Source organism: Brevibacterium sp. SIMBA_078, assembly GCF_046534565.1.
Classification (GTDB): Bacteria; Actinomycetota; Actinomycetes; order Actinomycetales; family Brevibacteriaceae; genus Brevibacterium.
In genome coordinates, this window is sequence record NZ_JAWRYQ010000001.1 from 1,322,054 (window position 1) to 1,378,957 (window position 56,904).

55 protein-coding genes (1 of these 55 running past the window's edge) are annotated in these 56,904 nt (G+C 62.5%); 36 read left to right on the forward strand and 19 right to left on the reverse strand.

Going from position 1 to position 56,904, the window contains the following annotated elements; genetic code table 11:
* The 15 genes from SB749_RS05890 to SB749_RS05960 all read left to right on the forward strand — a co-directional run.
* Positions 1–1,345, forward strand: the 3' portion of a protein-coding gene (locus SB749_RS05890; protein WP_410709497.1) for an APC family permease. The gene continues 116 nt to the left of window position 1, outside the view; the window shows 1,345 of its 1,461 coding nt (coding positions 117–1,461); its start codon lies beyond the left edge, outside the window; its stop codon occupies positions 1,343–1,345.
* Positions 1,342–2,259: a universal stress protein gene (locus SB749_RS05895; protein ID WP_410709498.1), complete on the forward strand. Its 918-nt coding sequence runs from the start codon at positions 1,342–1,344 to the stop codon at positions 2,257–2,259. The genes SB749_RS05890 and SB749_RS05895 overlap by 4 nt, the downstream gene beginning before the upstream one ends.
* Before the next feature lie 308 nt (positions 2,260–2,567).
* Positions 2,568–3,419: a fumarylacetoacetate hydrolase family protein gene (locus SB749_RS05900; RefSeq protein ID WP_410709499.1), complete on the forward strand. Its 852-nt coding sequence runs from the start codon at positions 2,568–2,570 to the stop codon at positions 3,417–3,419.
* 82 nt (positions 3,420–3,501) lie between these two features.
* Positions 3,502–4,074, forward strand: coding sequence for a hypothetical protein (locus SB749_RS05905; protein WP_410709500.1), 573 nt, complete (start codon positions 3,502–3,504; stop codon positions 4,072–4,074).
* A gap of 259 nt (positions 4,075–4,333) precedes the next feature.
* Positions 4,334–4,681, forward strand: coding sequence for a hypothetical protein (locus tag SB749_RS05910; RefSeq protein WP_410709501.1), 348 nt, complete (start codon positions 4,334–4,336; stop codon positions 4,679–4,681).
* A gap of 1 nt (position 4,682) precedes the next feature.
* Positions 4,683–6,131, forward strand: coding sequence for a sodium:solute symporter family protein (locus SB749_RS05915; RefSeq protein WP_410709502.1), 1,449 nt, complete (start codon positions 4,683–4,685; stop codon positions 6,129–6,131).
* A 136-nt stretch (positions 6,132–6,267) separates the two neighbouring features.
* The gene (locus tag SB749_RS05920) at positions 6,268–7,575 is read left to right on the forward strand and encodes a CaiB/BaiF CoA transferase family protein (protein WP_410709503.1); all 1,308 of its coding nucleotides are present in this window, start codon (positions 6,268–6,270) and stop codon (positions 7,573–7,575) included.
* A 1-nt stretch (position 7,576) separates the two neighbouring features.
* Positions 7,577–8,044, forward strand: a complete 468-nt coding sequence (locus tag SB749_RS05925; RefSeq protein ID WP_410709504.1) for an acetyltransferase — start codon at positions 7,577–7,579, stop codon at positions 8,042–8,044.
* Between the two features lie 38 nt (positions 8,045–8,082).
* Entirely contained in the window at positions 8,083–8,643 is a 561-nt protein-coding gene (locus SB749_RS05930; RefSeq protein WP_410709505.1) for a dihydrofolate reductase family protein, read from the forward strand.
* 156 nt (positions 8,644–8,799) lie between these two features.
* Positions 8,800–9,747, forward strand: coding sequence for a hydroxymethylglutaryl-CoA lyase (locus SB749_RS05935; RefSeq protein WP_410709506.1), 948 nt, complete (start codon positions 8,800–8,802; stop codon positions 9,745–9,747).
* Position 9,748: 1 nt separating this feature from the next.
* The gene (locus SB749_RS05940) at positions 9,749–10,975 is read left to right on the forward strand and encodes a CaiB/BaiF CoA transferase family protein (protein ID WP_410709507.1); all 1,227 of its coding nucleotides are present in this window, start codon (positions 9,749–9,751) and stop codon (positions 10,973–10,975) included.
* Positions 10,976–11,058: 83 nt separating this feature from the next.
* Positions 11,059–12,123, forward strand: coding sequence for a Bug family tripartite tricarboxylate transporter substrate binding protein (locus tag SB749_RS05945; RefSeq protein ID WP_410709508.1), 1,065 nt, complete (start codon positions 11,059–11,061; stop codon positions 12,121–12,123).
* On the forward strand, positions 12,120–12,707 hold the full coding sequence (locus SB749_RS05950; RefSeq protein ID WP_410709509.1) for a tripartite tricarboxylate transporter TctB family protein: 588 nt from the start codon (positions 12,120–12,122) through the stop codon (positions 12,705–12,707). Before SB749_RS05945 ends, SB749_RS05950 begins: the two co-directional genes overlap by 4 nt.
* A gap of 13 nt (positions 12,708–12,720) precedes the next feature.
* Entirely contained in the window at positions 12,721–14,235 is a 1,515-nt protein-coding gene (locus tag SB749_RS05955; RefSeq protein WP_410709510.1) for a tripartite tricarboxylate transporter permease, read from the forward strand.
* Positions 14,236–14,244: 9 nt separating this feature from the next.
* Positions 14,245–14,943 (forward strand): helix-turn-helix domain-containing protein, encoded by a 699-nt coding sequence (locus SB749_RS05960; RefSeq protein ID WP_410709511.1) that lies wholly within the window; start codon positions 14,245–14,247, stop codon positions 14,941–14,943.
* Positions 14,944–15,272: 329 nt separating this feature from the next.
* Here SB749_RS05960 and SB749_RS05965 read toward each other — a convergent pair whose 3' ends face one another.
* Positions 15,273–15,773, reverse strand: coding sequence for an SRPBCC family protein (locus SB749_RS05965; protein WP_410709512.1), 501 nt, complete (start codon positions 15,771–15,773; stop codon positions 15,273–15,275).
* Between the two features lie 464 nt (positions 15,774–16,237).
* Here SB749_RS05965 and SB749_RS05970 point away from each other — a divergent pair, with 464 nt between their 5' ends.
* Together SB749_RS05970 and SB749_RS05975 are read left to right on the forward strand one after the other, a co-directional pair.
* The gene (locus SB749_RS05970; protein WP_410709513.1) at positions 16,238–18,319 is read left to right on the forward strand and encodes a hydantoinase/oxoprolinase family protein; all 2,082 of its coding nucleotides are present in this window, start codon (positions 16,238–16,240) and stop codon (positions 18,317–18,319) included.
* Positions 18,316–20,154 (forward strand): hydantoinase B/oxoprolinase family protein, encoded by a 1,839-nt coding sequence (locus SB749_RS05975; protein WP_410709514.1) that lies wholly within the window; start codon positions 18,316–18,318, stop codon positions 20,152–20,154. Before SB749_RS05970 ends, SB749_RS05975 begins: the two co-directional genes overlap by 4 nt.
* 64 nt (positions 20,155–20,218) lie before the next feature.
* On the opposite strand, the gene SB749_RS05980 is transcribed toward SB749_RS05975, so the two are convergent.
* From SB749_RS05980 to SB749_RS06015, 8 genes are all read right to left on the reverse strand, one after another.
* A complete protein-coding gene (locus SB749_RS05980; protein ID WP_410709515.1) occupies positions 20,219–20,908 on the reverse strand; it encodes a FadR/GntR family transcriptional regulator in 690 nt (229 codons plus the stop codon).
* 194 nt (positions 20,909–21,102) lie between these two features.
* Positions 21,103–21,915: an HpcH/HpaI aldolase/citrate lyase family protein gene (locus SB749_RS05985; protein ID WP_410709516.1), complete on the reverse strand. Its 813-nt coding sequence runs from the start codon at positions 21,913–21,915 to the stop codon at positions 21,103–21,105.
* Between the two features lie 37 nt (positions 21,916–21,952).
* The gene (locus SB749_RS05990) at positions 21,953–23,326 is read right to left on the reverse strand and encodes an MmgE/PrpD family protein (RefSeq protein WP_410709517.1); all 1,374 of its coding nucleotides are present in this window, start codon (positions 23,324–23,326) and stop codon (positions 21,953–21,955) included.
* 14 nt (positions 23,327–23,340) lie between these two features.
* Positions 23,341–24,495: an acyl-CoA dehydrogenase family protein gene (locus tag SB749_RS05995; protein WP_410709518.1), complete on the reverse strand. Its 1,155-nt coding sequence runs from the start codon at positions 24,493–24,495 to the stop codon at positions 23,341–23,343.
* 4 nt (positions 24,496–24,499) lie between these two features.
* Positions 24,500–25,660 carry a CaiB/BaiF CoA transferase family protein gene (locus SB749_RS06000; RefSeq protein ID WP_410709519.1) on the reverse strand — a complete coding sequence of 387 codons (1,161 nt, stop codon included), beginning with the start codon at positions 25,658–25,660 and terminating at the stop codon, positions 24,500–24,502.
* Between the two features lie 77 nt (positions 25,661–25,737).
* Positions 25,738–26,265 carry a MaoC family dehydratase gene (locus SB749_RS06005; protein WP_410709520.1) on the reverse strand — a complete coding sequence of 176 codons (528 nt, stop codon included), beginning with the start codon at positions 26,263–26,265 and terminating at the stop codon, positions 25,738–25,740.
* Positions 26,266–26,333: 68 nt separating this feature from the next.
* A complete protein-coding gene (locus tag SB749_RS06010; RefSeq protein WP_410709521.1) occupies positions 26,334–27,683 on the reverse strand; it encodes an MFS transporter in 1,350 nt (449 codons plus the stop codon).
* Between the two features lie 55 nt (positions 27,684–27,738).
* On the reverse strand, positions 27,739–29,232 hold the full coding sequence (locus SB749_RS06015; RefSeq protein WP_410709522.1) for an amidase: 1,494 nt from the start codon (positions 29,230–29,232) through the stop codon (positions 27,739–27,741).
* Positions 29,233–29,572: 340 nt separating this feature from the next.
* On the opposite strand from SB749_RS06015, the gene SB749_RS06020 reads away from it, so the two are divergent.
* Complete coding sequence (locus SB749_RS06020; RefSeq protein WP_410709523.1) at positions 29,573–30,073, forward strand: NADPH-dependent FMN reductase; 501 nt, start codon at positions 29,573–29,575, stop codon at positions 30,071–30,073.
* A gap of 89 nt (positions 30,074–30,162) precedes the next feature.
* Here the strand turns inward: SB749_RS06020 and SB749_RS06025 are convergent, their stop codons facing one another.
* From SB749_RS06025 to SB749_RS06045, 5 genes are all read right to left on the reverse strand, one after another.
* A complete protein-coding gene (locus SB749_RS06025; protein WP_410709524.1) occupies positions 30,163–30,534 on the reverse strand; it encodes a DUF86 domain-containing protein in 372 nt (123 codons plus the stop codon).
* Positions 30,534–31,007, reverse strand: a complete 474-nt coding sequence (locus SB749_RS06030) for a nucleotidyltransferase domain-containing protein (RefSeq protein ID WP_410709525.1) — start codon at positions 31,005–31,007, stop codon at positions 30,534–30,536. Before SB749_RS06030 ends, SB749_RS06025 begins: the two co-directional genes overlap by 1 nt.
* A 229-nt stretch (positions 31,008–31,236) precedes the next feature.
* Positions 31,237–31,566 (reverse strand): putative quinol monooxygenase, encoded by a 330-nt coding sequence (locus SB749_RS06035; RefSeq protein ID WP_410709526.1) that lies wholly within the window; start codon positions 31,564–31,566, stop codon positions 31,237–31,239.
* A gap of 82 nt (positions 31,567–31,648) precedes the next feature.
* Positions 31,649–32,434 (reverse strand): SDR family oxidoreductase, encoded by a 786-nt coding sequence (locus tag SB749_RS06040; protein ID WP_410709527.1) that lies wholly within the window; start codon positions 32,432–32,434, stop codon positions 31,649–31,651.
* A 101-nt stretch (positions 32,435–32,535) separates the two neighbouring features.
* Positions 32,536–33,363 carry an IclR family transcriptional regulator gene (locus SB749_RS06045; RefSeq protein ID WP_410709528.1) on the reverse strand — a complete coding sequence of 276 codons (828 nt, stop codon included), beginning with the start codon at positions 33,361–33,363 and terminating at the stop codon, positions 32,536–32,538.
* A gap of 112 nt (positions 33,364–33,475) precedes the next feature.
* Between SB749_RS06045 and SB749_RS06050 the strand changes: the two genes are divergently transcribed.
* The 8 genes from SB749_RS06050 to SB749_RS06085 all read left to right on the forward strand — a co-directional run bounded on the left by SB749_RS06050 (position 33,476) and on the right by SB749_RS06085 (position 42,088).
* Positions 33,476–34,051 carry a hypothetical protein gene (locus SB749_RS06050; RefSeq protein ID WP_410709529.1) on the forward strand — a complete coding sequence of 192 codons (576 nt, stop codon included), beginning with the start codon at positions 33,476–33,478 and terminating at the stop codon, positions 34,049–34,051.
* On the forward strand, positions 34,051–35,673 hold the full coding sequence (locus tag SB749_RS06055; RefSeq protein ID WP_410709530.1) for a GMC family oxidoreductase: 1,623 nt from the start codon (positions 34,051–34,053) through the stop codon (positions 35,671–35,673). Before SB749_RS06050 ends, SB749_RS06055 begins: the two co-directional genes overlap by 1 nt.
* A 127-nt stretch (positions 35,674–35,800) precedes the next feature.
* On the forward strand, positions 35,801–36,361 hold the full coding sequence (locus SB749_RS06060; protein WP_410709531.1) for a dihydrofolate reductase family protein: 561 nt from the start codon (positions 35,801–35,803) through the stop codon (positions 36,359–36,361).
* Between the two features lie 177 nt (positions 36,362–36,538).
* Positions 36,539–37,297: an HpcH/HpaI aldolase family protein gene (locus SB749_RS06065; RefSeq protein WP_410709532.1), complete on the forward strand. Its 759-nt coding sequence runs from the start codon at positions 36,539–36,541 to the stop codon at positions 37,295–37,297.
* Between the two features lie 340 nt (positions 37,298–37,637).
* The gene (locus SB749_RS06070) at positions 37,638–38,486 is read left to right on the forward strand and encodes an ABC transporter permease (protein WP_181271054.1); all 849 of its coding nucleotides are present in this window, start codon (positions 37,638–37,640) and stop codon (positions 38,484–38,486) included.
* An 11-nt stretch (positions 38,487–38,497) separates the two neighbouring features.
* Entirely contained in the window at positions 38,498–39,526 is a 1,029-nt protein-coding gene (locus SB749_RS06075) for an ABC transporter substrate-binding protein (RefSeq protein WP_410709533.1), read from the forward strand.
* Between the two features lie 13 nt (positions 39,527–39,539).
* Positions 39,540–40,319: an ABC transporter ATP-binding protein gene (locus SB749_RS06080; RefSeq protein WP_139467842.1), complete on the forward strand. Its 780-nt coding sequence runs from the start codon at positions 39,540–39,542 to the stop codon at positions 40,317–40,319.
* Positions 40,320–40,438: 119 nt separating this feature from the next.
* A complete protein-coding gene (locus SB749_RS06085; protein ID WP_410709534.1) occupies positions 40,439–42,088 on the forward strand; it encodes a M24 family metallopeptidase in 1,650 nt (549 codons plus the stop codon).
* 222 nt (positions 42,089–42,310) lie between these two features.
* Here the strand turns inward: SB749_RS06085 and SB749_RS06090 are convergent, their stop codons facing one another.
* The 3 genes from SB749_RS06090 to SB749_RS06100 all read right to left on the reverse strand — a co-directional run bounded on the left by SB749_RS06090 (position 42,311) and on the right by SB749_RS06100 (position 46,512).
* On the reverse strand, positions 42,311–44,470 hold the full coding sequence (locus SB749_RS06090; RefSeq protein WP_410709535.1) for an aldehyde dehydrogenase family protein: 2,160 nt from the start codon (positions 44,468–44,470) through the stop codon (positions 42,311–42,313).
* A gap of 109 nt (positions 44,471–44,579) precedes the next feature.
* The gene (kdgD, locus tag SB749_RS06095) at positions 44,580–45,527 is read right to left on the reverse strand and encodes a 5-dehydro-4-deoxyglucarate dehydratase (RefSeq protein ID WP_410709536.1); all 948 of its coding nucleotides are present in this window, start codon (positions 45,525–45,527) and stop codon (positions 44,580–44,582) included.
* A gap of 100 nt (positions 45,528–45,627) precedes the next feature.
* Positions 45,628–46,512, reverse strand: coding sequence for a LysR family transcriptional regulator (locus SB749_RS06100; protein ID WP_410709537.1), 885 nt, complete (start codon positions 46,510–46,512; stop codon positions 45,628–45,630).
* 115 nt (positions 46,513–46,627) lie between these two features.
* Here SB749_RS06100 and SB749_RS06105 point away from each other — a divergent pair, with 115 nt between their 5' ends.
* The 6 genes from SB749_RS06105 (at position 46,628) to SB749_RS06130 (ending at position 50,982) form a co-directional block, all read left to right on the forward strand.
* On the forward strand, positions 46,628–46,765 hold the full coding sequence (locus tag SB749_RS06105; RefSeq protein WP_410709538.1) for a hypothetical protein: 138 nt from the start codon (positions 46,628–46,630) through the stop codon (positions 46,763–46,765).
* A 145-nt stretch (positions 46,766–46,910) separates the two neighbouring features.
* Complete coding sequence (locus SB749_RS06110) at positions 46,911–47,714, forward strand: FAD-dependent oxidoreductase (RefSeq protein ID WP_410709539.1); 804 nt, start codon at positions 46,911–46,913, stop codon at positions 47,712–47,714.
* Positions 47,711–48,358 (forward strand): FAD-dependent oxidoreductase, encoded by a 648-nt coding sequence (locus SB749_RS06115; RefSeq protein ID WP_410709540.1) that lies wholly within the window; start codon positions 47,711–47,713, stop codon positions 48,356–48,358. The genes SB749_RS06110 and SB749_RS06115 overlap by 4 nt, the downstream gene beginning before the upstream one ends.
* Positions 48,359–48,435: 77 nt before the next feature.
* The gene (locus SB749_RS06120; protein WP_410709541.1) at positions 48,436–49,539 is read left to right on the forward strand and encodes a DNA alkylation repair protein; all 1,104 of its coding nucleotides are present in this window, start codon (positions 48,436–48,438) and stop codon (positions 49,537–49,539) included.
* A 66-nt stretch (positions 49,540–49,605) separates the two neighbouring features.
* The gene (locus SB749_RS06125; protein ID WP_410709542.1) at positions 49,606–50,547 is read left to right on the forward strand and encodes an NAD(P)-dependent oxidoreductase; all 942 of its coding nucleotides are present in this window, start codon (positions 49,606–49,608) and stop codon (positions 50,545–50,547) included.
* Between the two features lie 39 nt (positions 50,548–50,586).
* Positions 50,587–50,982: an MmcQ/YjbR family DNA-binding protein gene (locus SB749_RS06130; protein WP_410709543.1), complete on the forward strand. Its 396-nt coding sequence runs from the start codon at positions 50,587–50,589 to the stop codon at positions 50,980–50,982.
* A 24-nt stretch (positions 50,983–51,006) separates the two neighbouring features.
* Here SB749_RS06130 and SB749_RS06135 read toward each other — a convergent pair whose 3' ends face one another.
* A complete protein-coding gene (locus SB749_RS06135) occupies positions 51,007–51,654 on the reverse strand; it encodes a hypothetical protein (RefSeq protein ID WP_410709544.1) in 648 nt (215 codons plus the stop codon).
* 149 nt (positions 51,655–51,803) lie between these two features.
* On the opposite strand from SB749_RS06135, the gene SB749_RS06140 reads away from it, so the two are divergent.
* Together SB749_RS06140 and SB749_RS06145 are read left to right on the forward strand one after the other, a co-directional pair.
* Complete coding sequence (locus SB749_RS06140; protein ID WP_410709545.1) at positions 51,804–52,670, forward strand: aldo/keto reductase; 867 nt, start codon at positions 51,804–51,806, stop codon at positions 52,668–52,670.
* A gap of 38 nt (positions 52,671–52,708) precedes the next feature.
* Entirely contained in the window at positions 52,709–53,242 is a 534-nt protein-coding gene (locus tag SB749_RS06145) for a GNAT family N-acetyltransferase (RefSeq protein WP_410709546.1), read from the forward strand.
* A gap of 33 nt (positions 53,243–53,275) precedes the next feature.
* On the opposite strand, the gene SB749_RS06150 is transcribed toward SB749_RS06145, so the two are convergent.
* Positions 53,276–54,286 (reverse strand): LacI family DNA-binding transcriptional regulator, encoded by a 1,011-nt coding sequence (locus SB749_RS06150; RefSeq protein ID WP_259358207.1) that lies wholly within the window; start codon positions 54,284–54,286, stop codon positions 53,276–53,278.
* 159 nt (positions 54,287–54,445) lie between these two features.
* On the opposite strand from SB749_RS06150, the gene SB749_RS06155 reads away from it, so the two are divergent.
* Together SB749_RS06155 and SB749_RS06160 are read left to right on the forward strand one after the other, a co-directional pair.
* Positions 54,446–55,381, forward strand: coding sequence for a dihydrodipicolinate synthase family protein (locus SB749_RS06155; protein WP_410709932.1), 936 nt, complete (start codon positions 54,446–54,448; stop codon positions 55,379–55,381).
* 210 nt (positions 55,382–55,591) lie between these two features.
* Positions 55,592–56,869: an Nramp family divalent metal transporter gene (locus SB749_RS06160; protein WP_410709547.1), complete on the forward strand. Its 1,278-nt coding sequence runs from the start codon at positions 55,592–55,594 to the stop codon at positions 56,867–56,869.
* Positions 56,870–56,904 lie beyond the last annotated feature (35 nt).

Here is a 56,904-nt window from a genome sequence, read left to right on the forward strand (position 1 = left end):
CGGCTCGACCATCGGCACCGGCATCTTCTTCATCCTCTCCGAGTCCGTTCCGGTGGCGGGTCCCGCCGTGATCTGGTCATTCGTCATCGCCGGTGCCGTCGCCGGCCTCGCGGTCATCTGCTATGCCGAGCTCGCCGGCTCCGTGCCCGTCTCCGGTTCCTCCTACTCCTATGCCTACGCGACCCTCGGTGAGTTGCCGGCGATGGGCGTGGCCGCCTGTCTCCTCCTCGAATACGGAGTCGCGGGAGCCGCCGTCGCCGTCGGCTGGTCGCAATACGTCAACCAGCTGCTGTTCAATCTCTTCGGATTCGAGATCCCGCATGCCCTGGCCTATGCGCCGGAAGAAGGCGGAATCGTCAACCTCCCGGCGATCCTGCTGCTGGCGATGTGCTGCTTCCTGCTGGTGCGCGGCACCGGCGAATCCATCGTCGTCAACGCGATCATGGTCTGCCTCAAGGTCGGCGTCCTCATCTTCTTCGTCTGCGTCGGCGTCACCGGTTGGAACACCGACAACTTCTCTGACTTCGCCCCCTTCGGCATCTCCGGAGTCGTCGCCGGTTCCGGTCTGATCTTCTTCAGCTACGTCGGCATGGACGCCGTCGCCACGGCCGGTGATGAGACGAAGAACCCGAAGAAGACGATGCCCTGCGCCCTCATCGCCGCCCTCATCATCGTCACCTCCGTCTACGTCCTCGTCGCCGTCGCCGCCCTGTCCGCCCAGCCGTGGGAGGAGTTCGACGGACAGACCGCCGGACTGTCGGCCATTCTCGAGAACATCGTCGGCTCACAGTGGCCCGGCACGGTCGTGGCCGCCGGCGCGGTGATCTCGATCTTCTCCGTCACCCTGGTCTCCATCTACGGCCAATCGCGCATCCTCTTCACGATGGCCGGCGACGGAATGATGCCCAAGCTCTTCCGCGAGGTCAATCCCCGCACACTCACCCCGGTCAAAGGCACGATCGTCGTCTCCGCCGTCATCGCGGTCCTCGCCGGCTTCATCCCGTTGAATTTCCTCGCCGAGATGACCTCGATCGGCACCCTCGTCGCCTTCGTCGTCGTCTCCCTGGCCGTGATCATCCTGCGCGTGCGCGAACCCAATCTCGAGCGCGGTTTCAAGGTCCCGTTCTATCCCGTCCTGCCGGTGCTCTCGATCATCGGCTGCTTCTGGATCATCTCGAGCCTGCAGGTCATCACGATCGTCGTCTTCATCATCTGGACCGCCTTCATCCTGGGCCTGTACTTCATCTTCGGCCGCAAGTCCTCCGTCCTCGGCAAGCAGCTCGCCGAGGCGGGACCCACCGATCCCGAATCCGCCGGAACGGACTCCACAGGAGGAGCCAAATGAGCATCGTCGTCGGTCTTGCCCCAGGTCAGGACAACCGCGCAGCCGTCGAGCTGGGTGTCGTCCTCGCCCGCACCTATCGGCGCCGGCTCGTCGCAACCGCCGTGGACTCCGCTGCGTTCCCGATGGCGCCCGTGCACTTCGAGAGCCAGTACGAGAACAGGTTCCGCACCGTCGCCGAGGCGGCCCTCGACGAGGCGCGTGCGCTCATTCCCAGCGATATCGAGTCCGAATGCGTCCTCCATTCCGCGCGGTCGTCGCGGCGGGGTCTGCTCGAGATGTGTGAGAAGACCGATGCCTATCGCCTCGTCGTCGGACCATCGTCGGAAGGAAGGCCGGGCAAGATCGCGCTCGGTTCGGTGTCGAACGGTCTGCTGCACAGCGCCAGGCTGCCGGTGGCCCTGGCCCCGGCCGGATTCGAAGCGCCTGCGGGGGCGCGGCTGGAGCGGATCACTGCCGCGTACTCGGGGTCGTCCACCTCGGCGGATCTCATTCTTGGTGCTGCGATGGTTTCGGCGGAGTCGGACGTGCCGTTCCGCATCGCCTCGTTCGCTCCGCGTTCGCGTGTGGTCGCCTCGGCGAACGTGCCCTTCGACATGGAGTCGCGCGTCATCGACGAATGGACGAAGACCGTCCAGCGCGACACGGACACGATCCTGTGCTCGATCGAGCAGCTGCACATCAAGCCAGGTGAGACTGACGTCGTCGTGGGAACCGGCGCCGATTGGGCCGCGGCGCTCGGCGCTGTCGAGTGGAAGCATCCGGAAGTGATGATGCTCGGATCCTCCGGGCTGGGTGCTCTCAAGCGCGTGTCGCTGGGCAGCCATGCGATGCGGATCCTGCAGAACTCTCCGGTGCCGATCGTCGTCGTTCCCCGCCGCGCGAAAGCCGATTACATCCGCCAGCAGACAGTGTGAGTGCTGTGTGAGCCCCGCCGGCTGAACATGCGCCGAGGGGCTTTCGGGCATCACTCACTGTTAGGGCCACAACCCCCTGCAAGTGGCTCGTCCTACAGGCTGCGAGGTATCCCCTCACCCGTGGTGGCATAACCCCCTGCAGGAATGGGGTGGTGTGGCACTGCGAGTGAGGGATGGTCCTGATACGTCGTGTCTCTGCGGGGCTGCGATTGTCCAATACTTGAGCGGTTCCAAATTGGCCTCGGCAGTTTCGCTAGCGTGGCGGCAGGTCACAACGACGTGGCCTGGAGCTAGTAGAGAGGAACCGCATGGAACTGCTGCGACTGGGACCGATCGGACACGAGATTCCGGCAGTCCGCCACGATGGAGTCTGCTTCGACCTCCGTCCACTGTTCGATGACATCGATCCGAACTTCTTTGCCGCCGACGGCATCGAGCACGTGCGAGATGCGCTCGCCGCCGGCAAGCTCAGCACGCTCGACGGTGCCGATGAGATGCGCATCGGCGCGCCGCTGACCAGGCCTTCTGCCATCGTGTGCGTGGGCATGAACTATGCAGCGCATGCTCGTGAGGCCGGAGCCGAACCTCCCGAGCGCCCTGTCATCTTCTTTAAGATGCCCTCGACCATCGCCGGGCCCAATGACCCGATCGAACTGCCGCCGTATGCGGCGAAAGCCGATTGGGAGGTCGAACTCGGAGTGGTCATCGGGTCACGGACCTTCAGGGCCGCCTCGGCGGAGGAAGGACTCAACCACGTCGCCGGGTACGTGCTCGGCAACGATCTGTCCGAACGCCGACTGCAGATCGAGGAGTCCGGGGGACAGTGGTCGAAGGGGAAGAATCTGCCCGGGTTCACCCCGCTCGGGCCGTGGATCCGCCCCGCCGCCGAGGTGGACCCCGGCAACCTGCGACTGCGCAGCTGGGTCAATGGCGAAGCTCGCCAGGATTCGTCGACGAGTGACCTCATCTTCTCCGTCGGCGAGATCATCGTCCAGCTCAGCCAGGCGATGGCCTTCGAACCGGGCAACGTCATCCTCACCGGCACCCCACAGGGCGTCGCGCTGTCCGGACAGTACCCGTACCTGGCAGACGGGGACACGGTCGAACTCGAGCTCGAAGGGCTCGGCCGGCACCGTCAGGTCGTGACCGTCACCGAGTGAATGCACGAAGCGGCGCACCTATGAATGGTGCGCCGCTTGTGCTTGGGGACCCGCGTCTCAGAGGTGACGCCGGATCAGGTGGGTGCTGAGATCAGCGGTTCTCGTCGAATCCGCCCTGCTCGCCACCGAAGCCACCCTGGCCCTGATCCCGGCCGCCGAAGCCGCCCTGTTCCTGGCCGCCGGGCTGTCCGCCCTGGGCGTGCTGGCCGCGGTCTTCGCCGCCGCCGAAGCCACCCTGCTCCTGACCGCCGGGCTGACCGCCCTGTTCGCGGTCGTGGTCTCCGCCGAATCCGCCGTCGTTCTGACCGCCCTGAGCCTGCTGGCCGCGATCATCGCCGCCGAAGCCGCCCTGTCCCTGGCCACTGGGCTGGCCGCCCTGCTCGCGGTCGTTGCCGTCGAATCCACCGGACTGTTCCTGGCCGCCGCCGAGGCCGCCCTGCTCCTGCTGTTCCTGGCCGCCCTGGGCCTGCTGTTCCTGGCCGCCGAAGCCACCCTGCTCCTGCTGACCCGACTGGCCCTGCTGGCCGCCCTGGTCGCCGAAGCCACCCTGCTGGCCCTCGGGACCGCCCTGCTGCTCATTGCCGAAGTCGTTCTGACCGCTGTCGTTGTTGCCTGCGAAATCGTTCGATTCCATGTCCAACTCCTCATTCGGTGACGAATCATCGCTGTCTGCGACTCGATTGCCAGTCTTCGGTACCCAGAGCCTGGCTGACAATAGAGTTCAAGGAATGTTGCACGAAGTTCACTCAAGCCGCAGCTGATGTTCAGCCAAGGCAGCTTTTCAATGCGACTTTGCTGTCAGCGGCATTTCGTCACCGTCCAGCACCAATTGTGGAGAGAAGATGGACGTGGTCGTGATCATGGTGGTCGGACCGCCGGCCGAGCAGACCGGCCGAACGAGTGCGGGAGGCACAATGAGTACACCCGATTCCGATACACGACGGGTGACGAAAGGTCGCGTCACGGTCTGGGCGGTTCTCTGTCTCATTCCGGTGATCGCCGCCTTCGTCCTCCAATGGCTGCCGATTCTCAACGGCCCACATCTGTTTTTCGGGCTGCCGACCATCTTGTGGTGGACCTGTGTGCCCGGCAGCCTCCTCGTCACCGGCATCCTCCTGATCATCGAGAAGACCCGCCCCGATCTCGAACGGCAGGGCCACCTCGACGACCTTGCCCTCGAAGAAGCCGAGAGTCTCGCATCGGCCAAAGTCGGAGACCGACCGGAAGTGCAGGCACACCCCGACAACGGTCGGGAGGGCTGAGATGAGCACTATCGAGATCGTCACCCTCGGCGGAATCGTCCTCGTCGCGATCCTCGGTTTCATCGGACGCAAGAAGCCCAATGCCGACCTCTCCGAGTGGACCGTCGGCGGCCGACGCTTCGGCGTGGCCACGACCTGGCTGCTTCAGGCCGGCGAAACCTTCACCACCTTCACCTTCCTCGGTACCGCCGGGCTCGTGGTCTCGGGAGGCGCCGCCGCCTTCTACTCGATGCCCTACGTACCCCTCGGCTACCTGGTCCTCTACTTCATCGGCCCGAAGATCTGGCGCATGGCCAAAGCACGCGGGCACCTGACACAGGCCGACTTCCTCGAACACAGCTACTCCTCGCGCACCCTCGGAGTCATCGCAGGCATCTGCGGAGTCATCTTTCTGCTGCCCTACCTGCAGCTGCAGATCACCGGACTCGGCCTCATCGTTCAACTCGTCACCGGTAACCGAACGACGGGCGTGTGGTCAATGGTCATCGCTTTCATCCTCGTCGTCGCCTTCGTCCTGTGGTCGGGTCTGCGAGGCGTGGCCACGACCGCGTACTTCAAAGACGCGCTCATGCTCGTCATGCTCTTCGTCGTGTGCATCTCGATCCCCATCCATTTCACCGGCGGATTCACGAACGTCTTCGACACCGTCGCTGCGACCATGCCCGACCTCCTGAGCGTCCAGGGCACAGAGGAATACGGCATCCCCTGGTACATCTCGAACATGGCGATCAGCGCCATCGGCGTGGCCTTCGTGACTCTTCCGCACATGTGGCCGCCGATCCTCGCAGCCCGCAGCTCCGCGGTGCTGCGTCAGAACTACCTGTGGCTGCCGATCTACAACACCTTCATCGTCCTGCCGCTCATCGTCGGCTACGTGGCCGTCGTCATCCTCGGTCGGAACACCGATGCCGACTCGGCTCTGCTCCACCTGTCCGGACAGATGTTCCCCGATTGGGTGATCGGAGTCCTCGCCGTCGCCGGAATCACCACTGCGATGGTGCCCTCGGCCGCGCTGCTCATCGGCATCTCGACCCTGGCTTCACGCAATGTCTTCCGGATCAGATCCGAACGGCATCAGTTCACTGCGACTCAGATCATCGTCGTCGTCGCCACTGCCCTGTCGCTGCTGCTGGCCATCGTCATGCCCGACCTGCTGGCGAACCTCCTGCTGCTGAGGTTCTCCGGCCTCGACCAGCTCGCTCCGGCGATCGCCGCGGCTCTCTTCTTCAGCGGTCGTCTCAGTGTTCGCTCGATCATCGCCGGTCTCGCGGCGGGGCTGATCGTCGTCATCGCCTACACGTTCTGGCTGCCGTTGCCGTGGGCGATCAGCGAAGGCATCATCGGCCTCGGCGTCAACATCCTCGTCGTTGCGGTCTGTGAAGCCGTGCGTGCCGGGGTCGGTCGGTCGCAGGCTGAGATTCCGACCGAATCCATCGGTCAACGCGCGTAGGTCACGTTGCGGAACAGCTGAGCACCGCCTCGGCGAGGTGGACCGTCCGACCGCCCGGACGGCGGATATCCGCGCCGATCTCGCCGACACCTGGCACCATGGGAGAACCGAACCACGCACAACTAGGAGCATCGTCATGAGCACGCACCGACTTCCCCTTTCCGGTGTGCGAGTCCTCGAACTCGGCAACTACATCGCCGCACCCACCGCCGGGCGGATGCTCGCGGACTTCGGCGCCGAGGTGATCAAAGTCGAACGCCCCGGCTCCGGCGACGAACTGCGCAACTGGCGGCTCAAAGCCGGCGACACCTCGATGCTCTACCGCACGATCAACCGCAACAAGAAGTCCGTCGTGCTCGACCTGCGCAGCGACGAGGGACGCGAGGCCGTGCTCGAACTCGTCCGCCGCAGCGACATCCTGCTCGAGAACTTCCGCCCCGGCACCCTCGAGAAGTGGGGACTCGGCCCCGACGTGCTCGAGGACGCCAACCCCGACCTCGTCTTCGTGCGCATCTCCGCATTCGGCCAGACCGGACCGATGTCGTCGCGCCCCGGATTCGCCGCCGTCGCCGAAGGCTATTCGGGCTTCCGCGAACTCGTCGGCGATCCCGACCGCCCACCCGTGCGCGTGGGCATCTCGATCGGCGATTCGATCGCCGGCATGCAGGCGGCCTTCGGCGCCGTGATGATGCTCTTCGACCGACAGCGGCAGAAGATCGCCGGAGCCGCCGAGGCGGTCGTCGGATCCGCGCACGGCTTCGAAGGCAAGGGTCCGCTGTCGGAGCGGACCGTCGACGTCGCGCTCAATGAGGCGATGTTCTCCGTGATGGAATCCCTCGTTCCCGACTACTCCGCTTTCGGCGAGGTCCGCACCCGCACCGGCGGTCGGATGGAGGGCATCGCGCCGTCGAACGGCTACCTCTGCGCCGGCGGGAAATCCGTGGTCATCGCCGGCAACGGGGACGGCATCTTCCCGCGGCTGATGACGGCGATCGACCGTCCCGATCTCGCCGAGGATGCCGACCTGCAGACGAATGCCGGCCGTTGGCAACGGCGCGACGAACTCGATGAGGCGATCGGCGAGTGGTGCGCCGAGCGTTCAGTTGAGGACGTCGTCGGGGCCCTGGAAGAAGTGGGTGTTCCGGCCGGGCCCATCTACACGGCCGAAGACCTCGTCGCCGATGAGCAGCTCGCCGCACGCGGAATGATCCAGAACCTCGACGTGTCCACCGGCGAGGAGGTCCTGGAGGACGTCGCGTTCCCGGGAATCACTCCGGTCATCGGCGGTGAATCGATCGCGATCGACCACCTCGGGCCCGACTTGGGCGAACACACCGACGAGGTGCTGTCGTGGCTGGGCCTCGCCTCGGCCGCACGCGGTGAGGCGGATGTCGGTGCCGACTCGGAGGGGAACGTTGATGGTGCCGCCAAAGACACGGACTGATATGACAGCCCTCAGGCTTCGGCCCGCATCCGGGTGCTCTGACGTCCCTGCCCTTGTGGCGATCTGGCGCAGCGCTGTCGACGCCACGCATGATTTTCTGTCCGACGACGACCGGGACGAGATCGAGAAGCATCTGGCTGCGGACTACTTTCCGGCCGTGAGACTCACCGTCGCTGAATTGGACGGCCGAGCCGTAGGGTTTTGCGGGGTCGTCGACGGAGACCTCGCGATGCTCGTCATCGACGCTGGTGAACGGGGCCGGGGGATCGGCTCCGCGCTGATTGACTATGCGATCGAACACGAGGATGTGACCACGGTCGACGTCAATGAACAGAACACCTCAGCGCTGGAGTTCTACCGGCACCAGGGGTTCGAAATGATCGGACGCAGTGAGACCGATGAAGCCGGGCGGCCCTATCCGATCCTGCACATGAGGTTGGCTGGGGATGCCGACGCCAGCGGGAATTGACTCTTCCAGCAGTGCCCGCCCAGGTCTACTCTTATTCCATGGGCGAGCTGAGGTACTCGATCAACGTCACCGTCGACGGCTGCTGTGATCATCGCGTGGGAGTCATCAGCGATGATTTCCATCGCCATCATGCGAACAATCTCAAGCGTGCCGACGGGCTGATCTTCGGTCGCATCACCTACCAGATGATGGAAGACGCCTGGCGCCGGCCCGAAGGTGACACGACCCCTGAGGAGGACCTCGACCCGTTCGTCGCAGCCATCGACCCGGCCCGCAAATACGTCGTCTCGAGCACCTTGGACAGCGTCGACTGGAACTCCGAACTCATCCGCGGCGACCTCGCCACTGCCGTCCGCGAGCTCAAGGAACAATCCGTGACGGGACTCGCAGTCGGGGGAGTGACGTTGCCGCTCGCGCTCGCCGAACTCGGCCTCATCGACGAATTCGAATTCGTCATCCACCCCTGCATCGCCGGCCACGGACCGTACCTCTTCGCGGGTCTGAGTGACGTCGTCGACCTGGAGCTCGTCGACCGCAGCGAACTCGAAGCAGGCCACGCGATCCAGACATACCGGCCGAAGAACCTAGCGTCCCGATAGACGGGACTGAACACAGGCAATTCTCCCCGACCTCTCATATGCCGAACAAAGCCTGTGCCGTGGACTGAGCGCGTTGTATAACGAGAGTGGAGTCGCGCATTGACGCGCGGCGACGAACCGTTTCCCGCTCAGCGGGAGCCTGCGTGAAGGAGTCCCATGGTCCGGCCCACGTCCGTCGACATCCTCGACACCACTCTGCGCGACGGGCTGCAGATCGAAAAGGCGATCGTGCCCACCGACGTCAAGGTTGCCCTGGCTGAGAACCTCATCGGCTCGGGCCTCAAGCACATCGAGGTCGGCTCCTTCGTCAATCCGAAGAAGGTCCCGCAGATGGCCGACACCGACGAGCTGCTGCGCCGCCTGGCTCCGCACGAGGCCGACGGAGTCGAGTTCTATACCCTCGTCTTCAACCTCAAGGGCGCCCAGCGGGCCGTCGACGCAGGCGCCAAGAACATCAAACTCGTGCTCTCGGCCTCCGAGGGGCACTCGAAAGCGAACTCCGACGCCTCCATCGCCGAGGCCTCCGACCGCCTCATGGACGCTGCCGTCTTCGCCCGTGACCAGGGACTGCGCTTCGACATCACGACCGCCGTGAGTTTCATCTGCCCCTTCGACGGGATCACCGAGGCGGACCACCTCGTCGAAGTCCTCCGCCCCTTCGTCGATGCCGGAGCCCACGGAGTCGGAGTCGCCGACACCATCGGCAACGCCAACCCGTCGCTGGTCCGCCGCAACACCTCGGCGGTCCTCGAGGCCTTCGCGGACAAACCTGTCAACCTCCACCTCCACGACACCTATAACTTCGGAATGGCCAACGTCATCGCCGCCCTCGACCTCGGGATCGCGAACTTCGACGCGGCCATGGGCGGACTCGGCGGCTGCCCATTCGCGCCGGGCGCTGCCGGCAACATCGGCACCGACGACCTCGTCCACCTCCTCCACCGCGAAGGCGTGGCCACCGGCGTCGACGTCGACGCGCTCACCGAGGTCCGCGAGCCCCTCATCGCCGCCGTCGGGCACAACCTCACCTCGAGCCTGTCCGACATTCCCGCCACCCCCGCGGTCTTCGACGACCGGTTCGCGGCCGCCTCGGCGAAGGCCTGAAATGACCACCGAGATGACCACCGAACACGCACCCGCAACGACCCCCGAACCCCTGCCGCTCGAAGGCATCCGCGTCATCGAGTTCTCCCACATGGTCATGGGGCCCAGCTGCGGGATGATCCTGGCCGACCTCGGCGCCGAGGTCATCAAGATCGAACCCCGCGGTCCCGGCGACAAGACCCGCTACCTGCCCGGGTCCGGATCCGGTCTTTTCCCCGCGTTCAACCGCAACAAGCACAGCGTCCAACTCGATATCGCCGAGGCGGCCGACCGTGACCGCGTCCTCGACCTCATCGATTCCGCCGACGTCCTCCTCGAGAACTTTCGCGTCGGCAAAATGGACTCGATCGGATTCGGATACGAGGAGTTGTCCGCACGGAATCCCGGACTCATCTACTGCTCCCTCAAGGGGTTCCTCTCCGGTCCCTACGGGAACCGGGCCGCCCTCGACGAGGTCGTGCAGATGCTCGGCGGACTGGCCTATATGACCGGCCCTCCCGGGCAGCCGCTGCGCGCCGGCGCCAGCGTCAACGACATCATGGGCGGAATGTTCGGAGTCATCGGCATCCAGTCCGCACTGCGGGTGCGCGAGACCACCGGCCGCGGAAAACTCATCAACTCCGCACTGTTCGAGAACAACGCCTTCCTCGTCGGCACGCATATGGCACAGTCCCAGATCAGCGGCGAACCACCCCGACCGATGCCGACCAGGCAGGCCACCTGGGCCGTCTACGATATCTTCCGCGACGCCGACGACAACCAGGTCTTCGTCGCTGCCGTCTCCGACGGGCAATGGCGCGACCTCTGCGACGAATTCGGGCTGACAGGGCTCGCCGCCGACCCGGACATGCTGACCAACCAGGGCCGGGTCGACCAACGCGACCGCATCCATTCAGAACTCCAGCAGGCACTGTCCCAGCTGAGCCTGGCCGAGATCGAAGAGAAGTGCACCCGGCGCGGACTGCCGGTCGCCCCGGTCAATACTCCCGCCGACCTCACCGACGATCCGCACCTCGTCGCCTCCGGAGCGCTCGCCCACACCGGGCTGCCGACGGGCGTCAGCGTCGATGTGCCGCTGCTGCCGCTGACCTTCGACGGGAACCGGCTCGGCCTGCGCAGCGATGTGCCGGAACCGGGCCGCCACAACAGCCACTACCGGGACGGCCCGGCAGTGCCGACGGGCCCACCGGTCGACGGGCCCCAGCCTGACGAGAACCGCCTGGACTGACAACTCGCTCAGCGGCACCACCAGCACCATACCCACCAATACACCACCAAATATCGAGAACCGAACACACAAGGGGACAGCTCATGCGATCAACGACGATCACACGCACACGGACGGCCGCCTCGGCGAAGGAAGGGTCGACGAGCACTCGCAAGCGCGCGGCGAAGATCGGAGCCGTGCTCGCCACGGTCGCCCTCGTCGCCACCGCCTGCGGAAACAAGGCGCAGCCCCCGGGCGAGGGCGGCGACTATCCGAAGGGACCGGTCACGGTCACCGCCCCGGCCGAACCCGGATCCGGCTGGGACACCACGGCACGGGCGCTGGTCGAGGCGCTGCAGAAGGACGACATCGTCTCGACGCCGCTGCCCGTGCAGAACAAACCCGGCGGCACCGGCTGCTCGTGGCTGACGTCGATGATGCAGCAGGAGAAGGGCAAGGACGATCAGATCGCCATCACCTCCCTGGCCAGCCAGACGATGAAGGCGCGCAATCTCTGCGAATTCGGTCCCGAAGACACGACTCTCATCGCTACCCTCTACGTCGAGGACTTCATGGTCGTGACCCCGAAGGACGGGGACTTCAAGGATCTCGACGCCCTGGTCAAGGCGCTCAAGGACGACCCGCAGAAGGTCACCGTCGCAGCCGCCGGAGACGACACCCTGCCGTTCGCCCTGTTTGCGAAGGAAGCCGGCGTCGACCCGGCCGACATCAACTTCGTCAACTACGACGGCGGCGGCGAGCAGACGACCGCCATGCTCAACGGGGACGCGAAGGTCGCCATCGCCGGCATGAGCGAATTCCGCTCCGTCATCGAAGCCGGTGACATCGAACCGCTCGTCACTTTCGCCCAGGAACCGCTGGCAGCGCCCTTCGACAAGGTGCCCACCGCGAAGGACTCCGGCTACGACGTGACCCTGGGCAACTGGCGCGGAGTCTACGGACCCGCCGAGATGCCGCAGGAAGCCGTCGACTTCTGGGCCAAGGCGCTCGAAGACGTGAGCAAGTCCGACGCCTGGCAGGAGACCCTGAAGAACAACCAGTGGGCCACCGAATTCCACACCGGTGACGAAGCACAGGCCTACGTCGATGACGCTGCGAAGACAGTGGAAGAAGGCGTGAAGGAAACCGATCTGGGCAACAGCAAATGACTGCTTTCCGCACCGACCTCATCACCGGCGGCGCCATCGCCGTCATCGGCGCGGTGTACTACATCGCGACGTTCTCCATCCAGGAGACCGCGAACATCGTCACCCCGCGCACCTTCCCCGCCATCGTCGGGATCGGACTCATCGTGCTCGGCCTCTTCCTGGCAGGTCAGGCCGTCCTCCGGCACCGGAAGGACACCCTCGCCGAGGCGGCGCCCGGGTCCGCGCGCTCGACCGCGGTGGGGGGTGGGGACGGTGCGGCCGCCTCGGCGGGGGAATCATCCCGTGAAACCGCCGACCGATCCTCCGGCCAGGAGGGGGCAGGCGGGATCGTCCTCGAGGCCCCACCGGAGCCGCAGGTGCGCAAGGTCGTGTTCCAGTTCGCGCTCTTCTTCGTCTACCTCGCGATCCTCATCCCGGTTGGATTCCTGCTGTCGACGGCGGCGTTTCTGATGGGGCTGACCAGCATCTATGCGCCGGAGAAGTGGATCCGCAACCTCATCTTCTCCGTCGTCTTCGCCGGCGTGGTCTACGCGGCGTTCGTCTACGGGCTCGCGGTGTACCTGCCCGTCGGGATCCTGGGTTAGGGGGGGGGCGGACATGGATACTCTCATCGATCTGGGCGGCGGCTTCGCCTCGGCGCTCGAACCGGTCAGCCTCGCCTTCGCCCTCCTCGGCGTGCTGCTCGGCACAGTCGTCGGAGTGCTGCCGGGAATCGGACCGATCTCTGCGATCGCGATCCTCATCCCGGTCTCCTTCGGCATGGAGCCGGTGCACGGCCTCATCCTGCTGTGCGGAATCTACTACGGGTCGATGTACGGCGGTTCGATCACCGCTACGCTCATCAAAACCCCCGGTGAGGTCGCCAGCGCGGTGACCGCGATCGAGGGCTACGAGATGGCCCGCCGCGGTCGGGGCAAGGCCGCCCTGGCGACCGCGGCGATCGGTTCGTTCCTCGCCGGCACCCTGGCGATCATCGGGCTGACGTTCCTGTCCCCGGTGCTCGTCAAGCTCGCGAACGTCTTCGGCGCCACCGAATACTTCCTGCTCATGGCCACGGCTCTGCTGCTCGCGTCGACGATGTCGGCGGGCTCGCGGGCGAAGGCGCTCATCTCGATCTTCATCGGATTGGCCGTCGGCCTCATCGGCCTCGACTTCCAGACCGGGCTGCCCCGGCAGACGTTCGGGATGAGTCTGCTCTCCGACGGGATCGACTTCACGATCTTCGCGATGGCGCTCTTCGCTATCCCCGAGGCGATCCGGAACCTCGCGCTCGGACGTGGGGCCAAGGACGAGATCCAGAGCTTCGGCAACGACAAGTGGATGACGAAGGAAGACTGGCAGCGGTCGGCCGGGCCCTGGGCCCGCGGTTCCGTCGTCGGGTTCATCATCGGCATCCTGCCCGGAGTCGGTCCCTCGCTGGCTTCGTTCATGTCGTACATCATGGAGAAGCGGATCTCGAAGCGGAAGGACGAATTCGGTCACGGCGCCATCGAAGGCGTGGCCGGTCCGGAAGCGGCGAACAATGCCGGTGTCGGCGGTGCGATGATTCCGCTGTTCAGCCTCGGCATCCCGGGTTCGGCGACGACGGCGCTGCTGCTCTTCGTGTTCACGATGTACGGTCTGCAGCCAGGACCGCTGATCTTCCGGGACGAGACCGGACTGATCTGGACGATCATCGCGAGCATGTACATCGGCAACATCGCGCTCATCATCCTCAACCTGCCGCTGGTCGGGGTCTTCGTGAAGCTGCTGAAGATGCCCAAGGAGATCCTCTTCTCGTCCATCCTCGTGCTCGTGGTCATCGGCGCCTACGCCATCGAATTCAGCCTGTTCGGGCTGATGATGCTCGGCATCTTCGGAGTCATCGGCTACCTCATGGAGAAGGGCGGCATCCCCTTGGCTCCGGCGATCTTGGCGCTCGTGCTCGTACCGCTGCTCGAGGACAACTTCCGGCGCATGCTGCAGATCTCCGGCGGATCGTTCGCACCCCTGGTCACCAGGCCGATCTCGCTGTCGATCATCATCCTCATGGTGCTCGGCATCATCGGACCCATCATCTTCCGGTGGTGGGTGTCCCGGCGGAAGCTGCTCGCCGATGTGACGGTGTCGTGAGGAGTGGGAATGAAGAGTTCTGAACAGGCGCCGGCGGAGATCGGAGTCATCGACCGCAGTGCGGCCATCCTCGAAGTCCTCCAGGACTCGCCGATGACGGCTGCCGAGGTGTGCCGCCGCCTCGGCTATTCGAAGTCGACGACGTATCGGCTGCTGACCGATCTGCGGACGCACAAGTTCATCGTCCGTGACTCCTCGGGGCTGCTGCGGTTGGGGCCCTTCCCGGGCCGGCGCAATATCGCCACGACGAACTCGGTGCTCGACCATCTGCGGACGATGACCGGGGAATCCGTGCAGCTGTGGGTCCGAGTCGGTGAGGACCGTGTGTGCGTGCGCAATGTCGAAGCCGATCATGAGCTGCGCGTCTCGCGCGGAGTCGGGGCGGTGCTCCCGCTCGTCGATGGCGGCTCGGCTGCCCTGGCGCTGTGCGGGCCGGGAAACCCAGCGGAGTTCTACGCGACGAAGCAGGCACGGGTGGCCGGGACCGCCTCGGCGAGTGTGGCCTTCACCGTCGAGGCGATCGTGTTCGCCCTTTGCGTGTCCTACCCGCTGACACGGGAGCCGGACAACGTCGCCGGCGCCTATCGCAGCCTGCTCAGCCGCGCGGCCATCGAACTGCGGGCGCTGCTCGACGGCAGCGAGGAACTCGAAGTGCTGCGCGATATCGCCCGGCTGGCGCTGGGGGCCCGGAAGCAGACGGGGGAGTAGGCGGGGGAGTAGGCGGGACCTTTCCGCGCCTTCCGTCATTAGGTGGTCGTTTTGGTCACGTTCTGTTGAGCAACGCGTGACCAGAACGCCCACCCAAGGACGGTGAAGTCGCTGCAGCGAGGTATTCCGCCGTTGGTTCGGTCGGCGGATGTAGGTCACTCGGCCGGAGGCTGGCCGAGGTAGAAACCGGTGGTGCGTTCAGCGGCGGCGCGAGCCTGATCGACCGGTGTGCCTGCCGCCGCCGAGGCCTCGCCCCAGCGGGTGCTGGAGGTGCGGACGAATTCCTGTGCCGGCGCCGAGGTGACCCACTCGTTCTCGTCTTCTGGGCGTCACGTGCCGGCCACGAGATGGTTGGCGAGACCGAGGAGGGAGATGTCCCACCCGACCCCGGTGGCGCCCGGTCCGAACCGGACCCAGAAATCGGCGTTCGCCTCACCTGCGTGCGAGTGCTCGAGGGTGAGGCGTGCGCCGCCGTCTGCCTCGGCGATGCGGACGGTGACGTGGCTGACTCCTCCCGCGAATTCCCAGGTCAGCGAGTAGAAGTGGGGCGGTTCGCAGCTCTCGATCGTGCCCGAGGCATTGCCTTCGATCTGGTAGCGGTCGCCGAGTTCGAGGTCGCCGCTGACCGGAGCGAACCAGCGCTGGAGCCGGACCGGGTCGGTGCAGGCTTCCCAGAGGTCGGCGACTGTGGTCGGGTAGGTCTGGCTCAGCGTCTGGACCGTGTGCTGGGTGTCGCTCCCGACGGTGATGTTGAGCCCGCGGTCGACGGCGTCGGCCTGCGCGGCGAGGACCTGGTCTTCGGTGGGGCGACTGGAGTCGGAGGTGGTCATCAATGCTCCTCGAAGGTCGTCGATGATCTGACGGCGGTTGAAAGTGAGGTGCGGGAGGTCCGCCGAAGATCGGCGGTACTTCATGGTAACCAAGGATGCGCAGCGGTGGAATGGTGTCTGATTCGGCTTCTGCCAGACGGCACTGTCACTTTGCGCGGGCGATCTCGGCTGAGAGCATGTCCAATTGCGGGACCCAGCAACGACGGAATGGAGTGAGCCACTCGTCGACGCCGCGCAGTGGTGCCGCCTCGGTGTCGAACGGAGGGGAACTGGATCCGGTATAGAAGGGTATCCCGATCGCTTAAACATCAGGTATTTATGTAAGTATTCTCGTGATTTCCCGGAAATGTTGTCGGAAATTGGGTCTAGCGGCCTCTATATATCTGATGTATATTCGCTTCAGTGGTGCGCACAGAGCAGTGTCAGCCATCACTGAAATCCTCCTACACATTGATTGGACTTCCATGAGACGACTTGGAGTTGACGTCGGCGGAACCTTCACCGACCTGGTCCTATGGGACGACGACGGCACAACCACAGTACATAAGACACCTTCGACCAATGAGGACCCGTCAGTCGGCACGATGAAGGGGATCTCTGCGCTGGCGGTCAAAGCGGAGATCGACCTCGAAAGCATCGACATGTTCTTCCACGGGACGACTGTGGCGACCAACATCGTCCTCGAGCACAACGGTGACGATGTTGGACTGATCACGACTGAAGGGTTCAGGGATCTCCTCCACATTGCGCGGAAGAAGCGTCCTCTGAACTATTCGAACTATCAGGAGCTGCCTTGGCAGAAATGGCAATTGGTTCCTCGCCGAAACAGGCGGACAGTGCCCGAACGCATAGATGCGTCCGGAGCCGTTCTCACCTCGCTGGACGAAGACGCCGTTCGACAGGAAGCGCGGCTCCTGCGGGAGCGTGGAGTTGCTGGGGTGGCCATCGCGTTCCTGCACGCCTACAAGAATCCCGCCCACGAACAACGGGCACGCGAAATCGTAGAGGAAGAGTTCCCAGAGGCGTTCATCTCGCTGTCCAGCGGAGTTGCCAGCCAGTATCGAGAGTACGAGCGATTCTCGACGACCGCCCTCAACGCCTTCGTCGGACCGAAGACATCGAACTACATCTCGAAACTCGTCGACGAGGCGAGTGCCGCGGGCGTGAGCGACGACGTCCACCTCATGACCTCCGCTGGCGGACTCGTCACTGCCAGGAGCGCTCGCCAAACCCCGGTTTCGCTCCTGACGAGTGGTGTCGTCGCCGGGCTCATCGGAGGCTGCGCAATCGGAGCGGCCTCCGGCTATCCGAGCGTAATCACGCTTGATGTGGGTGGCACTTCGGCCGACGTCGGAGTCGCACCCGACGGACGTCTGCGGATGAAACACTTGCTCGATACCCGTATCGGCGACTACCACGCAATGGTTCCCATGGCTGAAGTCGACACCATCGGGGCAGGCGGTGGCTCGATCGCATCGATCGACGAAGGAGGCATGTTCCGTGTCGGCCCACGCAGCGCCGGTGCGGTGCCGGGGCCCGCGTGTTTCGGCCGTGGTGGCACTGAACCCACCTCGACTGATGCCATGGTGGTCCTCGGATGGTTGCGTGAGAAAAGCTTCCTCTCGGGAACCATGGAAGTCCGACCGCAGCTCGCAGAAGAGGCAGTGAGGAAACAAATCGCTGAACCCTTGGGCCAGAGCATCGAGAAGGCGGCTATGGGCATCTTCACGGTGCTCGCGCATTCGATGACCGAAGCGATCAGTCTGCACTCGGTCCGCAAGGGCTACGATCCACGAGACTTCTCCCTGGTCGCCGAAGGCGGCGCCGGTCCGCTCTTCGCATGGCATATCGCAAAGCAACTCGATATTCCGCGGATCATTGTGCCAACGCACCCTGGGATCACTTCAGCGGTGGGCCTCCTGGCCACCGATATCCGCTACGAAGTTCCGACCACGGTGTGGACTTCGTCGGATGAGGCAGACATCGACCTGCTTGCGCGCGAAGTCGCTCGCCTGACCGACCAAGCCGTCGCGCAGCTCAAAGGCGACGGAATCCCTGATGAGCACATTGACGTTGAGTGCAGCGTTGACTGCAGGTACGTCGGGCAAGGCTACGAACTGCGAGTTCAGGCACCGAGCGGTGAGATCGATGCCGACTGGGTGGAACGGGTCGCTCAAGCCTTCCACGAGCAACACGGGCGTATGTACTCACAACGGTTTGACGACAAGCCGGTTCAATTGGTCAATGTGCGGATGACCGGTATTGGAATGGTGCCTCAGATCAGGCTTCCGAAGATCGATGTTGGCGATGCCGACTCCTCTCCTGCGAAGGTGGCGACGACACAGACTCTGATGTGGACGGATGACGCGGGCGATCCGGAATGGGTCGATACAGACGTCTATTCCCGAGAGCTTCTTTGTTCGGGCAACGTATTCGAAGGACCGGCCATTGTCGAACAATTCGATTCGACAACTGTCATTGGAATCGGGCAACGGGCCACAGTTGATGACCTCGGACACATCATCATCGAAAGGTACGCACAATGAGTGAAACGACAATGCCGAAGACAGGTGTCTCGCTGGCTCCTGAGGTTCCTCATCGCACGTGGAACCCGGTCGAGGTCGACCCAATCACCCTGCGTGTGATCGGAGGCGCCCTCGATTCCATGGCGAAGGAGATGGCCCAGGTTCTCTACCGGATGGCGTATTCGAGTCTCATCCGAGAATCAGAGGACTTGGGAGCTGGAATCTTCGATGTCTATGGACGGGAACTCTGCGAATCGGACTCGACACCGATGCACTGTGGGTCGATCCCTGCCTATATCAAGGGAGTGAATCGACGGCTTGCAGGAACCTACCGTCCCGGAGATGTGATTCTCCATAACCATCCGTACCACGGTGCAGCTCACTCGCCTGATTACGGAATCATCATTCCCATTTTCTGGAACGACGAACACATCGGTTTCGCCGGATGCACAGGGCACGTATCGGACATTGGCGGTAATTTCCCGGGACTGTGCATGGACGTTGTCGACGTCTGGGCAGAGGGCAAGCTGATGGACTCGATGAAGATCTACGATGCGGGCGTGCGCAACGACATGCTCATTCAGCACATCCTCGACAACGTCAGAACGCCGGAGCAGAACCGCGGCGACCTCGAGGCGCTCGTGTCATGCGCTCGTATCGGGGAAAAGAGATTCGTCGAACTCCTCGAGACGTATGGCCTCGATACTGTGATGAGCGCGAGCGAAGCCTGGATGGACTATTCGGAGAACATGCTCCGGAGCCGGATTCGCGAATTGCCGAACGGCAGCTATGAAGCACCGATCGGCTACCTCGACGATGATGGGAAGAACCGCGGAGTCCCATTGAAGGTGGAGGTCCGAGTCGACATCGAAGACGACGAAGTGCTTATCGATCTCACCGGTTCGAACGACCAGGTTCCTACAGCATTCAACGTTCCCTTCGAAGGCTCGGTGTTGCCGGTTGCGGTGAGCGCCATCCGAACGATATTGCTCGACGAGGAGACGACTCCGGAATACGTCCCTCAAAACGACGGCTGCTTCCGTCCGGTCCGGGCCTATGCCCCCGAGGGAACAATATTCAACCCAGACTTCCCTGCTTCGTGCTTTGCTCGATTCTCACAGGTCAATCGTGTCTTCGACTCGATCAACTTGGCGTTGGCACCGATTCTGCCGGACCAGGCGGTTGCCGGTTCATCGTCCGCGCTCTGCGCCATCGCATATTCGGGAGTTGCGGAAGATGGAGAGAGCTACTGGGTGTACATCGAGATCAATGAAGGTTCGTACGGTGGTCGCAATGGCCGAGATGGGCTCGACGCCGTCGACGCGCTGATGGCGAATACGAGAAACAACCCGATTGAGGAACTCGAACTCAACCACTCCATGCGCGCCGAACGATACGAGCTGCGCGATGAATCTCCGGCACCAGGACAATGGAGAGGCGGCATTGGCAGTGTCCGCCGCTGGCTGATGATGACAGACACCTTCCTCGGGTCCGAGGCCGACAATCGAAGCGATCCGCCCGCGGGTGTGTTGGGCGGCGCGGACGGAGTCTCCGGGTCTTTCGTTCGCAATCCTGGAACGGCACGAGAAGAGGTGCTCCATTCGAAGGTCACTCAGGAGATCGTTTACGCAGGAGACACCTTGGAGATCCGGATGCCCTCAGGAGGCGGATTCGGCGACCCTTTCAGGAGAGACCCCTTTGCGGTTCTCCATGATGTATGGGATGAGTATCTGACCTCGGAAGAGGCTGCTCGTGATTATGGTGTCGTCATCGATACTGAACGGTGGGTCGTCGACGATGCGGCAACGTCGGCACTGAGGTCTCGAGATTCTCAAGTTCGAAACGCCGAGAATTGATCTGCGTAATGCTCAGCACTAGTGAGGGCCCTCTTCTTGTAGGAGGGCCCTCACTAGTACCGAATCAGAGACCGCGACTGCGGTAGTACTCAGAGACGGAATCCAGATGCTGGCGCATGAGTGACATCGCGGCCATGGAGTCACGTCGGACGATCGCGTCGAAGAGCGCCGAATGATCGTGGCTCACGCTGGTGCCGATGTTTGCAGCAGCATTCGCTTCGCCGACGATGTTCTGCAGTGCATTGAACAGAGGGATCGTCACGACTTCGAGCAAGGGGTTGTGCGCCGCCTCGACGATCTGCTGATGAAAGGTCGAATGGCTGGAAAACGATGATTCTTCGCTGCGCAGACTCGGATCCGAGTTTCGCAGCTTTTCCAGGTCGTCGTCGGTTCGCCTCGAGGCGGCATAGCCGGCTGCCGGCACTTCGGTGACGTGTCGGATCTCCATGAGATCGTCGATTGAGATCGAGTCGGAGGTCGCCAGGAGCGTGACTCCGACTTCCAACTGCGAACCCAAATGACCGACCGTCGGAATCGTGACGAATGTGCCCCCGTTGACGCCGCGAACGCTCTTGACCAGATGCTCGCTCGACAGGGTACGCAGTGCTTCGCGAATGGTGCTCTGTCCGACAGCGTAGGTCTCGCGCAGATCGGCATCCGAGGGCAGGCGAGAGCCGGGAGCAAAGGTCCCGTCGAGGATGTTTCGACGGATCTTCTCAGCAACGACGGCGTAGGCGGTTTTCGACTCAACCATCTGAAGTCCTGACCGTCATTCGGTTGAGGCGGGCGCACTGGGGCATTCTGTCCACTCTCCTTGTCAGGCTCGTCGAGTCGGTCGTCTGCAGCCGAAGACGATCGCCTGTGATGCCATGGTAGTGCGATAGCCGTCCACAGAGTGCTTGGCTCGCGCACATCCGTGTCGGATCGAGGTGCCGCCGGGTACTCAGGTCAGTGGGCCCTGGCGAGAACACTTTCCGCCCTGCGGATGATGACTTCGTCGACGAGCTCGCCATCGAGGACGAACGCACCTGCAGCTCGGGATTCAGCTTCGGAGACCACAGTCGCTGCCCAAGCCACCTCTGACTCGCTGGGGGCGAACTCGCCGCGAATGATTTCGATCTGTTTCGGGTGGATCGCCAGTTTGCCGTCCATTCCGTACGCTGACGCTATTGCGGCGGCACGTCGCAGCCCCGCATCGTCGGCCACAGTGGCATGCACCGAGTCGATGACGGGAACGTGGTGAGCGCGACCTGCGAAGAGCAGTGTCGCCCGGGCGAATGCGAGCAGGTCCTCGAACACACCGGCGGTCCCTTTTGTGTCGCGCGCTCCCAGATCCAATTGCAGATCTGCCGTTCCCAAGGCCAAAGCATCGACGTTGGGGTGAGCCGCGATGCGATCGGATTCGACGACCCCGCGAGCCGTCTCGACGAGGGCGACGACGCTGAAGCCAGCTAGCTGAGTGAAGGGCTGATGTGATTCTGCCATCGGAACCATGACGGAACCGAAACCCAACTCCCGTGCGAGCTCGATGTCTCGTTCGGAATGAGCAGTAGACAAGCCGTTGATGCGCAGGCAGGCCCGTGTCGGAACGAACTCGGATCGCCGCAGCAGGCTTCGGGCTGTCTCCTTATCTGCTTCGCGAACTCCGTCTTCGAGGTCGATGACCATCTGGTCGCTGACAGCAGCGGCTTTCGCGAAGCGCTCGGGCCGGTCTGCCGGGACGAACAGCCATCCGGGGCCAGACAGGTCTGTTTTCGGCATGTTCGTAGTGTTGACGTTCCCTGGCCCGGATCCGACGTCAACCACAGAAACCTCCGATGACAGCGGCGGCTGGTCGGTCGACTGGAGCATCTGTCACGATTGCTGCGATCTCCGCTGCCCGCGCGGAGCCGACGACCGGGGCAGCGCACATGGAGAACTTCTCAGCTACCTCGGCGTTGGTCAACGGACGGGATTCGTGACCACGATTGATCTGCTCCGCCTCGTGGAAAGCAGTGCCGTCGTCGAGCGTAATAGCCAGGTCTCCTGAGAAGGCCTTCGGATAGAGGCTCTCTGGGTCGTGTTCGACGTCCATCTGTGCAGCTACACTGAGAACCGACTCATCGGTGCGAGCCTTTTCGTCGAGTTCCGAGAACGTGATCTGCCCATGCCGCAGAGCAGCAGCTGTGAGATAGGGCAGGCTGAACTTGGCATCGTACTCGCTGCGGGGACGCAGCTTGTCCGCGGCCGGTTTGCAGACCACCGCGCCTGGTACATCGTGGATCTTCGCCGAGATCGATGTGATTCGGTCGAAGTCGAAGTTCGGTTCCTGCCGGAGACGCAACGCGATATCGATGAACGAATGGGTGAAGTGGCACGTGGGGAACGGTTTGACGGCAACATTCGCCACTTCCCACGACTCACCGAGGTTCTCGAACGCTCCGAGCCCCGGGACGCTTTCGTCCTGGATGTGAGTTCGATAAAGACCGAATCGGCCTTCGTAGATTTCCGTCGGGCCCGTGTATCCGGCAGCGGCGAGCGAGACGGCATGGAGACCTGCGTTGGCCGCCCAACCTGGGTGCAGCCGTTTTGTCGGAGCTCCCTCATCGAGGAACTGGAGGAGGCCGGAGGAGAACGAACCGACGATGCCCTGAGCGTCAACGAGTTTGTCGATAGGAAGTCCGCGTAAGACGCCGACACCGACTGCCGATCCGAACGCCCCGAGGATGCCCGTGGGGTGGAATCCTTTGTCGTGGAACCGTCCGTCAACGGCCATTCCCAGACGAGAGTTCACCTCGATGGCGAGAATGTAGCTGAGCAGCAGGTCGCCGAAGCTGATCGATTCGTCAGTGGCGCTGGCGCTGATGACAGCAGCAAGAGAGGAAGCGCTGACGTGCGATACGGCCGCTATGTGCGTGTCGTCGAAGTCATGGCCGTGGATCATCAGACCGTTGGCGATCGCTGCTCCGGTCTTCGAGAGCGTGGTCGAGCTGCCGATGACCGGTGTCTCACCGGGGTTGAGCTCCGCGAGTCCGGCCAAAGTGACTGCTGCGAATTCCTGATTGCTGGCGGCAAGGGCGACACCGACGGAGTCGAGCAGAAGGTGGCGGGCACGCGACTGTACGTCTGACGGAATGTCATCGAGGCTGATCGAAGCAACTGATGAGGCAATTGATTCTGAGATGCTGGTCATGAGAACTCCTGATATCAAATCGCGGTGCGGCCGGAGAAGATCGACTTGGCGATCACTGTGTTGAGGATGTCATTGGTGCCCTCGCCGATGCTCATCAGAGGTGCATCGCGATACAGCCGTTCGATCTCATACTCCTTGGAATAGCCGTAGCCGCCGTGGATGGACATCGCTTCGATTGCGGATTCGAGGGCGACTTCTGAACAGAAGACCTTTGCCATGCCGGTCTCTCCGTCTGCCCGACCTTTGAGCAGCGACTGAGCCGACCAGTACATCAGCTGACGCGCCGCCTGCACGCGTGTTGCCATCCGTCCGACCCGCAGTTGGATCGCTTGGAAATGGGAGATGGGCTGACCGAAGGATTCGCGTTCCTGAGCGTAGGTGACTGATTCTTCGAGTGCCCTTTGCGCGATGCCGACGGAACGTCCAGCGATATTCACTCGTCCCCATTGCAGGGCAGAGAGTACCTGCTGCATACCTCGGCCCTCGACTCCGCCGAGCAGAGCGTCGGCGCTCACTTCGCAGTTGTCGAAGACGATCTCACAACTCTCGGGGCCCTTGTAGCCGAGCTTCGGGATGTCCTTGGTGACTTCGAAACCGGGGGTGTCCGCGCTGACCAGGAGGATGCTCATTCCCTTGTGAGCCGGTGTTGTTGCGGTATCGGTCTTCACGAGAACCGGCAACGGATCGGCATGCCTCGCATTGGTGATCCACATCTTGGCCCCGTTGATGATGTACCTGTCGCCGACCTTCTTCGCCGTCGTCTTGATGCCCTGCAGATCGGTCCCGGCATCGGGCTCGGTCAGAGCGAGGGCTGTGCGCTGCTTTCCCGAAGCGAGGGCGGAGAGATGCTTCGACTTCTGCTCGTCGGTGCCGTGTTCGGCGATCATCTTCGCCGCCATCGTGTGGCTACCGAGGACTCCAGCGATGCCCATCCATCCACGGGCAAGCTCCTCGAAAACGATTCCGAAAGAGACAGGATCGATGTTCAGGCCGTCGTGCTCCTCGGGGATGGTCAGCCCGAACAGTCCCATCTCTTTGAGCTTGTCAATGATGTCAGTCGGGTATTCACCCTCTGCCTCCATCTCTCGGGCTACGGGGATGATCTCCTTGTCGACGAAAGTCCGAAGCGATGTCTTGAAATCGCTCTGTTCTTCGCTGAGTTCGAACATTCTCTCAGGCTCCTTTGCTGTTCGTGGTGGTGTCGAGCTCTTCCAGGAGCTCGGCGCGGTGTTCATCGATCGTCGGGGCGGCAAGATTTCTCGTCAGCGGCGGTCCGACTCGCGGTGCCGTTGCAATATTGCGGATCGTTCCCCACCGATGGTGTTCGGTGTCGAAGACCAGACCCCGTTCGGTGACCAGTGGGTCTTGCAGCGCCTCAGCCACACTCTTGACCTTGGCCACGGGAACTCCGGCTGTCTCCAACAGTTCGACCCACTCATCGGCGGTGCGCTTGAGGAACGCTTCGTCGAGGATGTCGAGGAGCTCTGTACGGTGCTCGATCCGATTGTCGAAGCTTGAGAACCTGTCTTCGGTCAGTCTTTCATCTCCGACCACCTCGGCGAGGCGGAGATAGAACTTCTCTTTGGCACAGCCGACGGTCATCCAACCGTCGCTGGTCTCGAAGGCTTGAAACGGGACGAGTGACGGGTGGGAGGACTTGGGAGTTCGCTGCGGCTCAAATCCCTCGTTGAGGTGCCAGTTGCCCACGTAGGTCAGCATCGACACCGCCGTGTCGAAGAGGCTGAGGTCGCAGTCAGTGCCCACTCCGTCTCGACGGGCGGCATGGACCGCCGCGAGCATCGAGATTGCGGCGACGAGTCCGCCGCTGAAGTCGACGAGGGACAGACCTGATTTCGTGGGTGGTCCGTCGGGCTCGCCCGTGATGTCCATCCATCCGGCTGCAGATTGGAGCATGTAGTCGTAGCCCGGCCGCTTCGCTGCCGAACCTCCGCCATAACCTGACAGGTTGCAACACACGATTTGAGGATTGATTTCTTGCAGGTCAGCGTAGGTGATGCCGAGTTTGGCCGGAACATCGCCGCGGAGATTCGAATAGACGACGTCGGCGCTGGCAACGAGGCGGTCGAAGATCTCACGATCGTCTGCATCACTCAAGCTCAGTGCGATGCTGCGCTTGTTTCGGTTGAAGGACTCGTAGAAAAGCGAATCGGTATCTTCGCGAAACGGCGGAACGTAACGTCCGATATCGCCGCCGGTGTTCGGGTCTTCGATCTTGATGACATCGGCGCCCAGATCGGCGAGTTGCATGGATCCCCAGGGGCCTGCACCGTACTGTTCGACAGCGATGATTCGGATGTCTTCAAGGGGCTGCATCCTGTCTCCTCTTGAGCTCGTTGTGTTGTCTTGATGCGTAGTCCGCGGCTGCGGGAAAGGCGTGCTCATCATGGTGCTCAGCTGTAGTCGCTGACCGAGTCCGTCGCGTCGGGGAAATGCCCTTGGCCGATTCCGCTGTCTCTCGTGGCGATCATGACCGAACGCTTCCAGCTGACCACGGTGACGCCGTCCTGGTTGAGGCCGCGAGTCGTCATCGAGATGATGCCTGCGTAGTCACGGGACTTCGACCGACGAGCCTCGGTGCACACGCTTTCCGCGTAGAGCGTGTCGCCGACATAGACGGGGTGGCGGAAGTTGATGTCCGTGAAGGCGAGGTTCGAGATCGCGTTCTGACTCATGTCGAACACGCTCAGGCCGAGCACCATGGCCACAGTGAGACCGGAGTTGACGATGATCTTGCCGCCGGTGATCGGATTCTGCGAAGCGAAGTGTTCGTTGAAGTGGTTCTGGTTCGTATTGAGGGTCAGGTTGGTCAACCAGACGTTGTCTGCCTCGGTGATGGTGCGTCCGAAAGGGTGCTGATAGATGTCACCGACGGTGTAGTCCTCGAAGAACCGGCCGATGGTGGCGTCGTGGATTGTCATGTTTCTACTTTCTTAGTGGGCAGTGGCTGAAAAGTCAGGGGAGTGCTGTCTCATCGGAAAAGGCGAGATCAGGAGATCTCTTCGAGGCTGCGTCCGCGGGTTTCGATGGGTATCGCAACGACGACGGCGATCATGCACACGGCCATAGCGCAGACGAAGCCGATGGGGCCGAAGATCCCGAATGCCACGAACAGTCCCGACATGACGAACGGCACGACGATCGACGCGCCGCGAGCGAAGGTGTATGAGATGCCGGTTCCGCGCAGACGGAAGCGGGTCGGATAGAGCTCGGGCATGTAGGAGTAGAGGACAAACGTCACCAGGGTGTAGATCGCAGTAACGAGCAGGATGCCGATGATGACGATCATGAGGATCGACTGCGCGGCCGCATAGGCCAGGCCGAGCGGTATGACGATGATCGAGAACACGACGATTGCCGTGCGGCGGTTGAGCTTATTGATGAGCAGCAGGCAGACGAGGCCTCCACCAGGTGCGCCGAGTGCCATCGCCGTCGTATAAGCCAGGGAGTGGGAGACGTCGATGCCCTGTTCGACGAAGAACGTCGGCATCCAGGAGATGAAGCCGTAGACGAACATGTTGACTCCGACGGCAAGGACGGTTCCGAGTATGGCTAGCTGCCAGAAAGGGCGCTTGGACGTCGATGATTCGTCGGAACGGCTATCGGCATCGGTGTTGCTTATTGATGCGGACGGATTGTTAGCCAAGGTCGTTGCCGACTTTGCTTCGAACCGTTCGACAATCGACTGGGCCTCGCTCAGCCGTCCTCTGACTACTAGCCAGCGAGGAGATTCCGGGCATCTCCGCCGTGCCAGCCACACGATGACCGCCAGGACAGCCCCGATGACGAACATCCATCGCCATCCGAAATTCGAGATCACCAATGCGCCGATGGCGGAGGCGAAGAGCAGACCCGAGTTCACGAGGATGCCGAGCGCTGCAGTCCACCGCCCGCGATTGCGCGGAGGAATGAACTCGCCGAGGATGGCAGCGGCGAGGACGAGTTCGGCACCGAGGCCGATGCCCATGACGAATCGGGTTCCGACGAGGAATTCGAAATTCGGAGCCAGCGCAGCGGCGAACCCAGCGACGGCGAAGATGGCCAAATTGATCTGATAGCTCATCCGGCGACCGAACTTGTCACCGACAAAGCCAGCCGTTGCTGCTCCCAGCAACATGCCGAAGAACGTCATCGACATGAAGACTGCGATTTCGTGGACGCCAGCGAAGCCGGTCGAGACCAGCGCCGCCGAGACACCGGCTGCGACGTAAATGTCGTAGGCATCGATCATGGCGCCGGCGCCGATGTAGGCGAAGAGCTTCCTGTGCTCGGTGTTGGGGGTGAGCGCATCCATGCGCGCCCCGATTTCTATCTGTTCTGCAGTGGTGTCAACGGACATCCTTGTCGCGCCTTTCATCGGATTCATTCCGAAATAGTGGTGATTCTCTGGACAGTCATTTCTGTGGTTGCCTGCAGGCCTCCGCGATCGTCGCTGCGACTGAGAGCAGAGTCCGGTCATCGTAGGGACGTCCGATGATCTGAAGAGCAGGCGAGAGGCCTCCTCCTGCAGTTGGCAACGGGACAGTGATCGCAGGCAGTCCGAGATAGTTGATGGTGCGTGTGTACCTGCTGGCTCGCATGTAGTCGCTGCGAGCACGGGAACCTGTCGCGTTGGACGTCGACATCTGTGGCGCGAGGATCGGACTCGTCGGTGTGAGGAGGAACCGCGAACCTCCCATAGCCGTGGCGAGAAACTCTGAGGTCAGGGCCGAACGGCAGGCGAGAGCATCTGCGTAGCCGATCGCGGGAATCGCAGTTCCACGGATCACGCGTGAGAGGACCTGGTCGCCGAGGAGGTCCCAGTTCCATCCGAGGATGCTGCCGACGTTTCGTGCGGCCTCGACACTGACAACTGTGACGGACCTTCTATTGAGCTCGGCATCGTCGATGTCGACTCCATTTCCGTCCAGACGTCCGAATCCACTGGTATTGCTCAGTCCGATCTCCTCGACGACGTCGAGTGCACTAGCGAATGCGGAGGTGACCTCGTCGTCGCAGTCTCTGTCGACGGCAGACCGGGACAGGTGTGCGAAGCCGGAGAATTCTGAGGCATTGCAGGCTTCGAGCCGGCTGCGAGCTTCGATATAGACGACCGAGGGGTCGGAGACGACAACCTCGAAGGCCTGCTGCACAATCGTGGTGTCGGAGGCCAGCAACCCGATAGTGTCAAGAGTCTCGGAAAGCGGGATGAGACCGGAATGAGAGAAGAGGCCATTGGTGGGTTTGTATCCGACGAGGCCGCAATAGGAAGCTGGAAGCCGTACGGAACCTCCGGTGTCCGTACCCAGAGAGAGATCGCAGGCGCCGGTGGCGACGGAGATTGCCGAGCCACTCGATGAACCCCCGGACAGGTAGGAAGCGCTGAGAGGATTGACGCCGTCTCCGAACCATTGGTTGTGGCCGGTGGGACTCAGCGCGAATTCCGCCATATGGTTGGCCCCGATGATCGCTCCTCCTGCCGTTTCGAGTGAGCGGAGCATGGGGGAGGTGGTCTCTGCCCGCGTGTCCGACAAGGCCGGGCTGCCAGCAGTGATCGGATAGTTGCGGATGCCGATATTGTCTTTGTGGGTGATTCTCAACCCGGACAGTTCATCTGTCAGTACAGGTGCGCCAGTGACCGTGGACTCTGTGTATGTGCGGAAGATTCCGGTTCTCGGGGACTCGTCGACGGTGTTGTTCCAATGAACATCTGAGGAATCGACTGAAGCGCCTGGTGGATTGAGCCAGTGAGGCGGTGACGGTGGTGTGAACGAGCGGTCTATTTCGGTGGCACTCGCGGCAACGAGGGATTCTGCACGGTCATAGCCGACAGAGCCGAGGAGGTTATCGACGGCTCCGCTGATGCGCGCCGCCGGGTGCGCATAGTGGTTCTCAGAGGTGGTGCTCATTTCAGCCCGTTCTCATTGCGATGTGCGGTGCAGCGCGGCTCTGCGCGCACCGGCCATGGAGCGACTCGAGGCGATCGAGTGGAAACTCCTGATGGCAAAATCGAGCTTAAACCTATGAGGTTTATACGTCAATAGGAATCTTCTGGAGCAAAAGTCGGCTCTGAGGCTATTTAATATCTGATCAATTGAGCTTCGATGTGGCTATGTGACGGTGAAACGCGTCTGTGACTCCCTGTGACTGTGGAGAAATAGGACTCTGGTCTGCATGGTTAGGGTGACTGTCATGGAAGGCGGCGAGTGTCCGTCCTTCATCGGCTCAACCGTTGGGAGAGGACCCCTTATGACCACACGCATCGCCGTCGTCGTCGGCAACCCGAGCCCCAATTCGCGCACCCGCCAAGTCGCCGAAGACCTCGCCGCCAAGATCGCCGAGGTCACCGGGTCCGAGATCGACGAAACCATCGAACTCGCCGAGGTGACCGACGAGATCTTCGAGTGGAAGTCCGACCGCCTCAACACACTCACCGAACGTCTGGCCACCGCCGATTTCGCCGTCATCGCCACCCCGACCTACAAGGCCAGCTACACCGGGCTGCTCAAAGCCTTCCTCGACCGGTACGACGCGAATGGTCTGCACGGGCTGACCGCGATCCCGGTCTTCACCATCGGATCCCCGGCGCACACGCTCGCGGTGGAGACGACACTGCGACCGCTGCTCGTCGAACTCGGAGCCAGCGTGCCCACGAAGGGACTCGCATTCCCGACCGCGAAGTTCGACGATCGCGCGAGCGTGCTCGACGAATGGGTCGAGTCTCAGAAGGCATACCTGCCGCAGAGGTGAGCCTCTGGCTCGGTGAACCTGCAGCAGCTTGGTGCAGGGACCAAGCTATTGCAGGTTCACCAAGCTGGAGAGCTGGCCGGTGCCGAGAGTCAGTCGGTCTGTTCAGAGGGCGTCTGCAGTGACGATTGCGCCGCTCTGAACGAGGGCTGAAGCGCCTGTTTCCACTCGCCGAGGTCGACGGACAGTGTCAGCCAGGTGACGGAGCGATTGATTGCGTCGTATTGATGGACGATGAAATTGCGATTGGCGGTGGCCAGAGCCCAATCTATTCCCGCTGGCGAACGCGCTTCCATGCGCGACAGCCGATTTGCGGCTTCGCCGAGCTTCATCATCAGGGAATCTCCGGCTTCCTGAAGCAACTGGTCTTCGAGATAAGCGTCTTTCCCTCGGGCGACGATTTCATCGACACGTTCGAGCCACGCTTCGATGTGAAGCAGTTCCTTAGCAATTCTGCAATCCATCACAGCGACACCGCTTCTCGACGGATGTCATCGTCTACCCCCGGCTTCAGTCCGCCATAGTCGATCAAGTCGATCTCTCTGCCGAGAACCTTCTCGATAAGTTGTTTGAAGCGGATGAAGGCAAAGGACGAAGTGCCTTCGGGAGCGTCGACGATCAAGTCGATATCGGAGTCCATTCGAGCTTCGCGGCGCGCAGCGGAACCGAATACAGCCAAATTCTCATAGCCGTGATCTGAGGCTAGTTTCGTGAGAATCGGAACAGCGGCTTCCAGGAGGATCTCCGGATGAACCAGATCAAGAGCGGGGGCGAATTTGAGCTGCTGACTCACGGCAGGCTGCGAGATTCCAAGATCTTTCGCGATCTCTCGCTGACTCATGCCAGTGGCGAGCATGGCTCGGAGCGCGAGTGCACGGCGCAGTCGCGCAATGTCTTCACAGCGTTGCGCGTGGCGGTACTCGTCGACGAAGCTCATAAGACAATCTTATCAACCGGTGTGCGGCACGGGAATAGGCTCAATAAGCCTCTGGCTCGGTGAACCTGCAGCAGCTTGGTGCAGGGACCAAGCTGGTGCAGGTTCACCGAGCTGGTGGTGAGTGCGGCACCGAAAACGCAGCGCGGGTCCGCTGAACGCATCAGCGGACCCGCGCGACATCCTCGGCGAATGAGGGCGCCCCGGTAGGGGGCGGGCGCCTCGGTGGGGATCAGTCGATCTGCAGCTCGCCCATCGCGTCCCAACCATCACCGTCGATCTGACGGGAGATGATCTTCGGGGTCGCTGCCAGTGCGGAGTGCATCGGCCCGCCCGCGGCGGTCGCGGCCTGGAAATGGTCGGACTTCACATGCGCTTCGGCGGCATCGTCGTCGAAGACTTCGACGAGGACGTACTCGTTCGGGTTGTCGAGGCTGCGCGACCATTCGAACCATTTGTTGCCCGGTTCGGCACGGGTCGCCTCAGTGAACTCGCGGGTCAGTTCGGGCCACTGTTCGGCCATTTCGGGTTTGACGGGGAACTTTACGACGATGAAGATCATGTCTTCCTCCTTCTCTCTGTGGTTGTTCTCTCGGGTGGAGATGTGGGTGTGGCGGTGTCGGTTTCTGCTCTCAGCGACAACGTTACGAGAACTGCATTCCGCCGTCGACGAGCATGGTCTGTCCGGTGATGTAATCGGAGTCCTCGCTGGCGAGGAACGACACGAGGTTCGCGACGTCCTCGGGCACGGACACCCGGCCCATGAGGATGTCACCAGCATATTTCTTGATCGCCTCACCTTTCGCCAACCCCTCCTCGGCGGCGAGTTTCTCATCGATGAGATCCCACATCGCGGTGCCGACGATGCCGGGCCCGTAGGCGTTGACGGTGATGCCGTGCTTGGCCCACTCCATCGCCGCGCCCTGGGTCAGTCCGCGCACCGCCCATTTCGTCGCCGAATACGGTGACAGCAGCGCGAAGGGACGGAACGCGACGATCGAGGCGGCGCCGATGATCTTGCCGCCGTTGCCCTGCTCGATCATCTGCTTCGCCGCAGCCTGATACGACAGGAAGACGCCGGTGAGATTGACGTCGACGATCTTCTCGAAGTCGGCCTTCGAATAGTCGATGAGCGGCTCGACCTGAGCGATTCCGGCGTTCGCGACGAAGACGTCGAGTTTTCCTCCCGCATCGACGGCAACCTCGACGAGGCGGCTCAGTGAATCCTCGTCCGTGACGTTTACCTCGGCACCGGTGGCCCTCCCACCTGCACTTTCGATCGTTGTGACGGTCTCCGCCACCCCATCCTGCATGCTCGGCAGGTCCGCGACGATGACATGATGGCCATCGGCACCGAGCCGCTGGGCGATGCCCTGACCGATTCCCTGTGCCGACCCCGTCACCACTGCGACGCTGTTGCTCGTGCCCATTTCTCCTCCTTGAGTTCTCAACTGTGAGCGAACACGATCATTCTCAGCAGAGTCGGCAGCCGGAGGACACGGCTCTTCTCATGTGGCGATAAAGCTGGGGTTTAAGCATGTTCGACGACGGGGACGGTGACGGAACCGCCGCGCAGATAGCTCGACGCCAAGCCAGCATGCTCACGCAGGGTCGACTCGAGCTGCTTCGCCCGGCCCGTCATCTTCGATGAAGGCGTGCTGATCGCCATCGCCCCGACCTGCATTCCCGTGCCATTGTGCACCGGCACGGCCGCGCAGGTCTGACGGGGCAGGAACTCCTCGTGCTCCCATGCGATTCCGCGGGTGGCCACCTCGGCAAGGTGGGGGTCGAGGGCCTCCCGGCTGATCATCGTCTGCGGGGTGAGCACCTGCATTCCGCGCGCCTCGAGATAATCGGTGCGCTGCGGTTCGGGCATTCCGGCCAGGAGGATCTTGCCGAAAGCGGTGGCGTGCGCGGCCTCGTGGAAACCGAAGCGCAGAGGCCGCAGTCGCGGGTGCTTCTCGCAGTCGGAGCAGTAGGTGAGGATGATGTCCGAACCGCGGTAGATCGCAAAGTAGGCGGCGGTGCCCAGCGACCTGTGGAGCTGATCGGTGATCTGCCGGATCGGATGCGGAGCGACGAGGCGCTGCTGGAACGACAGCCCGAGTTCGAAGCATTTGGGACCGAGCTCGAAGCGTTTGGTGTCCTTGAGGTAGACGAGATACCCGGAATCGGCGAGCTCGTTGAGGAGCCGATAGACGGTGGGCAGAGGGATCTCGAGGCGGGTGGCCACTGTCTTTGCGGCGGCACAGCCCGAGGCGGCGACGGCCTCCAGGACGGAGAAGGTTCGTTGGATCACGGCACTGTTGGACACGCGGTCTCCTGACTGTGCGATCGCCTCGGCGGTCGACTTTTTCATGTGGTGAGAATGAGGATAGTCCATGGTGTCGCGGGTCACATAGATTGCTCATGTCAGGACAGTGGCGGGCGTGCGTCGATGCCGCCTGCCGAGTGGAGCAAAGGAGCATCCGATGGCATTCCCTGCAAAATACCCATCGCTGAATGCGATGGAGATGACGGACGAGGCGAAGCAGACCCTCATCCGCGTGCTGCGCGTGGCGTTTCCGCACGCAGACTTCCCCGACGGACCGTATGTGCGCACCGCGGAGAAGATCCTCATCGCCGCCGACGAAGAGACGTGGTTCCGGGTCGCCCTCATCCAGGGCCTTCTGTCGTTGGATCAGCTCTCCGATGGGAACTTCTGCGGACTCGATGATGATTCCGCCCTCAAGGTGCTGCGCCGAGTCGAGTCCACCGAGTTCTTCGGCTTCGTCCGCCGCACCGCCGTGCTCAACCTCTATGACGATGTCGAGGTGTGGGAAACGCTCGGCTACGAGGGACCGTCGTTCGACAAAGGCGGCTACATCAACCGCGGGTTCGACGACCTCGACTGGCTGCCCGAACCGCGCATCGTCTATCCCGAGGACGAACCGATTCCGGAGCTCGGTGACGGTGTTATGGGTGCCCGCAGCGGCGGTTTTGCCGGTGACGAATCGACCAATCAGCCCGCGCCGCAGAGCGTCGAGATGGGTGAGGTGAAGAAGTGATGGCTGCCGAGAATACAGGACGCGGTGCCAGCGCCGAGGCTGGACGCAGTGTGACCGGATACAGCATCGACCCGGACGAGGAGGCCGTCGTCATCGTCGGCTCCGGCGCCGGCGGGGGAACCCTGGCCTACGAGCTCACCGCGAAGGGCATTCCCGTCGTCGTGCTCGAAGCCGGGCCGTATCTGCGCAACGAGGACTACGTCAACAACGAATGGGAAGCGTTCAACCAGATGGCCTGGCTCGATCCCAGGACGACGACGGGATCGTGGCGGATTGCCCGCGACTTCCCGAATCTGCCGGCCTGGATCGTCAAGGCCGTGGGCGGAACGACGACCCACTGGTCGGGTGCGACCCCGCGTTTCAAGAACCACGAATTCAAGGCCCGCAGCGTCTACGGCCGCATCGACGGCGCCAACCTCCTCGATTGGCCGATCACGCTCGAGGAGATGGCCCCGTACTACGACCGGGCCGAGAAGGCGATGGGCTCGACCCATGTCCACGGCCGGAAGCCGCTGCCGGCGAACAACAACTACAAGGTCTTCGCGGGAGGGGCGAAGGAGGTCGGCTACAAGTTCTATGCCACTGGTCCGTACGCCACGAACGCCGAAGAGTACGACGGCCGCCCCGCCTCCATCCAGGACGGCTTCAACTTCCAGGGCGATAAGAACAGATCCAAATGGTCGACCCTGGTCAGAGAGCTGCCGCGGGCGGCGGACACCGGGCTGCTCGATCTGCGGCCCGAGTCCCAGGCCGTGCAGATCACCCACGATGCGGCTGGCCGGGCGGATGCCGTGCTCTACCTCGACAAGGACGGGAACCTCCACCGTCAGGCCGCGAAGATCGTGTGCGTGGCAGGCAATTCGATCGAGACGCCGAGGCTGCTCCTCCTCTCCGGCACACCGTCCTTCCCCGACGGGTTGGCGAACTCCTCCGGACACGTGGGCCGGAACTATATGCGCCACCTGACCGGCACCGTGTGGGGACACTTCGACAAACCCGTGCGCATGTATCGCGGGGAGACGATGGCCGGAGTCATCGCCGACGAGTCGATCCATGATCCCGACCGCGGATTCTCCGGCGGCTACTACATGGAGACGATCTCGCTGGGGCCGGGATTCATGGCCTCCTTCGTCGAGCCCGGCGGATGGGGACCGGACTTCGCGGCGCTGCTCGACCGGTACCTCAACACCGCGGGAATGTGGATCGTCGGCGAGGACATGCCGCAGGAGAGTAACCGGGTGACGCTGAATACGACGGTCAAGGACACGAATGGTCTGCCCGTGCCGAACGTCCACTATGACGACCACGCCAATGACCTGGCGATGCGCGAACACGCCTACGCCGCAGGTCAGAGAGTCTACGAGGCGGTCGGAGCGCAGACTTCCCACCACACTCCGCCCTATCCGTCGACGCACAACCTCGGCACCGCACGGATGAGCGAACGTCCCGAAGACGGGGTCGTCGACAAGTGGGGCCGGACCCACGACGTGAAGAACCTCTTCATCTCCGACGGTTCGGTGTTCACCACCGGTGCCGCGGCGAACCCGACCCTGACGATCGTGGCGCTGGCGATCCGGCAGGCCGAGTACATCGCCGAGGCGCTGCGGACTCAGGAGGTGTAGGGGCGGCGGGATGCCGTCACATCGATCGGCGTCGGTTCTGTCTTCTGACGGAATCGACGCCGATCTGCTGTGAGAGAGCCTTGTCGCAATAGGATGAAAGACAGACGCAACTAGGAGGAGACTGCCTGTGGCACGTACCGTCTACTACACCGCGACCACGCTCGACGGGTTCATCGCGGACCCGAATGATTCGCTCGAATGGCTGCTGCGCCAGACCGAAGAGCCACCGGATGACGGGTTCATCGACGGCGTCGGAGCGATCGTCATGGGGGCCACGACGTACGAATGGGTGCTGCGCAACCTCGATGGCCCGTGGCCCTACGAGGTTCCCGCCTGGGTGATGACCCATCGCAAACTCTCCCTGCCCGAGGCCGGGAAGGACGGAAAGGCCCCCGACATCCGGTTCGCGAAGGGCTCGGTCGCCGACCATTACTTCGAAATGTGCACCGCCACGGGCGATCACGACCTGTGGGTGATGGGCGGCGGCGACCTCGCCGGGCAGTTCGCCGACGAGGGACTCCTCGACGAGATCATCACCTGGACCGCACCGGTGGTTCTCGGCAAGGGACGTTCACTGTTGCCGCGCCGCCTCGACCTCGAACTCATCGAGGTCGGGTCCAGCGCCCCGTTCGTCATCGTCCGCCACCGAGTCATCGGCCCCCTCCTCGAAGACAGCCCCGCCGAATGATTCCCCTCGCCGAGGTGGGACGACGTTCCGTGCGGGAGGATCCCTAGTACGGATGGTCGGGGCCGCCTCGGCGAAGGAATCGATGAATCGTTCGTAAGGGTGGGCCGCCTCGGCGAGGTTCATCCGGATATCGGGCACCTCTGGTGGCCGGGCGGGGTTCCGTGATTCGATGCAGTCATGACTGCTGCGATTGAGAATCATCGGGCCCGCCTGCGCGCGGGCGAGATCTACAACGGACTGTGGATGATGTCGACGAGTCCGGAGCTGGCGAAGATCGGGGCGGCGGCCGGGTTCGACTATGTCTGCCTCGATCTGCAGCACGGGCTGGTGCGGCCGACCGACGTGCTGCGGCTGACCGATGCGGTGCGTGCCAGCGGGGACGCGCTCGTGACGGCGCGGGTCGCGGCGAACCGATTCACGGAGATCGGGGCGCTCGCCGACGCCGGAGTCGAGGCGATCATCGTCCCGCTCGTTTCCTCGGTCGACGAGGCGCAGGCCTCCGTGGCTGCGCTCGACTATCCCTCGCGGGGCGGGGATCGTTCGTGGGGGCCGACGTACGAGATCATGCACGACGCCGTGCAGGAGACTCGGGATGAGAGGCCTCTGCTGTTCGTCATGATCGAGAACGAGGAGGGCCTGGCCGCGGTCGAGGACATCTGCGCCGTGCCGGGAATCGACGGAGTCTATGTCGGTCCGGCCGACCTCGCGTTCGCCGTCGGCGCACTGCCCGGCCAGCCGAACGAGGCCCACGCCGAGGCGCTCGTGCGGATCCGCACGGCCGCCGACGCTGCCGGAGTGGTCCCGGGAATCCACTGCGGAAACGGCGAGGAGGCGAAGCTGCGCAAGGAACAGGGCTTCCGTTTCATCACCTCATGTGGTGATTTGGGTGCGGCGGGCCGAGCCTTCCGCGAGGATCTGGGCGCAGCCCGCTCCTAATTGCTACCCGACGGCGGCCCAGCAACCTCTCGCGAGGTAGCTGGGCCGACGTCAGGTAGTTCGAGTCGGTGGGTGGGTCAGCGTTGCGCGCGAAGTTGCCATGGTGCGCCAGGATGTTCTTGGGAAGTCCGAGTATCCTGGCGTTTCTCAATTCAACTCTTGAGTTTTTCCTGCCTGGACAAACTCATTGATGCAATTCCTTCAGGGTATCGAAACATGCGAAAACAATCTTGGACAGGCATCGTTGAGTCGCGAATACTGGAACGCATCACAGTTGTTCCACGTCACAAATGCAATGTCACACCTGCTCATGGACCAGAACCCAATGGAGGGATCGCCAATGACAACAGCACCACGCATCGATACCGATGCAGTTCGACCTGTGGAGCCCGGCCCTGCGCCGGCAGCTCCGCCGACTGCATCTAGGCTCAAACCTGAGTCATTCACAGCGGGAATCAAAGCTGTTGTCGGGCTCGTCGGATTGTTCGCGATCTGGGAGCTAGCAGTCTTCATCTTCGACTTCCCGAAGTATCTGCTTGTCGGTCCGATTTCGGCGTTCGAAGAATTGTTCACGAACCCGGGATACTTCGCGGTCAACGCTCTCACTACCCTGCAGGAAGGCCTCGCAGGCTTTGCGCTCGGCACAGCATTGGGCGTTCTGTGTGGAGCACTCCTCTATTACGCTTCCTTCCTTCGTCCCTTCCTCTATCCGGCGCTCATCGCCATCGACACGATTCCGAAGGTCGCTCTGGCGCCGCTGTTCATCGTCTGGTTCGGCTTCGGCTTCGAGTCGAAGGCTTTCGTGGCAATGGCCATCGCATTCTTCCCGCTCGTCATCAACACATTCGACGGGCTCAACTCTGTGCCGCACGAGTTGCAGGACCTTGCACGCATCAACCGTGCCTCGAAGCTGAAGAAGATGATGAAGATCGATTTCATCTATGCGCTTCCTTCGATCTTCACGGGAGCTAAGATCTCGATCTCGCTGGCTGTCGGCGGTGCCGTGGTCGGTGAGTTCATCGCCGGGTCCAAGGGACTCGGATACGTCATTCTTCTCGCGAACTCTCAGGTCGACCTCCCCTCGATGTTCGCAGCATTCATCGTGCTTGCGGCGATCGCATTGCTTCTCTTCTTCATCATCGACCTCATCTCGAAGAAGCTGCTGCCGTGGAAGAACTACACGAAGTGAGAGGCGGAACCATGCACATCTTGAAGAAACTGCTAGTTGCGCCGCTCCTGCTGTCTGTGGTCACTCTGACAGGATGCACGCCAAAGGACGGACTCGATGACTTCAACCTCATGGTCGACGTCGCCTATCTGCCGAAGCACGCACCGTTCTTCGCAGCTGAGGCCGAGGGGTTCTTTGAAGAGGAAGGATTCGACGTCTCGCTGATGCCGGGTTCCGGCTCAACGAACACCGTGACTTCCGTCGAAACCGGGAGAGTCGATGCCGGATGGGCCGATTTCGGCGCGACCATCCTCAGCCAGGGCAAAGGAGCTCACGTTAAGCAGGTGAATCTGCTTCAGGCCCGATCAGCGTACGCGACTATCGCACTCGAGAGTTCGGGTATCAAAACCTGGGAGGACATGAAGGGCAAGACGGTGGCGACTGAGGGTGCCGGTGCCATGACGGCTATGTGGCCGCTCGCGCTCGAACGCAGTGGCCTCAAACAGGATGACGTCAACGTCGTCCACGCCACCGGCGAATCGAAGATTCCAGGTCTGCTGGCCGACCGCTGGGATGCGAACCTCGCGCTCTACGTCTCCGACGAGCCGGCGCTGATGGCGCTCGGTGAGAAGGCGAACATCCTCAAATGGTCTGACGTCGGCATCGACCTCTACGGCAATGGCATCGTGGTCTCGGATGAGGCCCTGAAGAATGATCCCGAGCGTGTTGAGCGCTTCAACCGCGCGATGCAGAAGGGCTTTCTCTGGGCCTGCGACCACCCGGATCAGACTGCAGAGGACTTCACGAAGGAAGTTCAAGGGTACGAACCGGAGACCGTGACCTATGCGCTCAAGTCGCAATGCGAGTTGAACTGGGCCACCGGAAAGTCAGACGACCAGTTCGGTGTGATGACCGACGATGGAGTTGGGCAGATGCTGAGCGTGGCCACTGACTTCCTCGGTCTCGAGAATTCGACCGCCCTCACCGTCGATGACATCTATACGAACGACTACATCGACCCGATTCGCCATGACGAAGACGTTGCGGCACCCACAAAGTGAATGGAGTACGACCATGACCACTGACTATGCGATCTCAGTTAACAACGTCGGCAAGACCTACACCTCGCGAGACGGGCAGGAGAACGTCGTCCTCAAGGGACTGGACTTCCATGTCAACCCGGGGGAGTTCGTCTCGATCGTCGGCCAGTCCGGCAGCGGAAAGACCACTCTGCTCAACACGATCTCGGGTCTGCAGGAAGCCTCTGAAGGCGAAATCCTCATCCGCGGACGTGAGATCAGCGCCGCTCTCAAGGACATCGGAATGGTGTTCCAGAGCCCGGTCCTCCTGCCCTGGCGGAATAATCTCGACAACGTCCTCCTGCCCTTGGAATTTCGTGACGCCGTCACATCGGAATCCAAGGACCACGCCATGGAGCTGCTGCACATGGTCGGACTTGGAGAGAAAGCGACCCGGTACTCCTACGAGCTCAGCGGTGGGATGCAGCAGCGCGTCGCCATCTGCCGCGCGTTGGTTTCACGTCCGGAAATTCTCCTCATGGATGAGCCATTCGGCGCACTCGACGCGATGACGCGTGATTCGATGAACTTCGAAATCCAGAGGATCTGGCGCCGCACGGGCTGCAGTGTCCTCTTCGTCACCCACAGCATCTCTGAAGCTGTATGGCTGGCAGATCGAGTCGTCGTTGTCGGTGATCGTCCGGGACGGATCGTCGCTGACGTCAAGGTGGACATCGAACGTCCCCGCGCGAAAGAGCACAAATTCTCAGAGAACTTCGCCAGCTACGTGGCGGAGATCGAATCCCACATCGGCGTCACCGCCGGAATCAGCTGAGCGGTCCGCCCGTCCGGCCCGACGAACACATGCCAGGGATGGCCGGCAGGGATCCTTCGGCCCAAGGCACACCGCACGAGGCGAACACGTCTCAAGGAAGATATGGAGTTGGAAACGCAATGATCAAACTGACAACCGACAAGACGCGTCTGGCAGATTCGTTCGGACTAGATGCCCAGAAGAGCCTTCTGTTCTCTGCGATTCGCCTTGATTCGAGCCCTCTGGTTGCACCGATCATCGCCGACACGACTGACGGTGAAGTGCTGCTTGTTCGCCAGCAGGAGCAGGGAAACGCCCTGTCCGCCGGGGTGCCGAAGGAGCGGATGAGATTCTATGCGCCGTGGGTGACGATCGATCCCCGAATTGTTGCCGATACACCAGCCTCAGCATCACTCTCGACATTGGTTGAGGAGCTCGCAGAAGGGGATCAGGTCGGTCTCGACTCCGGTGTTGTCATGAAGCACTACTCGACGTTGTCGAAGAGCCTCGATGTCGTCGCCGACAAGCAGCCGACGACTCCGGTGGTCGCCTATGAGATCGACACCGCAGCGGTTCTTGAGCGCTTCTCTCGCTGGCGTGAGCTCGGAGCGGAGACTGCGACGCGGCTCATCGACGACGTCGAACATCTTGACGGACTGGACAAGGAGATCCAGTCGCAGACCGACACACGCTATTCGGCGCTGCAGTCGATGGCGAAGGACCGCGGTCTCGACGCCGTCATCATCGCCGCTCCGCCGAACTTCAGCGAGGTCGTCGGAACTCAGCAGAGCGAAGATCAACTGGCGGTTTGGTCAACGCTGGACGAGAAACTCTACGTTCTCGCCCCGGAGACCGCGCACGGTGTGTCCGGCACTCCGATCGGCCGCTTCGCCGGACTTGGTGCGGCAGCTGTGGCACTGGCTCATGGCAATCAGATCGGCGTTGAGGAGGAGTGGATCGCAACCGGTCTGGCACTCGAACTCGAAGCCGAAGGCGCCGTCCTCAATGAGTTGTCGACCGCTCTCGGTCACTGGCGCGATATTCGTGACCACGAAGACCTCGGGTTCCAGATCGTTGCTGCCAGGTGTAGCGTCTTCGCCATCGAAGAGGCTCTGAAATGGGCGGAGGAATCGTTGGCGGCGGGGCTTGAGTTCACCGAGCTCGACATCTACGCGCGCTATGTGGACAAGATCGTCGAATTTCGCACGGACAACGTGATTTCTTTTGCGATCGAACCGTACTTCACCAACTTGCACTCCTCGAACAGAATGCTGTTTCCCGGACCTCCCGTCGATTTCCCGATCAACGATGACACGAAGTGCATCCAACTCGACGCCGGTGTGCGGATCACCTTTGACGGGATCACTGTGGCGACCTCCGATATGGCACGGTCGCTTCCGCGTACCGATAGTGCCAAAGAGGCCTATGAGTTCTTCTTCGACGTGGTCCGTGAGGGAATCATCGGCCAGTTGCGTCCCGGAGTCGTGTGCGAGGATGTCCATCAGGGGACATTGGACTACTTGGCGCCCCACCTCGACAGGATGATCGAGATCGGCATGCTCGGTGCAGACGTGGATTTCAACACGGAATACCGGAAGCGCAATGTCGGGCACCTCATGGGCAAGCAGGAGTCATTCGCCAACGAGCTGCGTCCCGGCTACAAGCACGTCTTGGAGGTCGGTTCCTTCGGCGCCGCGGAGATCCCGTGGCGGTACGGCAATGTGGCGATCGGCACTGAGGACCTCTGGTTCATCGGGTCGGACCGTACCTATATTCTCTCCAAGCGCTGAGGCGGGACCTCTCCACTTCGATGTGTCTCACGCAGGACGCTCAACTCCTTACAGGTTGAACGGGGCGGACACTCCCACAAGGGAGTGTCCGCCCCGTTGCGTAGATTGAAACCAGCAGAAGAGTGAGATGCAGTTACCTTATGGTCAGCAGGGAATTGAAAGCGGTCCGGTCGTTGAATCGACCGGACCGCTCTGCGTTTGTGCTGTCAGCTTGGCAGCTGATCAGCTGGGGCGGAGTTCACCTGGACTCTTGAGCTTGACCACGGCTTCGATCTCAACCGGTGAGTTCGCAGGGAGACGCGGGACTCCCAGAGCAGTGCGTGCATGACGGCCTGCGTCTCCCAGAGCATCGACAAGGAGTTTGGAGGCCCCTTCAGCGACGACGGGGTGCTTACTGAAGTCTGTCGGACTGGCCACATAGACGTTGAGCTTGGCGATGCCCTCGACATTGTCGAGGCCGAGGTTCGTCTCCAGCTGGGCAATGAGATTCACCGCGCACAGCTGAGCTGCCGCAATTCCGTCCTCTATGCTCAGATCCTCACCGACGACTCCCTGGACCGGTACTTCTCCGCCTTGTTTGGCAATCTGCCCGGACACGAAGGCCAACTGGCCGGCGACGGTCACCGTCTCGTAGCTGTAGCTGGCGGGATTGGCTTCGGGAAGGTCGAATCCGAGTTCATTGAGACGGTGGCGCACGCCGTCTGCGAAGGATTTCGCCGAGACAGCTGCGTCGGTAGCGGCCGAGGCATCGCCACGCTGTGCTGCAGAGTATCGACCATCGAGCACTCGGGCCACCGCCCAAGGATTGGCGTCCTGGAGGACCGGATGAAGAATGGCCTGCGGGACGTTCTGGTAGGCGACCGGGCGGAGGAACCTGTCGATCGCAGTTGCACCCACCGAGGTGGTCTGCGGAGCTGACGTCGCTGGAAACGGTCCACCATGGATCATCGCATGGCCGACATCGACTCCTGTCGGCCAACCGTTGACGATGATCCGTCCGACGGTGAGTTCCAGCGCGCGCACAAGCGCGTCGGCCACCTCGGTGTCCTGTTCACCCATCTGCAGTGTCGCAGTCAGCTGTCCTTCGAGCTCTGCTACGACATGCTCCAGCTCATCAGTCGAGTGATAGCGCACGACGAGGGCAGCGGACCCGAAGATCTCATTCTGCAGTTCCTTGTTCGACGCGAAGTCCTGGATCGAGGTCGTGAACACGCGGGGCCCGGGCGCGTTGAGCGTCTCCCCATCCGCCCCCTGAGCCAGAGATGAGACGCCCGGCTGTGCTGAAAGCTGGTCGACTCCACTCTGCCAGGCTGCGGCTATGGAGGGAGTGAGCATCGTTTGACCCTTCGCCGCGTTGAATTCCTCAGCAATGCGAGCCGTCAGAGCATCTCCACGGTCGCCGTTGGGAACGAAGAGAATTCCAGGGGAAGTGCACAACTGACCGGAGGAACCGGTCACTGCTCCGAAAAAGCCTTGGGCCACCTCGGCGACGTCATCGACAATGGCGCCTGGCAGGACGAACACGGGATTGATTGAACTCATCTCGGCATAGACAGGGATCGGTGTGGGTCGAGCCGCGGTGGCGGCCGACAATGCCAGTCCGGCAGCCCTGGAACCGGTGAATCCTACGGCCGTGATTCGCCGGTCCGTGGCTAGCTGCTGCCCGACCTCGGAGCCAGCCCCATAGACGAGTGAAAAGACGCTCGGGTGAAGCCCGCTGTCGCGAACGGCACGAGTGACGGCGGCGCCGACCAGTTCGTTGGTCCCGGGGTGGGCATTATGGGCCTTGACGATGACCGGGCATCCGGCAGCAAGTGCGGAAGCGGTGTCACCGCCTGCGGTTGAGAAAGCAAGGGGAAAGTTGCTCGCGCCGAAGACAGCGACGGGGCCCAGAGGAACCTTGCGCTGACGAATATCGGGGCGCGGCAGCGGTGCGCGGTCCGGGAGCGCGGGATCAATGCGCACGCCGTGGGCGTCACCGAGCCGAACGACCGATGCGAACAGGCGCAGCTGGTTGGAGGTTCTGGTGATCTCGCCATTCAGGCGCCCCGCAGGAAGTCCGGTCTCCAGAACGGCCCGGTCGACGATGCGCCGCGCGTCAGACTCGATATTGGCTGCGATTCTCTCGAGAAAGGTTGCGCGGATCTCCGGCGAAGTGCCGCGGTACGAAGGGAACGCATCGTGGGCCTCGGCGATGGCTGCGGATACCTGCTCCTCGGTGAGCAGCGTGTATTCGGGATCTAAGGTCTCACCTGTCGCCGGATTGATTGCACGGCTGGTCTCCCCCTGTCCTGGCGTCTTCGTGCCGGCCACAATTGATGTGCCGGAAAGTGATATGTCGACGTCCGAGTCGGTCGTCGCGGTAGTGAACTGCGTCGTCATAAGTGACCTCTATTCCTGATAGCGATGTCGGCGCCGACCGGCTCAAGCCGATCGGCGCCGATCTGTGGGTGTGGCTGTCTCAGCCGCGGATTCGTGGCGGACTGAACGTTCAGGCGACCGCGGACGCGGTGCGGTCGAGCCGGATGCCGGCAGCGGACATAACTTGTTCGAGATCCTGCAGGTCTGCCTCGGTGAGGTTCTGCAACGGTGGCCGGACCGGCCCGCAGTCGCGGCCGATGACTTTGAGGCCGCCCTTGACGATGGAGACGCCGTAGCCGGCCACTCGTTCGCGGATCTTCGAGTAGGGCAGGACGAAGGAGTTGAGCTTCTCTGTCACGTCGGCGCGGTCCTGTTTGCGCACCGCATCGTAGAAGTCGAGGGCGAATTCGGGTGCGAAGTTGAACATGGCGGATGAGTAGGTGCTCATTCCGAGCTGCATCAATGGCAGCGCATAGACTTCGGCGGTCGGAAGTCCGCCGAGGTAGAAGAGGCGGTCGCCGGTGCGGGCGTAGACCTTCGTCAGCTGCTCGATGTCGCCGAGGGCGTCCTTGAAGCCGATGAAATTCTCATGGGTGTCGGCGAGGCGGTCAACGGTCTCGGGCGAGTAGATCGCATTTGCCCGGTTGTAGACGATGACGCCGATCTTGGTTGCTTTGCAGATGGCGGATACGTGCTCGAAGAGGCCGTCTTGGCTGCATTCAGTGAGGTAGGGAGGAAGGGCCAGAAGGCCCTCTGCTCCGGCTTCCTCGGCGTCGATCGCATTCTGCACGGCGTGTGCAGTGGCACCCCCTGCCGAAGCAAGGACCGGCACTTCAGTACGTGAGTTTGAAACTGCCAAGCCCACGACCTGTTTCGCTTCCGGGGGAGTGAGGCTGAATCCCTCGCCGGTTCCGCCAGCGGCGAAGAGTCCTGTGACGTCGAAGCTCGACTGCCAGGCGATGTGGTCGGAATAGGCGTCGGCGTCGAGGGACAGGTCTGCGTTGAATGCTGTCGCGGGGAAGGAGAGGAGTCCGTCCTTGAGGTGGTCGGCGAGTTCTTGAGGTTGGTAATTGGCCACGGAATGACGTCCTTGTTAGTCGGGATAGTGATCCCACTGTAAGAACGAGGAGTAATTCCTGTCCAAGATTATTTATATATGCATTGATGCCCAGAAGGTATTATCTTAATTCTCTGCGAATCAATGCGAGGACTTCCTTGAGTGCCGGGTTGCGGGACTCCGGATTCCAGATCGCATGAAGTTCGACGACATCGCGTGGAGCGTCGTGGAGCGGCACATATGTGACACCGTCGACGCCGAGGCGAGCAGCTGATTCCGAGACGACGGCGATGCCGCGACCAGCAGCGACGAGATTGACGATGGTCAGGATCTGGCTCAGCGAATGAGCCACCTCATTGGCTTCGACATCGATGTAGCGAACGGTGAGATCGTAGAAGTATCGAGCCCTCGTGGCATCGTGCATGAGCAGTCGCTGACCGGAGATCTCCTTTGTGTCCACAGAGTCACGTGCGGCGAACGCATGGTCCGAAGGGACTGCCAGTACGAGCTGCTCAGACAGGACCAGGGTCGCGTCGATGGTTTCGGGAATGCGGCCCACTCGCCCCAGGCCGATGTCGATCTTGCCCTCAGACAAGGCCTTGATCTGTTCTGCCGTAACCATCTCGGCGATCTCGACGCTTATGCCCGGCAGCTGTTCTGCCAGGGTCGAGACCAGACTGCCGAGGACGCCGAACGTCGAGACCGCAGTGCACCCGATGGTGATCTGACCCCAGGAGCCCTCGGCGATCTTCTGTGCTCGCCGCGGGGCACGCTCGACGGAGGCGAGCAGACCGTATGCCTCAGCGAGGAAGGCCTCACCTGCCGGCGTAAGTGTGACGGTGCGATTGTTGCGTTCGAAGAGGTGGACACCGATCGATTTCTCCAGCTTCTGGATCTGCCGGCTCAACGGTGGCTGGGTCATATTCAGCTCTTCAGCGGCGCGTCCGAAGTGAAGGTTTTCGGCCACCGCGATGAAGCCGGTGATCTGTGCCAAGGTGAACTGCATCGCTCGCTCGTTTTCTTTCGTGGGCCACGGCCTGTGCTGTTCAGCAGTGTATCGGGCGTGCGGCACCTCGCTTTCAGTTGTCGGCAACTCCCTCCGCGCTACCCGACGACTGCGAGTGCGCCGGCGGGCGTTCACGACCGCCGGTGACGTCATCGAGTCCTCCGATGACCGGTACCTGCCGTGGAAGGCGAGCTTCACCATGAACTCCACCCGCGGAAACCCGAGCTCCATGTCCCTCATCTCCGGCGACTAAAAACCCAACTACTACCCGAAGGCGGCCCAGCAACCTCGCGCCAGGTATCCGGGCCGCCGTTGGGTAGCAATTAGGGGAGGTCAACCCCGGCGACAGTTGTCCGCTCGGGAGTAAAGTGACAGACACCGACTCGAGAGGACAGTGCATGACCACAGAGACAGTGACGCAGCAGGGCACCTCGACCGAGACCACTCCCTCCTCGACCCCCACCGGATCCGACCGCACGGAGCACGTGGACCTCCTCGTCATCGGCTGGGGCAAGGGCGGCAAGACCCTGGCCGGCACCATGGCTCGGGCCGGCAAGAAGGTGGCCGTCGTCGAGCAGTCGGAGATGATGATCGGCGGCTCCTGCATCAACATCGCCTGCATCCCCACGAAGATCCTCGTCCACGACGCCGAGAACAAACGCGCCGATGACGACACCGACGAATACTTCGCCAAGGCGGTCAAACGCCGCGACACACTGACCGGGTCAATGCGGAAGAAGAACCACTCGATGCTCGCCGACCTCGACTCGGTGCTTCTGGTGGGCGGCCGCGCCGAGTTCACCGGCGAACGCGAAGTCCGCGTCACCGGCGGCGCCGACACCATGACGATCACCGCCGACATCGTCGTCGTCAACACCGGATCCGTCGCCAACATCCCACCCATCGACGGCGCTCAACTCGGCGGCCGCATCCACGATTCCGAGTCCCTGCAGCACGTCGATCCGTTCCCGAATCGCCTCGTCATCGTCGGCGGCGGATACATCGGACTCGAATTCGGATCGATGTTCGCCCACTTCGGCTCGCAGGTCACCGTCCTCGACCGCGGAACCCGCCCGCTGGCCAACGAGGACGATGACGTCGCCGAGGTGGTCGCCCAGGCCCTCGCCGACGACGGAGTCACCATCGTCAACGACGCCTCCGTCACCGCGGTCAACGACGGCGCGCTGACGTCGCGACCGTGACCTATGAGGTGGGCGGAGAGACCAAGACCATCGACGCCGAGGCGGTCCTCCTGGCCGTCGGACGCAAGCCCGCCACCGCGGAGCTCGGATCGGAAAAGGCCGGTATCGACACCGACGGCCGCGGGTTCATCGTCACCGACGAGTACCTGCGCAGCTCCGCCGAAGGCGTGTACGCCTTCGGCGATGTCAACGGTGGACCGATGTTCACCTACATCTCGCTGGACGATAACCGGATCCTCGCCGATCAGCTCCTCGGCGAGGGCAAACGGTCGACGAAGGACCGCGGGGCCGTGCCGTACACGATGTTCCTCACCCCGCCCGTCGCCCGCGTCGGCCTGACCGAAAAGGCCGCTCGCGACGAAGGGTATGAGATCAAGGTCGGCGCCAAGCTGCAGGCCGATATCGCCGCGGCACCGCGGGCAAAGATCGAAGGCGACCCGCGCGGAATCGTGAAGTTCGTCGTCGACGCGAAGACGGACCTCATCCTCGGCGCGGCCCTCGTCCACGTGCACTCACAGGAGGTCATCAACACCGTGGCGCTCGCGATGCGCCACGACGTGACTGCGACCGAACTGCGCGACACGATCTACACCCACCCCTCGGCCACCGAGGCGCTCAACGAGGTCCTCGGCGCGCTCAAGTGAGGCGACCGAACGCATGGTCGGACGAGAACACACCCGCGCTCACCAAAAAGGTGACCGGGTAGAGGAGGGGAATCTCGGTGGCTGACTTCAAAGACCAGATCTCACCCGAGCTCATCGAGCGTCTCGGCTGCGAACTCTCACGTGCGGCGGCGTCGTGCGACCAAGCAGTGTTCGACCGGGCCGCATTCGTCCGCACCGCCACAGAGGGCCTGGACGGGCGTGAGCTGATGCGCCGCATCGACTGGATCGCGCAGGTGCTCACGGACACGATGCCGCCTGAGCCTGAAGACGCTGACCAGGTGATTCGTGCGGCTTTGGCAGACGGAGGTCTTCAGGGGTGGGCGTCGATGCCGGTCAACGCGTACGTCGCCCAGGCCATGCTCGACCGGCCCGATATCGGGCTGCCGCTGCTGGCGGCGTTGACCTCACGCTACACAGCGGAGTTCGCGATCCGCCCGTTCATCGACGCGCAGTACGAGACCGCGATGGAGCACCTGAGGGCATGGACGGGATCCCCTGACGAGCATGTGCGCAGGCTCGTCTCCGAGGGAAGCCGTCCGAGACTGCCGTGGGGCCGACGCCTGACCGCGTTCATCGTCGATCCCTCGCCCACCCTTGAACTGCTCGATGCTCTTGTCGATGATCCATCGCTGTATGTGCGCCGGTCGGTTGCGAACCATCTCAACGACATCGCGAAGGACCACCCCGATCTGGTCCTCGACACGGCCAAGCGATGGGCCGCGCCGACCGGCCAGGGCGACTTCGTTGTGCGCCATGGCCTGCGCACCCTCATCAAGCGCGGACACCCGGAGGCGCTGGCGATCCTCGGGTTCGACCCTGATGCCCCGATCGAGATCACCGATCTCACCTGTTCGCCGTCGGCCATAGCGATCGGTGACACGGTGAGGATCGAGTTCACTCTGCAGGCCGCCGCCGCGACCCGAGCGTCGATCGACTACATCGTCCACTACCAGGGAGCGCGAGGAGTGAAAGCGGGCAAGGTGTTCAAGCTGAGCGTCCGCCATCTGCCGGCGGGACAGCCGGTGCGCATCTCCCGCGAGCACCGCTTCGAGCACGTCTCGGTGCGGACGATCCGTCCGGGTCCGCACCGCATCGACATCCAGGTCAACGGTCGGGTCCTCGACACAGCGGTGGTCGACATCGCGGAGGGCAAAGCGTAGGAGACATCGGTGGAAGAATGCGAAAGCGAACCACCCGATCTACGCCTACGAAGGAAGCGGACCCGAATGAGCAACCGCATCGTCATCACGACCGACTACCTCGGCGAGGGGGATGAGGTCGACCGTCTCCTGCGGGAGCACGGACTCGAACCCGTTTACGCCCCGGCGGCCGGCAAGCGCGCTGACGACGAACGCCGGCACCTGCTCACCGGCGCATCCGGAGCAATCGTCTCCAGTGAGCCGATCACCCGTGACATGCTCGCCGAGGCGGCTGACCTCCGGGTGCTCGCCCGCAGCGGAGTCGGCTACGACTCCGTCGACATCGCCGCGGCGCAGGAGTTGGGCATCCGCGTGGCCAACACTCCAGGGGTCAATCACCACGCCGTGGCCGAGCTTGCGCTCGCCCTCATCCTCAATTGCGCCAAGCATCTCAGCGACGTCATCACCGGCGTCAGAGCGGGGCAGTGGCCACGCACAGCCGGCACCGAACTGCGCGGCAAGACCCTCGGAGTCATCGGGTACGGGCCCAGCGGCAGAGCGATCGCGGCGATCGGTGCGGCGTTGGGCATGCGCGTCATCGTCGGTACCTCCCACCCCGACACCGAGGCGGGACCGAGCATCGAGTTCACCGACGTTGACACGACGATCGCTGCAGCCGACTACCTGACGCTGCACGCCCGTGCGACCGGCACCCCGATCATCGGCGCCGACCGGCTCGCGGCGATGAAGGAGACCGCGTTCATCATCAACACTGCCCGCGGATCGCTCATCGATGAGTCCGCGCTCGTCGCGGCGCTCGAGGCGAAGCAGATCGCCGGTGCCGCCCTTGACGTTCTCGACGTCGAACCGCTGACGAGCGAGAACCCTCTCCGCGGATTCGACAACGTCTGGATCACGTCCCATCTGGCCGGCCAGACGGTTGAGGCCCGTGAATGCGCCGGGTTGGCCGCCGCCCAAGCCGTCATCGATGTAATCGACGGAAAGGAACCCGTCGGACTCATCGTCTGAAGAGTCCTATCCTCACCTGCCGGGGCGTACCGTTGACTCATGGCGCATCCGCAGATGTTCGATGACGACGACCCGATGCTCGAACGGGTCCGCGCGATCGCGCTCAGCCTGCCCGAAGCGGCCGAGAAGATCTCGCACGGCAGACCGGCCTTCTTCACGAAGAAGATCTTCGCCCACTACGGCGGCACCGAGAAGCTTGTGTCCGGGGAGATGGTGCAGCACCCGCAGGCACTGCTCGTCCTGCTCGACCACATGGACGCCGAGGTGGTGCTCGAACGACCGGACTCGTTCGTTCCCATGTACCTCGGCCCCTCCGGTTGGGTCGGTCTCGCACTCGACGATCTCGACGACGAAGAGCTGCGCGAACTGATCATCGATTCGTACCGCAGCACCGCCGCGGCGCGGTTGATCAAGGCCCTTGACGCTCAGGAATGAGCGCTCAATGTTCCCGCTCGGCGATCAGTCTCGAGCGGTCCGCAGACGCTGCTGGTCAGCTTCGACCCGTGTGCGCCGCATCCTCACAATAATGAGCAGGACCAGTCCCGCAACGGCGATGACCACTCCTGCAAGGAACCCGTACTGCGTCACCGAGAACTCCTGACCGGTGACGGAGTCCCCGCTGCAGGTCAGGCTCGGCGGCAGGTATCCGGCGGTGACGGAGAAACCGAACACCTCATCGCCGCCGACGGTATCGGGGCAGATTCCGGACCCGCCTGACTTCGATGCCGAATACCACTGCAGATGCTGGGCGAACATCATCGAAGGCAGCACGAAGACTCCGACCGCGATGAGCCGCAGCGGCCATCGATCTCGACGAGGTTCGGCGAAAGGCGACTGGTAAAGTCCGACCAGCCGAGTCGCCACGAACGCGAGCAGCACACCGAGCAACATCGCGACGCTCAGAGCGGCGAATGCCAAAGAGAGCATGAACAGCGCCGAGGTGGCTCCGGAGTGCTCGACCATCGCCGACGTCAGCCAGTGGGTGGCATGGAGAAGCATGGCGACCACCAATCCGGCGCTCGGCAGGAGAAAGGCCACCTGCCACCGCGAAAGCCTGCGAATACGGCGAAGGAATCCCTGCTCCGCAGCTCGCACGTTCGTCTCCACGTGACCACGTTAGCCCAAGACTCATTGTGAGAATCCCGCGTCAGCACCTCCTCGGAGGACCTCACAGGAAGAGTTCAACCACGACCCCCTGCTCAAACTCAAGGCGAATGCCCTGGCCAGCGCCACCTCGGCGGTCATAGGGTGAATACATGACCACCCCAGCGAACACCCCCGCACAGAACTCACCGATCCCCACCTTCGACCTCAACGACGGGCGCCCGATCCCGCAGCTCGGCCTCGGCATCTACGCGATGAAGGGCGACGAGGGGGTCGACGCCATCGTGGGTGCAGTCGACGATGTCGGCTACCGCCTGCTCGACACCGCGGTGAATTACGAGAACGAACGGGAGGTCGGGCAGGCCATCGCCGACTGCTCCGTCGCTCGCGAGGACTTGTTCGTCACGAGCAAGATCCCCGGCCGCCACCACGGCTTCGACGAGGCGATTGCGAGCACCGAGGAGTCGCTGGCCCGGCTCGGCCTCGACTACCTCGATCTCCACCTCATCCACTGGCCCAATCCCAGCGTCGGCAAGTACGTCGAAACGTGGGAGGGCCTGATCGAACTGCGCACGCGCGGGCTCGTGAAGTCCATCGGCGTCTCGAACTTCACCGAGGAGATGCTCACCGAGCTCGTTGAGAAGACCGGGGTCACCCCGGCCGTCAACCAGGTCGAGCTCCACCCGTATTTCCCGCAGGAGAAGCTCATCGCCTTCCACCGCTCCATCGGTGTGCAGACCGAGAGCTGGTCCCCGCTCTACCGTGACCAGGGACTGTTCGATGAAGCCCCCATCGCCGAGGCGGCCGCCGCCCATGGAGTGACCCCGGCCCAGGTAGTCCTGCGCTGGCATATCGAGATCGGGAGCATCCCGATCCCGAAGTCGGCGAACCCGGAACGTCAGCGGTCCAATGCCGACGTCTTCGGCTTCGAGCTCACCCCCGCCGAGGTGGCTGCGATCTCCGGACTCGAGCGCGGTCGGATGAAGGACCGTGACCCGCTGACACACGAAGAGATGTGAGGCAGCACGGCGACGTGTGAAGCCGAGCAAGGGGACACGTGGAATTCCGGCGGACGACCCGGGCTGACTTTCCGTTGCTCGCGCGGTGGCTCGGCTCGCCCCACGTCGCCCGCTTTTGGAATCACGAGACGACTCCGGAGGCGATCGAACGAGACTTCGGCGGAAGCATCGACGGCACCGAACCATCATTCGACTTCATCGTCGAGGACGCCGGGGTGCCGGTCGGGTTCATCCAACGCAGTGCGATCTGGGATTATGCGGACGAGCAGCGGGAACTCATCGCTCTGTCCGACGCCCCGCGAGATGCGCTGACGATCGACTACTTCATCGGAGAGGTCGCCGCGACCGGCAAGGGCATCGGCACACGGATGATCCGGGAGTTCACTGAACTCTGCTTCGCTGACTGCCCGTCCGCCTCGGCGATCATCGTGCCCGTGATCGCGGGGAATCCGGCATCGTGGAGGGCTCTCGAGGCTGCCGGATATGAACGGATCGCCGAGGGCCCCATCCCGCCCGACAACCCGGTCGATGACGGGTGGCACGTCGTCTATCGCCGGGATCGCAGCTCATAAGGCACGGAGTCTGAGTCACGGACTCAGACAAGATCAATCCACTGGTGGTGCTGTTGATCTGCGCGGAATGAGGACGGGCAGTGCCTTATGCACGGGTGCCATTCCTTGCTCGTCAAAGAGAAGCCCGACCCCAGTCTCGGCGATCTGATCAAACGGGACTCTCACTGTTGTCAGCGGAACCGGAAGCTTTTCAGCCAGGGGTATGTCGTTGTAGCCGACGATGGACAGGTCATGTCCGAGTGTCTTGCCAGCATGTGCAGCAACTGTGGAAATTCCGATGGCGAGGTTGTCGTTCGCAGCGAAAATCGCTGTCGGGGGAGTATCTGATTCGAGAAGTCTCTTGCCGCTGTCTATTCCAGCGTCTACGCCATACCCAGCGAAAATGACATTGTCGTCCCTGATCTCTACCCGGGCTTCCGCCGCAGCGGCACGAGCTCCAGCAACTCGGTCATTCGCACTCGAGGTGAAGTCCGGACCGGTGACAATGGCGATGCTTCTGTGTCCAAGGTCGAGAAGATGGCGGACCGCGAAGTACCCGCCTTGGAAATCATCGCCTAACGAGCTCGGGCTCACCCCATCAGTGCGCAGGACGAGTGAGTGTCGCACCTTCTGGGACCTCAACATCGCTGGAAGAGAGTCATCGATCCGTGCGTTAGCGAGGATGAGCCCGTCGACATTGCGGTCGAGCAATCGTTCGACGGCGAGCCGTTCGTCATCAGGGTCATCGCCGCTGGTGGCGACGACTGCATAGTGGCCCCGCTTGCGGGAGGCCCTTTCGATAGCTTCGAACATCAGTGCCATCACCGCATCGGTCAGTCTCGGAACCACGACACCGAGCATCGCGGTCTCCCCGCGGCGCAGGCTCGAAGCGAAGACATTACGACGGTAGCCGATCTGCTGCGCGATCTCGCGGATCCGAGCTGCCGACGCCGACTTCGACGTCGGCATCCTCTCGTCCAGTGCTCGGCTCACGGTCGATACGCTCACTCCGGCGCGTTCCGCCACGTCGCGCAGGGTCACGACCGAAGAGTCTCGTGCGCTCATGTGGGCTCCGATCCAAGGTATCCGAATCGCCTGATCCGATGCCGTGACCAAAGCGATTCAAAATGAATGCTTGACATTCTTTTCGCCATCACAGCATACTTGAAATCGTTCCTGCAAACGTTCCCGCGAACGTTTGCAACATCAATCAAGGAGGATGAAATGTCACTGGATCTGCGCGGACTGAGCCCTGCCCCCGTCACACCGTTCACTGTGGATGGTGAGATCGATTTTGCGGCAATCAAACGCCTCGGCGGATGGCTCGGCTCCATTGAAGGAGTCAAAAGCCTCGTTGTGCTCGGGCATGCCGGTGAGGGAACGTTCCTCACCCAGAAAGAGCAGTCCGACGTCATCTCAGCTTTCCGGGATTCCGTGAATGGAGAGATTCCGATCATTGCGGGCATCACTCAAGAGGGGAATGCTGTTGCGGCCGAAGAGGCGAAGCGCGCAGTAGATGCAGGTGCCAGTGCCGGGCTCGTCTACCCCTCGCATGGATGGCTTCGCTTCGGATACCAGCAGGGCGCGCCCCAGACCCGCTACCGTGCGATCTATGAGGAAAGCGGTCTGCCGATGATCCTCTTCCAATACCCCGACAATACAAAGGCCACATACGACCTGGATACCCAGCTCGATATCGCCGGTCAGGAGGGGGTCTTCGCGACGAAGAACGGAGTGCGCAACATGCGCCGCTGGTACACCGAGATTCCCGCGCTGCGTGCTGCCTATCCCGAGCTCCAAGTTCTCTCCTGCCACGACGAGTACCTGCTTCCGACGATGTTCGATGTCGACGGCCTGCTCGTTGGGTACGGCAATATCGCCCCCGAGCTACTCGTCGAACTCATCGATGCGGGTAAGGCGCATGACTACGATCGGGCCCATGCCATTCACGAGAAGCTGCTGCCGGTGACGAAAAACGTCTACCACCGTGGCTCGCATATGGAAGGGACTGTGGCCCTCAAATGGGGTCTCGTGGCTAGAGGCATTCTCGACCACGCGACAGTCCGCGAGCCGCTGTTGCCGCTCCAGAGCGGAGCTGACAAGGAGATTGCCGCAGCGTTTGCTTCGGCTGGATTCGGGCAGGTCGCTGTTCCTGCCTGAGGCTCTTTCGAACGGAGGTCACGTTTCCAGTGCTCCGAGTGGATAGGGCTTGATTGACAAAAGCCGATCCTCAAGCGGCTGGGCGTGACCTCCGGGCCCGGCGGTTCTTGACCGGGAGAACCGCAATCCATTCGGCGAAGTGATGAGTGCGCCATCGCGCTGACGTGACAATTGAGACAATGAAGTCCTGCTCCAAAGGAGGAGCGAACAATGATTGAGCAAACCATCCAGAAGGGCACTGTCCAGCCCATGGCCACTGAACCCTCTGCCGCAGCCGGCTATCCGCGCCGGTTCTGGCGGACCCTGGCGCTCATCGGACCGGCTTTCGTTGCTGGTGCCTGGCAGTTCGGGCCCGGCAATCTGGCCTCGGCCGTCCAAGCGGGAAGTGCGTATCAATACACCCTGATCTGGGTGATCGTGGTGTCAACGATTCTCATGATCTTCTTGACCGACATGAGCGTGCGGCTCGGAATCCAGTCCCCTGTATCCCTGATCTCTTCGATCAAGAAGAGGCTGGGTGCCGCGGCAGGGATGGTCGCTGGGATCGGCGTTTTCCTCATCACCCTCTGCTTTTCCGTCGGCAACGCCGCCGGCGCTGGACTCGGATTGTCCCTGTTGGTGCCAGGTACGGCGCCAGTGATGTGGTCGCTTATCTGCACCTTGTTCGTGGCGTCCATCCTGTTCATCAAAAGCACCTACGCCGTAGTCGAGAAGATACTTGTCGTGATGATCGCTGTCATGGCCATCTGCTTCGTGGTCAGCGCGTTCGTTTCGGGCGCAGATTGGACTCAAGCTGCCTCGTCTCTCATTCCGTCTGTGCCCAGTGGAGCGTGGATCCTGGTGATTGCGCTGGTCGGCACAAACTTCTCGATCAATGCTGCTTTCTACGCTTCGTATGCGACGAAAGAGAGAAAGCGGACTGCTGGGGAGTACAGGACCGTCTCGCTGGTCGATACGATTCCCGGAATTGTGGCTCCGGGCATCATGACCATCCTCGTTATTGTCGTTGCTGCCGCCGTACTCGGCCAGACCGGAACTCCACTCGATTCCTTCGCCGGACTGGCTAAGGTGTTCGAGCCTTTGGCCGGACCGGTCGGCGGGTTCATTTTCGCTCTCGGCTTCTGCGGCTCCGCTCTCTCGTCAATGATTCCGAACGCGATCGCAGGCGGAACGATGCTCTCGGACGCCTTCGGTCGGGGAGCGTCGGCGGGCACGGTGACTGCTCGAGTGACCAGCGGATGTGTTCTTGCGTTCGGGCTGATGGTCACTCTGCTGTTCCAGGGGTCTCCGGTCCAACTCATCATCCTGGCTCAGGCTCTGACAGTTTTGGTGGCGCCGATACTCGCGATCCTGATCGTCTTCATGGCCAATGACAAGGTGCTGATGGGGCGCCTGCGCAACAAGTGGTGGCAAAACGTGTTCGGCATCATCGGTGTTGTCTCGGTATGTGCCCTATCGATTCGACTGCTCATCAATTTCTTCGTCTGAGAATTCTGATGGGGCGGCTCCTTCGGGGGCCACCC

Excerpts from the sequence above, each read along its gene's own strand:
- SB749_RS05895 (WP_410709498.1), top strand. The coding sequence starts at position 1,342 with ATGAGCATCGTCGTCGGTCTTGCCCCAGGTCAGGACAACCGCGCAGCC.
- SB749_RS05900 (WP_410709499.1), top strand. The coding sequence starts at position 2,568 with ATGGAACTGCTGCGACTGGGACCGATCGGACACGAGATTCCGGCAGTC.
- SB749_RS05910 (WP_410709501.1), top strand. The coding sequence starts at position 4,334 with ATGAGTACACCCGATTCCGATACACGACGGGTGACGAAAGGTCGCGTC.
- SB749_RS05915 (WP_410709502.1), top strand. The coding sequence starts at position 4,683 with ATGAGCACTATCGAGATCGTCACCCTCGGCGGAATCGTCCTCGTCGCG.
- SB749_RS05920 (WP_410709503.1), top strand. The coding sequence starts at position 6,268 with ATGAGCACGCACCGACTTCCCCTTTCCGGTGTGCGAGTCCTCGAACTC.
- SB749_RS05925 (WP_410709504.1), top strand. The coding sequence starts at position 7,577 with ATGACAGCCCTCAGGCTTCGGCCCGCATCCGGGTGCTCTGACGTCCCT.
- SB749_RS05930 (WP_410709505.1), top strand. The coding sequence starts at position 8,083 with ATGGGCGAGCTGAGGTACTCGATCAACGTCACCGTCGACGGCTGCTGT.
- SB749_RS05935 (WP_410709506.1), top strand. The coding sequence starts at position 8,800 with ATGGTCCGGCCCACGTCCGTCGACATCCTCGACACCACTCTGCGCGAC.
- SB749_RS05940 (WP_410709507.1), top strand. The coding sequence starts at position 9,749 with ATGACCACCGAGATGACCACCGAACACGCACCCGCAACGACCCCCGAA.
- SB749_RS05945 (WP_410709508.1), top strand. The coding sequence starts at position 11,059 with ATGCGATCAACGACGATCACACGCACACGGACGGCCGCCTCGGCGAAG.
- SB749_RS05950 (WP_410709509.1), top strand. The coding sequence starts at position 12,120 with ATGACTGCTTTCCGCACCGACCTCATCACCGGCGGCGCCATCGCCGTC.
- SB749_RS05955 (WP_410709510.1), top strand. The coding sequence starts at position 12,721 with ATGGATACTCTCATCGATCTGGGCGGCGGCTTCGCCTCGGCGCTCGAA.
- SB749_RS05960 (WP_410709511.1), top strand. The coding sequence starts at position 14,245 with ATGAAGAGTTCTGAACAGGCGCCGGCGGAGATCGGAGTCATCGACCGC.
- SB749_RS05965 (WP_410709512.1), bottom strand. The coding sequence starts at position 15,773 with ATGACCACCTCCGACTCCAGTCGCCCCACCGAAGACCAGGTCCTCGCC.
- SB749_RS05970 (WP_410709513.1), top strand. The coding sequence starts at position 16,238 with ATGAGACGACTTGGAGTTGACGTCGGCGGAACCTTCACCGACCTGGTC.
- SB749_RS05975 (WP_410709514.1), top strand. The coding sequence starts at position 18,316 with ATGAGTGAAACGACAATGCCGAAGACAGGTGTCTCGCTGGCTCCTGAG.
- SB749_RS05980 (WP_410709515.1), bottom strand. The coding sequence starts at position 20,908 with ATGGTTGAGTCGAAAACCGCCTACGCCGTCGTTGCTGAGAAGATCCGT.
- SB749_RS05985 (WP_410709516.1), bottom strand. The coding sequence starts at position 21,915 with ATGCCGAAAACAGACCTGTCTGGCCCCGGATGGCTGTTCGTCCCGGCA.
- SB749_RS05990 (WP_410709517.1), bottom strand. The coding sequence starts at position 23,326 with ATGACCAGCATCTCAGAATCAATTGCCTCATCAGTTGCTTCGATCAGC.
- SB749_RS05995 (WP_410709518.1), bottom strand. The coding sequence starts at position 24,495 with ATGTTCGAACTCAGCGAAGAACAGAGCGATTTCAAGACATCGCTTCGG.
- SB749_RS06000 (WP_410709519.1), bottom strand. The coding sequence starts at position 25,660 with ATGCAGCCCCTTGAAGACATCCGAATCATCGCTGTCGAACAGTACGGT.
- SB749_RS06005 (WP_410709520.1), bottom strand. The coding sequence starts at position 26,265 with ATGACAATCCACGACGCCACCATCGGCCGGTTCTTCGAGGACTACACC.
- SB749_RS06010 (WP_410709521.1), bottom strand. The coding sequence starts at position 27,683 with ATGTCCGTTGACACCACTGCAGAACAGATAGAAATCGGGGCGCGCATG.
- SB749_RS06015 (WP_410709522.1), bottom strand. The coding sequence starts at position 29,232 with ATGAGCACCACCTCTGAGAACCACTATGCGCACCCGGCGGCGCGCATC.
- SB749_RS06020 (WP_410709523.1), top strand. The coding sequence starts at position 29,573 with ATGACCACACGCATCGCCGTCGTCGTCGGCAACCCGAGCCCCAATTCG.
- SB749_RS06025 (WP_410709524.1), bottom strand. The coding sequence starts at position 30,534 with ATGGATTGCAGAATTGCTAAGGAACTGCTTCACATCGAAGCGTGGCTC.
- SB749_RS06030 (WP_410709525.1), bottom strand. The coding sequence starts at position 31,007 with ATGAGCTTCGTCGACGAGTACCGCCACGCGCAACGCTGTGAAGACATT.
- SB749_RS06035 (WP_410709526.1), bottom strand. The coding sequence starts at position 31,566 with ATGATCTTCATCGTCGTAAAGTTCCCCGTCAAACCCGAAATGGCCGAA.
- SB749_RS06040 (WP_410709527.1), bottom strand. The coding sequence starts at position 32,434 with ATGGGCACGAGCAACAGCGTCGCAGTGGTGACGGGGTCGGCACAGGGA.
- SB749_RS06045 (WP_410709528.1), bottom strand. The coding sequence starts at position 33,363 with ATGAAAAAGTCGACCGCCGAGGCGATCGCACAGTCAGGAGACCGCGTG.
- SB749_RS06050 (WP_410709529.1), top strand. The coding sequence starts at position 33,476 with ATGGCATTCCCTGCAAAATACCCATCGCTGAATGCGATGGAGATGACG.
- SB749_RS06055 (WP_410709530.1), top strand. The coding sequence starts at position 34,051 with ATGGCTGCCGAGAATACAGGACGCGGTGCCAGCGCCGAGGCTGGACGC.
- SB749_RS06065 (WP_410709532.1), top strand. The coding sequence starts at position 36,539 with ATGACTGCTGCGATTGAGAATCATCGGGCCCGCCTGCGCGCGGGCGAG.
- SB749_RS06070 (WP_181271054.1), top strand. The coding sequence starts at position 37,638 with ATGACAACAGCACCACGCATCGATACCGATGCAGTTCGACCTGTGGAG.
- SB749_RS06075 (WP_410709533.1), top strand. The coding sequence starts at position 38,498 with ATGCACATCTTGAAGAAACTGCTAGTTGCGCCGCTCCTGCTGTCTGTG.
- SB749_RS06080 (WP_139467842.1), top strand. The coding sequence starts at position 39,540 with ATGACCACTGACTATGCGATCTCAGTTAACAACGTCGGCAAGACCTAC.
- SB749_RS06085 (WP_410709534.1), top strand. The coding sequence starts at position 40,439 with ATGATCAAACTGACAACCGACAAGACGCGTCTGGCAGATTCGTTCGGA.
- SB749_RS06090 (WP_410709535.1), bottom strand. The coding sequence starts at position 44,470 with ATGACGACGCAGTTCACTACCGCGACGACCGACTCGGACGTCGACATA.
- SB749_RS06100 (WP_410709537.1), bottom strand. The coding sequence starts at position 46,512 with ATGCAGTTCACCTTGGCACAGATCACCGGCTTCATCGCGGTGGCCGAA.
- SB749_RS06110 (WP_410709539.1), top strand. The coding sequence starts at position 46,911 with ATGACCACAGAGACAGTGACGCAGCAGGGCACCTCGACCGAGACCACT.
- SB749_RS06125 (WP_410709542.1), top strand. The coding sequence starts at position 49,606 with ATGAGCAACCGCATCGTCATCACGACCGACTACCTCGGCGAGGGGGAT.
- SB749_RS06130 (WP_410709543.1), top strand. The coding sequence starts at position 50,587 with ATGGCGCATCCGCAGATGTTCGATGACGACGACCCGATGCTCGAACGG.
- SB749_RS06140 (WP_410709545.1), top strand. The coding sequence starts at position 51,804 with ATGACCACCCCAGCGAACACCCCCGCACAGAACTCACCGATCCCCACC.
- SB749_RS06150 (WP_259358207.1), bottom strand. The coding sequence starts at position 54,286 with ATGAGCGCACGAGACTCTTCGGTCGTGACCCTGCGCGACGTGGCGGAA.
- SB749_RS06155 (WP_410709932.1), top strand. The coding sequence starts at position 54,446 with ATGTCACTGGATCTGCGCGGACTGAGCCCTGCCCCCGTCACACCGTTC.
- SB749_RS06160 (WP_410709547.1), top strand. The coding sequence starts at position 55,592 with ATGATTGAGCAAACCATCCAGAAGGGCACTGTCCAGCCCATGGCCACT.